This window comes from Comamonas sp. GB3 AK4-5, from assembly GCF_041320665.1.
Classification (GTDB): Bacteria; Pseudomonadota; Gammaproteobacteria; order Burkholderiales; family Burkholderiaceae_C; genus Comamonas.
The window spans coordinates 2,453,745-2,511,415 of the sequence record NZ_CP166730.1; the positions used below are offsets into that span (position 1 = coordinate 2,453,745).

Consider the following 57,671-nt stretch of genomic DNA (forward strand, 5'->3'; position numbering starts at 1 on the left):
GCAGCACAAACCCACCATCATCGCGCGCCTGACCCAGGCCATTCTCAAAAACGGCCGCGATGTGCCGGTGCGCAGCGAGGGCTTCAAGGCCCTGTTTGATGAAGGCCCCTCGGCCTTTATCGATGCGCTGCCTGCGCTGGGCTTGTGGCAGGGCGTGGACCGCGACCGCCTACAGGCCGAGCTGGCCCACTGCGTGGGCTTGCAGGACTTTGCCGGGCAGAGCCGCTACGCCCCCGAGGCCTTGCTGCAGGCGCGAGAAATCGTGCGCCCACCTTCGGCAGCCGATCTGGGCAGTGGCAACCATTTTCTGGAGTTCTGCGTGGTGGACGAGGTCTACGACCGCCATGCAGCCTATTCCGCAGGGCTGAAAAAAGGTGATGTCACGGTGATGATCCACACCGGCTCACGTGATGTGGGCTTTTACGTGGGTCGCCGCTGGATGGACCTGGCCAGGCAGCAATGGCCGCAGGGTCGCAAGCACCCCGCTCACGGTCTGTATGGTCTGAGCGGCGCACTGGCAGGCGAGTACCTGCAGGCCATGGGCGTGGCCGCGCGCTATGCCTGGTTCAACCGCATGGCCTTGGCCGAGCTGGTGCGTTTGCAACTGGCCGATCTTGCGCCGCCCGATGCCTCGCGGTTGATCGTGGATGTGCCGCACAACGTGGTCATGACCGAGGGCGAGTTGAATGTGCACCGCAAAGGCTCCACACCTGCCCATGCAGGCCAGTGGGCGTTGATTCCCGGCTCCATGGGGGATTACTCGTTTCTGGTCCAGGGCCTGGGCAACGAAGACTGGTTGCAGTCCTGTAGCCATGGGGCGGGCCGCCAGGTGCGCCGGCAGGACACGCGGCGCATGAAGCAGGCCCTGGTCGAGTCCGTCTGGCAGTGCATCACCTTGCGCGAGGAGCGTTTGATCGAGGAGGCGCCCAGCGCCTACAAGCCCGTGGGGCCGGTGTTGCAGGCACAGGAGGAGGCCGGCTTGATTCGTGCCAGCGTCAGGCTCAAGCCCTGGCTGACCTTCAAGGCCTGAGCGCGTCAGGCACACACCGAAAACACCAAACGCCCCGAAGGGCGCTTGGTGGGGAGGCGATGGGCCGTGGCACGCTGTCCGCGCCACGGGGCTGCATCACGGCTTCAGGTCAAAGCGGTCCAGCTCCATGACCTTGGTCCAGGCCGCGACAAAGTCCTTGTAGAACTTGGCCTGGTTGTCGGCTTCGGCATAGACCTCGGCCACGGCGCGCAGCACGGCGTGGCTGCCAAAGACCAGATCCACGCGGGTGCCGGTCCAGCGCTTGGCGCCGGTCTTGCGGTCCACGCCTTCGTAGTTGCCGTCTTCCAGGGGCTTCCACTGCGTGCCCATGTCCAGCAGGTTGACGAAAAAGTCATTCGTCAATTTGCCGGGCGTGGCGGTCAGCACGCCGTGCTGGCTGCCACCCGTGTTGATATTGATACTGCGCAGGCCGCCCAGCAGCACCGTCATTTCGGGCGTGCTCAGCGTCAGCAGCTGGGCCTTGTCGATCAACAGGGCTTCTGCGGGCGCAGGGAATTGGCCCTGCAGGTGGTTGCGGAAGCCATCGGCCTTGGGCTCCAGGTACTTGAAGGAGTTGGGATCCGTTTGATCGGCGCTGGCGTCAGCGCGTCCGGCGCGGAAGGGTACGTTGACCTGCACACCGGCGTCGGCCGCCGCTTTTTCCACTCCGGCATTGCCGGCCAGTACGATCAGGTCGGCCAGCGAGATGCGCTTGTCACCGTCGGCCGCCTTGTTGAATTCGCGCTGGATGCCTTCCAGCGTGGACAGCACCTTGGCCAACTGCTCGGGCTGGTTGGCCTGCCAGTCTTTTTGCGGAGCCAGGCGGATGCGGGCGCCATTGGCGCCGCCGCGCATGTCCGAGCCGCGAAAGGTGGAGGCCGAGGCCCAGGCTGTGCCCACCAGCTCTTGCACGCTCAAGCCCGATCCCAGCACCTTGGCCTTGAGGGCCGCGACGTCGGAGGCATTCACCAGCGGGTGCTTGACGGCAGGGATGGGGTCTTGCCAGATCAGCTCTTCCTTGGGGACTTCGGGGCCCAGGTAGCGGCTGCGTGGGCCCATGTCGCGGTGGGTCAGCTTGAACCAGGCGCGGGCAAAGGCTTCGGCAAAGGCCTGGGGGTTTTCCAGAAAGCGGCGCGCGATTTTTTCGTAGATGGGGTCCTGGATCAGCGAGATGTCCGTGGTCAGCATGGTGGGCTTTTTGTTCGCTCCGCCATGGGCATCGGGGATCACATCGTCTGCGTCCTTGGCCACCCACTGGATGGCGCCTGCCGGGCTTTTCTCCTTGACCCATTCGTACTTGAACAGGTTCTCGAGGAAGAAGTTGCTCCATTGCGCAGGGGTTTGCGTCCAGGTGACCTCCAGGCCGGAGGTGATGGCATCACCACCCTTGCCAGAGCCAAAGCTGCTGGCCCAGCCCAGGCCCTGGGCTTCCAGGCCGGCGGACTCGGGCTCGGCACCCACATGAGTGGCCGGGCCGGCACCATGGGTTTTGCCGAAGGTGTGGCCGCCGGCAATCAGGGCCACGGTTTCCTCGTCATCCATGGCCATGCGGGCAAAGGTGTCACGAATGTCGAAGGCCGCGCTGATGGGGTCTCCATTGCCGTCCGGGCCTTCGGGGTTCACATAGATCAGGCCCATCTGCACGGCGGCCAGCGGGTTTTCCAGGTCGCGCTCACCGCTGTAGCGGCTGTTCGGGTTGGCCGTAGGGGCCAGCCATTGCTTTTCTGCGCCCCAGTACACGTCCTGATCAGGCTCCCAGGTATCCACGCGGCCGCCAGCAAAGCCAAAGGTGCGAAAGCCCATGCTCTCCAGCGCCACATTGCCACAGAGAATCATCAAATCGCCCCAGGAAATTTTGTTGCCGTATTTCTGCTTGATGGGCCACAGCAGGCGGCGGGACTTGTCGATGTTGACGTTGTCGGGCCAGGAGTTGAGCGGGGCAAAGCGCTGCTGGCCGCGGCCTGCACCACCGCGGCCGTCTTGCTCGCGGTAGGTGCCGGCGGCATGCCAGGCCATGCGGATGAACTGCGGGCCGTAATGGCCAAAGTCGGCGGGCCACCAGTCTTTCGAGTCGGTCATCAAGGCGCGCAGATCGCGCTTGACGGCCTCGTAGTCCAGCTGCTGGAAGGCTTCGGCATAGCGAAAGCTCTCGCCAAGGGGATTGCTCTTGGGCGAATGCTGGCTCAGCAGGTCCACGCGCAACTGATTGGGCCACCAGTCACGATTGGTCGTGCCATTGCCTTCTGCAGCGGTTTCGCTGTTGCGGCCTTGGTGGAAGGGACACTTGGATTCGGTGGTCATGGTGGGCTCCATTGCGAGGGGGCAAGGCGATTGCAATCAGAGGTGTGCAATCGGGGTTTGTTCATTGATAGTTCATTGCTATCAATGTGGGATTTATTATCGGCTTGCCCTATTGGGTGTACAAGGCGAAACCGATTGAAAAAACCCAAGTCCACCATAGACGAAAACATGGTGCCCCCCGATGTCCCAGCACATGTGCTGGGGCATGGCCGTTGTCAGACAGAACCTCGAATTAGCCTGCGACCAGCTTGTGCACCAGATCGGCCGCGGTCGAGGCGCCGTATTTGCGCATCAGCCGGGCCCGGTAGATCTCCACCGTGCGGTGGCTGATGGCCAGGGCTTTGCCGATTTCCTTGGAGGTCAGCCCCTCCAGCAACCGGGCTGCCACCTCACGTTCGCGGCCGGTGAGCTCGGCCTTGACAGGGCGCTGGGAAGACAGGTCTTCAAAACTCCAGATGCCGGAGGCATGGGGGTTGTCGCGGTCCAGCGCGCGGCCGCTGACATGGCACCAGAAAGTCTCGCCGCTGGCGCGTTTCATGATGCGGTTGTCGGAATAGTGGCCCTTGGCATTGAGAATCGGGGCCATGCGGGCACCTAGGCGCTCGTACTCGTCGGCGCTGGGGTAGAGGATCTGGAACGATTGCCCCACCATCAATTCGCGCGAGATGGCGAACATCTCGCAGACCTGGTGGTTGCAGTCCACCATGGTGCGGTTGCGCGAGATCACCAGGCCCACAGGAGCCATCTCGAACGCCAGCTTGTAATCCATCTCCATGGTGCAACTCTTTACGAAAAACTACTTAATTACATACGTAGTATCGTAGTGCATTACACAACAAGGAGACTTGCATGAAAAAGCTCTACCCTTCCGCCGCCGCTGCGCTGCAAAGCGTGGTGGCCGATGGACAGCTGCTGGCTGTCGGTGGTTTTGGGCTCTGCGGCATTCCCGAGGCCCTGATCGACGCACTGCGCGACAGCGGTGTCACCGGCCTGACCATTGCCTCGAACAATGCCGGCGTGGACGGCTTTGGTCTGGGCAAGCTGCTGGAAACACGCCAGATCAAGAAGATGATTGCCAGCTATGTGGGCGAGAACAAGGAGTTCGAGCGCCAGTACCTGGCGGGCGAGCTGGAGCTGGAATTCACGCCCCAGGGCACGCTGGCCGAGAAGATGCGCGCCGGCGGTGCCGGCATTCCCGCCTTCTTCACCAAGACTGGTGTGGGCACGCAAGTGGCCGAAGGCAAGGAGCTGCGCGAGTTTGATGGCGAAACCTATGTGATGGAGCGTTCCATCGTGGCCGATGTGGCCCTGGTGAAAGCCTGGCGTGCCGACAAGAGCGGCAACCTGCAGTTCCGCCTGACGGCGCGCAACTTCAACCCGGCTGCCGCCACCTGCGGCAAGGTCTGCATCGTGGAAGTGGAAGAGCTGGTGGAAGTGGGCGAGATCGCACCGGACGACATCCATCTGCCCGGCATTTATGTGCACCGCATCGTGCACAACGCCACGCCCGAAAAGCGCATCGAAAAACGCACGGTGCGCGAGGCTTGATCCATGGCGACTGTGTCCAATTTGTCCGACCACGAGGGGGCGGAACCTTCCGCCCCAGCAGTCTTTCGCCCGCTCAACGCGCAAGAGCTGGAACAGCTGGACCGTGAGCGCCTGCTGGTGTGCCAGGTGGCCGCACGTGAGCTGGGGCTGATGGACTGGAGCATGGACCGCAGCGGTCTGGCCCAGTTGCAGGGGCTGCTCGATCGCGGCCTGGTGCAGCCCGACAACCTGCTCCTGGCCCAGGGCCTGGGCGTGGTGCTGGGCGACGCACTCACCTGCGAAATGGACGACATGGACTGGCATATGGTGACCGACGACTGGGGTACAGACCCGGTGGTGCGCTATCGCGAGACCACCATACAGGTGGGTGCCCGCGGCATGGTCATCAAACGACTGGAAGACGGTCGCGCCGTCGACCTGGTGCATCTGCTCGATGGTGTGGTGGAACACCTGCAGCCCATGATCGACTCCGGCGACTATCAATAACGTCAATCACGATTTATTCAGGAGGCACTTATGCCTTGGACCCAAGACCAGATGGCCGCGCGTGCGGCCCAAGAACTCGAAGACGGCTTCTATGTGAACCTCGGCATCGGCATTCCTACGCTGGTGGCCAACCACACGGGCGACAAGGAAGTGTGGCTGCAGTCCGAAAACGGCATGCTGGGCATTGGCCCGTTTCCCACCGAAGACCAGGTCGATGCCGACCTGATCAACGCCGGCAAGCAGACCGTGACCACGATTGCCGGCTCGGCCATTTTTGGCTCGGACCAGTCGTTTGCCATGATCCGTGGCGGCAAGATCAACCTGTCCATCCTGGGCGCCATGCAGGTCAGCGAAAAGGGTGACCTGGCCAACTGGATGATTCCCGGCAAGATGGTCAAGGGAATGGGCGGCGCCATGGACCTGGTGGCAGGCGTGAAGCGCGTCATCGTGCTGATGGAGCATGTGGCCAAGAAAAAGGACGGCACCACCGACCTGAAGATTCTGCCGAATTGCTCGCTGCCACTGACCGGTGTGGGCGTGGTGGACCGCATCATCACCGACCTGGGCGTGATGGATGTGACCCCCGAAGGTCTGAAGCTGGTGGAGCTGGCACCCGGCGTGAGCCTGGAAGAAATCCAGTCCAAGACGGGCGTGAAGCTGCTGGCTTGATGCCACGCGCTGCGCGAGACTGAGCAAAAAGGGGGCCCCGTGAGGGCCCCTCTTGTCGTCGTACGGGCTGGTATTGATGCGTTGATGCGCACGTTTCGTATGATCGGGGAAGTTCCAATCACCAAGCTGCATGAGCGTCCCTTCGAACCTGTTGCAGATTGCCGAGGCAGATAGCCTCCTCGATCAGTCCCATTACCTGCGGGCCATTGCCTCGATGGCAAAGGACCAGTCCTTGGTCTTGCGCGACGCCATCTACACCGCCAATGGTGTGCGGCTGGCCGACAAGGGCATGCTGCTGGACAGCGCCTTCTACGACAGCCTGGTCAACGAGCGGCTGCGCCATCCGATTGACGAGCTGGTCGATGTCCGCCAACTGGTGGATGTGCCCACGCTGGAAGCCGAGTGCATGACGCTGTGTGAATCGGCCATGCTGCCGCGCATGTTGATGCGGGCATTGGGTGAGGGCGAGCAATGGCGCTTGTTGGCCCCGCTGGCCGACATGGCATGGCCCCAGCAAGCCAGCTTCAAGCTCACGGTGATGCGCAGCCAGCGCCAGGTCCTGTATGAGCACAGCCTGAGCATGATGCTGGTGTCGATCTACCTGGGCGTGCGCCAGGGGCTGAGCGACGAGCAACTGGCGCAGCTGGCGGCAGCGGCCCTGCTGCATGACGTGGGCATGTTGTTCATGGAGCCCAGCTGGACCGATCCGCAACACAAGCTCACGCTGGACGAACGCCGCCAGCTCTCGGTGCACTCCATCACCGCCATGCTGGTGGTGCGCTCCACGGCGGCCTATCCTGCCGAAGTCGAAATGGCGGTGCTGGAACACCACGAACGCATGGATGGCAGCGGCTACCCGCGCAATGTGAGCGGGGAATATATTTCGCCACTGGGCCAGATCCTGCTGGTCTCGGAAGTGGTGTCTGCCTTCTTCGACAAATTTGCGCAAGACAGGCCGGCCATGCGCCTGTCGCTGATGCTGCGGCTCAACCGCCAGCGTTTTCCGGCGGATCTGGTGGGCCATGTGCACCAGCTGCTGCGTCTGGCACCCGAACTGGGCACCAGCGACCCCAAACCGGTGGCCGCCGAGGTACGCCACAGCCTGGTGCGGCTGTCCATGCTGCTGGACCTCTGGCAGCGCCTGCGTACGCGTCTGCCCAGCAAATGGCAGGTGCTGCCCAGCGGGCGGGCAGGTCTGTTCATGGATGCGCGCATGGCCGCGCTGGAGGCCGAGTTGGCCGAGGCCGGCGCCTTGCCCAAGCAGCAAATTGCCATGATGCACTGGATGCAGCATTCGCCCGAGGCATTGACCGAGCAGTCCTTTATCAACCGCGAAGCACTGTGGCAGCTGGAAACCTGTCTGCACACCTGCTTGCGCCGCTGGCCCCAGGTGATGCAGCGCCAGGACGCCGTGGCCCGTGCCGTGGCCGACTGGGTGGAGCAAGCCCAGGCCGTGTTGGCGGGCAAGCGCCTGAAGCCCGCAAAGACAAGCCCAGGCGCTTGAGTTGAAGCGGTCGGTGTCGCGCGCGGAATGTGCAGCCGCTTCAGCGAATCGCAAAAAATAAAAGCCTGCGGATGACGAAATGACGTTTTTTTGGCGTTTGTTTCATCATTTTTATCCGGTGTGGAGGTAGGGCAGCCTACACTGCAGCGCCGCGCCTTCGTGCATCCCCTGGCTGCAGCTGCGGCGTTACGTTTTAAGAAATTGCGCTTTCACCATGGACTACCGTCTCGACGAAACCGATCGCCAACTGCTGCGCTTGCTGCAGACCAATGCACGCGCCTCCACTGCCCACCTGGCGCGCCAGATGGACCTGGCCCGCACCACGGTGGTGGCCCGCATCGCCAGGCTGGAGCAGGAGGGCATCATCGCCGGCTACGGCGTGCGCTTGGGCCCGCGCATGGAGCAGGCCTCGGTGCGCGCCTATTGCGGCATCCGCGTACAGCCCAAGACGGCGATCTCGGTGATGCAGGCGCTCAACCGCCTGACCGAGGTGGAAGAGGTCTCGGCCGTCAGCGGCCAGTACGACTACATGGTGTTTCTGCGCTGCGAAAGCAATGAAAAGCTGGATGCATTGCTGGACCGCATCGGCATGATCGACGGCATCCAGCAAACCTATACCTCGGTGGTGCTCAACCGCAAGATTGACCGGCGCACCACCTCGCCGCTGCAGGCGCAGGAGGGTATGGAGTGAAAAAAGGCTTTGGAGCACTGTGCAAGCGCAGCAGAAGCTATCAAAACAAGAGCGCCCTACGGGGTGCTTTTTTGTGTGAGGGGCGGATGCTGGCACCAGGCCCGAAGGTGATCCGCGTCACACGGCATGCTGCTCCATTGCATCGAAGCCGCGGCACACCCCGGAAGAATCCATTCAGCGCTGATCTATCAAGCCAGAGCACATGAAAATAAAAATATTATTCACCACTTCGCTGGGAATTTTGGCACTTATTCACACGCCATGGTCTTTGGCAGATAATCTAAATGGCAAGAATATCTATCTGCAAAGATGTGCCGTATGCCATGGCGAAGATCTCAAAGGAACAGGGCCATTGGCGAAGAAAAGCAATCCTCCTACGCCGGATCTCACAACCCCCGCTTTCAAAAAACGGTTAAAAGATTATCCCGGTGTTATTGTGTCCTCCATCATACTCCGCCCCAATGGTGACTTGATTCCGAGAACCTTGCAAGAAAATGCGGTCAAGCTACCGCCATTTGCTTGGAGGGTTCAGGACTTTCGTGATTTGAATCAATATATGCTGGGTGCGCTATCCAAAAATCGATGAGTGATAAGCGATGGGCTTGCTTCGCCGTGCAGTGATGCATCGGATTTGCAATTTGATGCCGTATTCGCTTCACCATTCAACCTGGCTTCTCACGTGAAAAAACGTGAGCAGCAAGCATTTTTTATTTTCTCTATATTGGGCTGGATGAATATATGGGTATTATGGAATCTGCAACCTGGACGTTGCTCGAACAACGCTGGGATCAAGGCTTCGAATGGCTGTTGCAAGAAGAAAAAGAGGCGATTGCGTTGTGGTGGCTGGAGGCCGAGACCATGAATGGAACGCTCAATCAGTTTTTCTGGAATAGTGCGGGTGATCTGCACCTCTTGCAAAATCAGGTCTTGAGAGCCTGAATATGCCCATCACGCTTCGGGCATTGCAAGGTGCACTGGATTATTTTGGCACCTCTTACCCCCGTGATCGCGCGCTTCGCATGGCGCAGCTGGAAGAAATTGAGAGAATCCATGGGGCAGATGTATTTACCCCTGCCTCCAGAATTATTCAGGATCTGCCGGAAGATTTCGTGCAAGCTGCCGTTGACCGGCTGGAGCTCATCTATGCGCGAGCCTAGATGTCGCATCCCGGATGATTGCATAGACAAAAATCGTTATCCACTGCTCATTGCTCGCGATGTGCTTCGTGAGCTTGTACAGTCCTTGCAAGCAACAGGGAGCCTGTGATGCAAATTGCTTTACACAAGAATGCCCGCACCACACCCGCTGTGCGTGCCGAGATCGCGAGCAGCAATGAGCCCGCACGCGTACTGGCACAGCGCCATGGCATTACCGAGCAGACGGTCTACAAATGGAAGAAGCGCGATAGCGTGCAAGACCGCTCTCACACTGCACACCGTTTACAGACACAGTTGACGTCTGCGCAGGAGATCGTGGTGGTGCATCTGCGCCGGGCCTTGCAGTTGCCACTGGATGACTTGCTGGCCGTCACCCACGAGTTCATCAGCACCAAGGTCTCGCGCTCGGGCCTGGACAGGTGTTTGCGCCGCCATGGCGTTGGCAATCTCAATGCCTTGAAACCTGCCGTGCCTGCGCAGCCCCACAAAGCCTTCAAAGACTATGTTCCGGGTTATCTGCACATGGATGTGAAGTACCTGCCGCAGATGCAGGATGAAACCAAGCGCCGCTATCTGTTCGTGGCCATTGACCGTGCCACGCGCTGGGTGTTTGTGCGGGTCTTTGTCAACAAAACGGCAGCCAGCGCCAAGGCGTTTTTGAAGGCTTTGCACAAAGCCTGTCCGATCAAGATCACCAAGCTGTTGACCGATAACGGCAAGGAGTTCACGGATCGCCTCTTTGCCAGCCGTGAGCGTGAGCCCAGCGGCAATCACGAGTTCGACATGCTGTGTGAGCAGTTGGGCATTGAGCATAGGCTGACCAAGCCCAGGACGCCCAAAACCAATGGCATGGTGGAGCGCTTCAATGGGCGTATTGCCGATGTTTTGAAGACCCACCACTTCAACAGTGCCGAGGACTTGGAGCAAACGCTGCTGCGCTATGTGGCCTTGTACAACCATCAGTTACCGCAGTCAGCGCTGCAAAGCAAAACACCCATGCAGGCCATGAAAAAGTGGCATCAGACGCATCCAGACCTGTTCAATAAGCGACCATATGATCGTCCGGGATGCGACACCTAGATAAGCGAAGGGGCAGGACGCTGCGCTGCTACAACCGTGCTGCTTCTGCGCCCTTTGCTGGCATATTGCGCAGCACCATGGTGCGTAACCGCTCGGAAAAAAGCGCAGGTGAGCCGGGGCTGTGGTTTCGCCCGGTGGCGCAGACCCTGGCCGATACCGTGGGCTGGTACCGCAGCCACGGCTGGTTTTAGCGTAGGCTTGCAGAGCGTGCGAGGCAGTCTTTGGCAAGCTCTCGCACGTGCTTGGCTTCAGTCCACGATCACCCGGGCCGGGCCTGCTTCCATGTGGCCCACAATGGCGGCGTCGCCAAAGCCGTGGCGGGCAAATAGCTCCAGCACCTGTTGCACGCTGTCGGGCGTGCAGGACACCAGCAGGCCACCCGAGGTTTGGGGGTCGGTCAACAGGGCGCGCTGGGCATCGCTGACGCTGCTGGCCAGTTGCACATGGGCGCCATAAGAGGCCCAGTTGCGGGTGGAGGCGCCGGTGAACACGCCTTGTTCGATCAGGGCCTGGACGCCGGGCAGCAAGGGCAGCTTGCTGCTGTCTATGCGGGTGGTGAGCTGGGCGCCGCGTGCCAGTTCCAGGCCGTGGCCTAACAGGCCAAAGCCGGTGACATCGGTCAGGGCATGCACGCCGGCCAGCTGCGACAGCTCCATGCCGGGTCGGTTGAGCTTGGTGGTGGCATCCACCATGGCGCGGTAGCCGGCGTCATCCAGCAGGTTTTTCTTCAGCGCGGCGGACAGAATGCCCACACCCAGGGGTTTGCCCAGAATCAGCACATCGCCGGCCTTGGCATCGGCATTGCGCTTCATGTGCTTGGGGTTGACGATGCCAATGCCCACCAGGCCGTAAATGGGCTCTACCGAATCGATGGAATGGCCGCCCGCCAGCGGAATGCCTGCATCGCGGCACACAGACTCACCGCCTTCCAGAATCTTGGCAATCGTGTCGTGGGGCAGCACATTGATGGGCATGCCCACAATGGCCAGGGCCATCAGCGGCGTGCCGCCCATGGCATAGATGTCGGACAGGGCATTGGTGGCGGCAATGCGGCCAAAGTCGAAGGCATCGTCGACGATGGGCATGAAGAAGTCGGTGGTGGCCACGATGGCCTGCTCATCGTTGATGCGGTAGACGGCGGCGTCATCGGCCGTCTCGGTGCCCACCAGCAGATCGGGGAAGAACTGCTTGGGCAGATTGCTCTTGGCCAGCAGCTCTGCGAGCACGCCGGGTGCAATCTTGCAGCCACAGCCACCACCGTGGGAGAGTGAAGTCAATCGGGGTGTGGCGGCGGAAGTGCTGGAAGCGGTCATGGCAAAAGCAGGTCAGTGGGTGAAATCAAGCGCTGCTCAAACAGCGCAGTGGCACAGCGGCCACCGCCACCATTATCGGCCGCTTGCATGCCCTTGCCAGGGGAGGCAGCTGAGCCAAGCCCAGGCAGGGCTGTGGTCTGGGCGCGACTACCTGCTGCAATGCCGTGCGCTGCTTTCAATAAGAGAGCACCTTGTGCACTACACATCAGCGTTACAGCTGGGTTGGGGCGTAAAGCTCAGGCCTGCGCCGGCTTGACCATGTCGATATGGGGGATGCCATCTTCGTCATACACATCGCCCACGGCCTGAAAGCCCAAAGACCCGTAAAAGCCCTCCAGGTGGGCCTGTGCACCTATGCGTATGCCCTGGCCCGGCCAATGTTGCTCGGTGAAGGCAATGGCCTCGGCCACCAGGGCGCGGCCTATCTGCAGCTTGCGGAACTTGCCCAGCGTCATCACCCGGCCAATCGAGGGCTCTGTGTACTTGAGGCCCGGATCCACCACCCGGGCGCAGGCGGCCAATTCGCCATCCAGCAGCACGCGCAAATGCCAGGCATGGAAGTCCATGCCATCGGCTTCCTGGTAGGCGCATTGCTGCTCGACAACAAACACCGACTCGCGGGCCTGGAGGAGGGCGTACAGCTCGGCTGCGGTGAGCGACTCCAGCCGCTGCCATTCAAAATGCAGTTTCATGTTTTTTCCGTAATGGGGGGGGGGCGGGCGCACCGGCATGCCGTAAGGAAGCACGCTCTCAGCGGTAATGCCGCTTGATCACCAGATAGCGCGCAGTCACCGTCCCCGTGTTGCCAAACGAGGTGGTTTGCTGGGTGGACATGCGTGCACAGTCACCCGGCTGCAATACAAAGGCGGTGGCGTCGCCGCTGAGCGTCAGCTGGCCTTCGAGCAGCAGGATCTGGTCGTCCGAGTGCAGGCTTTCGGTGGCCGCGAAGGTCACCGTTTTGCCTGCAGGCAGTTCAACGGCCACGATCTCCACATCACCGTTGTCGCCGGGCGGCGATATCAGCCTGCGCAGATAGCCTGTCTCGGGGTCCGCCCAGAGTGGCTGCTCCTGCATGCGCCGAATGGCCGGGCTTGCCGCACGCGGCTCGCTCATCAGTGCCGACAGGCTCAGGCCCATGGCATCGCTGATGCGAGACAGCAGCACCGCCGTGGGGCTGCTTTCGCCACGCTCGATTTTTGAAATCATGGCGCGGCTGACATCGGCCTGGGCCGCGAGTTGTTCCAGCGTCAGCCCGCGCAGCATGCGCTCTTCGCGAACGCGCCGGGGAATCAGGCTCTCTGGGGGTGAATGATTTGCCATGCTATCCACTATAGTAGAAAATCTACTTTAGTGGAATGTTGTGGCAATCATGTTTTTGGGTTCAACCGCTGCGCCGGCTTTGGCGCTGTTTTTTAACGCCTTGGTCTGGGGCGTCTCGTGGTGGCCGTTGCGCCAGTTGCAGGCCATGGGGCTGCACCCGCTGTGGGCCACGGCGTTCATCTATTTGCTGGCGGCCGTCTTGATCGGGTGCTGGCGCCCCGGCGCATTGCGCCAGGTGGTGGGTACGTCATCGCTGTGGTGGATTCTGCTGGCATCCGGCATGGGCAATGCCGCATTCAACTGGGCGGTCGGCGTTGGCGATGTGGTGCGGGTGGTGCTCTTGTTCTATCTCATGCCGCTGTGGTCGCTTGCGCTGGCATGGTTGCTGCTCAAAGAGCGGGTGACGGCAGGTGCCGTGGTGCGTGCGCTGCTGGCGGTGCTGGGTGCCGCCTTGGTGCTGGCAGGGCCGGCTGCATTGGCGGGTGCCACGGCAGCCCCGCCCGCCGTAGCCGACATCCTCGCCGTGCTGTCTGGTTTTGCCTTTGCCCTGAACACGGTGCTGCTCCGGCGTGGGGCCGCGCTGCCCAGCGAAGGGCGCTCACTGGCCATGTTTCTGGGGGGCGCCTCGGTTGCTGGTGCGGCGGCGGCACTGTTGTCTGCCGGTACTTTCTCTGTCATGGGCAAGGTGGCGTGGCCCTTGGTGTCCGTGCAATGGATGCTGCCTGTCGGGGCGCTGGCCATGCTCTTCTGGGCCTCCAACCGTTGCTTGCAATACGGGGCTGCACGCCTCAGCGCAAGGGTCACGGCGGTGGTCATGAGCTGCGAAGTGGTGTTCGCCTCCGTCAGCGCGGTGTGGTGGGGGGATGCCGTGCTGAATGTGGGTCTGGTCGTGGGCGGTTGTCTGGTGGTGTCGGCTGCACTGGCCGGTGTGCTGAGCCAGCGCGGGTAAGCCGCAGCGTGCAAGCCGCGACCTACAATGTGCCGCGGCGGCCCGGCGCTGTGTGGCGTGGGCCGTAGTGAGGGCTGTGGTGCGGGCTGTGCTGCCCATTGGACACCTTTCTGTTCATTCTTCCGATTGCGAGTTTTCTGATGATCATCCGGCCTCCCATGCACTGGTTGCGCATGCTGTTTGTCTGGCGCGGCTCGGTGCTGCCCAAGATCGTGCCGCAGTTGATCGCCACCACCTTGTTTGCGCTGGTCGTGACCTTTGTCCATGGGCGTGTGCTGGACTGGAAGGTGTCGCTGAACTTTGTGCCGTTCTCGCTGATCGGCTTGACGCTGGCCATTTTTCTGGGCTTTCGCAACAGCACCAGCTATGCCCGTTACTGGGAGGCGCGCACCTTGTGGGGCGCTGTGCTGATCGAGGCCCGCTCGCTGACGCGCCAGGCGCTCACGCTGTGCAGCAACCCGGCGCAGGCCCAGACCCTGGCGCTGCGGCTGTGCGCTTTTGTGCATGCACTCAAGCACCAGCTGCGCGGCAGCGACGCAGCGGCCGATATGGCCCGTTTTCTGTCGCCAGCTGAATGCCAGCGTGTGGAGCAGGCGCGGTTCAAGCCGGCCATGGCCTTGCTGTTGGCCAGCGAATGGTTGCGCGATCGGGTGCAGTCCCATGAGATCGCGCCCCCCGTGGTCCCCGCCTTGGAGGCATCGCTGAGCCATTTGAGCGGCGCCCTGGGCGGCTGCGAACGCATTGCCAGCACGCCCATTCCCTTTACCTACGCCGTCATCATCCACCGCTGCATCTACCTGTATTGCTTCTGGCTGCCCTTTGGCCTGCTGGATGCCATAGGCTGGATGACGCCAGTGATTGTCTGCTTTATCGCCTACACATTTTTTGCGCTTGAGGCCCTGGGCGCAGAGATAGAGAATCCCTTTGGCAACGAGGCCAACGACCTGGCCCTGGGGGCCATGTCCCACATGATCGAGTCGTCCCTGCTGGACATGCTGGGCGAGGCGCCGCGCACCGAGGCGCCGGTGGTGCGCGATTACATCCTGGAGTGAAGAACGGGGGCGTTGGCGTTGGCTGTCTGAGTGCCGGCCAGGCCTTGGATGAAGGCGGACAAGGCCGCTGCTGCAGCCTCCGGGGCGGCCTGCAGCAGGCAATGCGGGGCGTTCAAGGATTGCACCACTGCCTGGGGGCAGCACTGCTGCACTGCAGCGGCGGCATCGGCGGGAACCAAGCGGTCATGGCTTGCCTGCAGGTATAAAACCGGCATGGCGAGGCTGTGCGCTTGTGCTCTCGCATCGATGTCCAGCACGGCCCGCAGCCTCGCTCGCAATGCTGCTGACGATACCCCGGACAGTGCCTTGTTCAGCAGGGTACGCAGCCCTGGGGTAGCGAAGCGGCCAAAAAGCATGGCGCTCAGTACAGGCCCTGGCGGCAAGGGGGCGGGAATGGACGCCAGGCCGCGCAGCCAGCGCAGACTTGGTCTGGGGTTGCGCAAAAAGCTGCAGCACAGCACCAGGCCCGCCACACGGCCCGGGTGCTTCGCAGCCAAGGCCACGGCGATGGGGCCGGAGAATGATTCCCCCAGCAGCACCAGAGGGCCGTCGGGCGGCAAGGCCTGCTCGGCCTGGGTCTGCAGGCCTGCATAGGTCTGTGATGCCGTGTCATGGGAGTAGGCCACGATGGTGACGGGCCAGACTTCCCGCAGCGCTGCGACCAGCGGCCCGAAAAGCAGGCCGGTCCCATCCATGCCCGGCAGCAGCACCAAGGTGATGGGTTTTTCAGGCTGGGGGATGGGGTCTGCGAGGGTGGGGCAAGGGGCCGATGAGAAGGTCATAAGTGATGGTGGTTACCCTCATTCTCCGCGTTCCCCGCATAAAAAAGCCCCTGCTGTGAAGGGCAGGGGCTTGGATGTTCTGGCGGAAAGCAGCTGGAGTCGAACCAACCCAGGAGTGACTGACACCCCTCACCGGGTTTGAAGCCCGGCCGCGCCACCGGGCGCGATTGCCTTCCTTTGCGGGAAAGCCGCGATTCTACCTTGATAGCGCGCGCACGGCGGCCATCAAGCGCTGCGCAGCCATTGGGCATCGGGGCGCAGCACATGGGCATCGCGCACGCGGCGGGTGTAGCCCAGGCGGTCAAAGCATTCGATGATCTGGATGGCGCGCTTGCGGCCCAGGCCGGTGGCGTCGCGAAAGGCGCGGGCCTCGACCTCGCCGTGGGCGGCGCCACCGGCCAGTTCCTTGACGATGTCGGCCAGCTCGTCCATGCGGGGGGCGCTGTAGAACAGGTCTTTCACCACCTGGAACAACTGGCCCTGGCGGGCCAGCTTGCGCAGCAGCTGACGCACCAGTTCTTCGCTGCTGCCGGTGTCGGCGGCCAGGTCACGCACCCAGGGCGGGTCGTAGCGGCCGGCATGCAGCAGGGGCAGCAGCTTTTCGGCCAGTTGCTGCTCGGCCGCGCTCAGCTGCACGCTGTGGCCGGGCAGGTGCAGCCAGGCACCGCTGGCCTGGATGCTGCTGTCTTGCAGCAGGGCCTGGACCAGGCCGGTCCACAGCGCATCGTGCTGGGCGTGGACCAGGCCAGGCAGGGCCATGCGGCGCAGGCGGGCGGCGTTGATGCCGGGCTCGTCCGGGTTTTTGGCGTGAAAGCGTTCCAGCGTCTCCAGCACGCGTTGGCGCAGTGGCTGCCAGCGCTCCGCATCCAGCAGCAGGCTGTCGCCATCGGCCATGGGCAAGCGCAGCAGCGCGGGCAGGGCGCTGGCGGTGTCCAGGGCGCGACCGGTGAGGCGCACCAGCTGGGACAGGGCCATGCCATGGGGAGCCTGGGCAATCAGCGGGGCGGGGTTGGCCGTGGCCACCAGTTGCTCCAGCGCGTCCAGATAGGCTGTGCGCTCGGCGCTGCGGCGCTTGCGTGCGGGGGCATAGGGGTCGACCACCATGCCGCCGGCAATGGTGCGGCTGGCCTGGGCATTGCGCAGAATCAGGCGGTCGCCGGGGAGGGTGAACACGGGGGCACCCAGCACCAGCTGGGCACGCACCTCGGTGCCGGGCTCTATGGGCTGGTCTTGCAGCAAGGCCACATGGGCCATGCCCTTGTGCGTGCCCATGTGCACATGCACAGGGGTCCACTGCGCCATGGGTGCAGCCTCGGCCAGCAGATGCAGGCGGATGTCGATGCGGTCGGTGGCTTGCAGCAAGCGGCCGTCCAGTATCCAGTCGCCGCGTTCAATGTCCTCTTTGGCGATGCCGGCCAGGTTCAGCGCACAGCGCTGGCCTGCCACGCCGCTGTCGCTGGCCTGGTTTTGGGCGTGGATGCTGCGTACGCGCAGCGTCTGGCCGCTGGCCGAGTGCAGCAGCTGGTCGCCCACGGCCACGCGGCCGTTGAACACGGTGCCTGTGACGACGGTGCCCTGGCCGGGCAGGGTGAAGACGCGGTCCACGGCCAGGCGAAACAGCCCGTCCTGGGGGCGTGCGGGCATCAGTTGGGCCTGCACATGCAGGTGGTCGCGCAGCGCGGCCACGCCGGTATCGCCCGCCTGGGCGGCATTGGTGGGGAAGATGGGGCTGCCGGCCAGGGCGGTGACGGAGAGAATGGCCTCGATCTCTGCGCACACGTCTTGCACGCGCTCGGGCAGCACGCGGTCCACCTTGGTCAAGGCCACGGTGCCGCGCTTGACGCCCAGCAGCTGCAGGATTTCCAGGTGCTCAATGGTCTGGGGCATGACGCCATCGTCGGCCGCCACCACCAGCAGGGCGTGGTCTATGCCCACGGCGCCGGCGGCCATGGTGTGGACGAATTTTTCGTGGCCGGGCACGTCGATGATGCCCAGGGTGTCGCCATTGGGCAGGGGGCTGTAGGCATAGCCCAGTTCTATGGAGATGCCGCGCGCCTTTTCTTCTTTCAGGCGGTCGGTCTCCACACCGGTGAGGGCGTGCACCAGCGTGGTCTTGCCGTGGTCGATATGGCCTGCGGTGCCGATGATCATGGGGTGGTCTTTCCGCAGCGTCTGTGCGCTGCTGCGTCAATCAGTAGTGAAAGTGGCTTCAAGCGCAATGTGCGTGCGCTGCAGCAGCTATGGGTTCAGGAGCTCGCACTGGGCGATGAAGTCGGCCTGGGCGCTGGCCTCCAGGCAGCGCAGGTCCAGCCACAGGGCATCGTCGTGCAGGCGGCCAATCACGGGCCGGGACAGGGCGCGCAGCTGGGCTTCCAGCTGCTGCAGCTGGCGGCCGGCCTGCTTGCCGCTGGCCGGGTAAATCTGGAGGCCCCAGCTGGGCAGATTGTCCACGGGCAGGGCGCCGCTGCCGATCTGGCTGGCGAGCTCGGCTGTTTCCACGCACCAGGCAGCGCCCAGTGCTTGCTGCAGCACGGGGGCCAACTGCTCGGCCTGGGCACGCATGTCGGTCTGGGGGCGGGTGAACAAACGCAGTGTGGTCAGTTGCTGTGCCAGTGCCTCGGGGTGCAGGTACAGGCGCAGCGTGGGCTCTAGTGCGGCCAGCGTCAGCTTGCCCACGCGCAGCGCGCGCTTCATGGGGTGTTTTTTGATCTTGGCGATCAGCTCTTTTTTGCCGACGATGATGCCGGCCTGGGGGCCTCCCAGCAGCTTGTCGCCGGAGAAGGTCACCACATCGGCGCCGGCTTCTATGGTTTCGCGCACCGTGACCTCGTGCGGCAGCCCCCATTGGCGCAGATCCACCAGGGTGCCGCTGCCCAGGTCCACCACCATTTGCAAATCGTTGGCGTGGGCGATGGTGGTCACCTCGGCGTCGCTGACGGCCTTGGTAAAGCCCTGGATGGCGTAGTTGCTGGTGTGCACCTTCATCAACAGCGCGGTGTCGTCGTCGATGGCGTTTTCATAGTCGCGCGCATGGGTGCGGTTGGTGGTGCCCACCTCCACCAGCTGGCAGCCGGCGCGGGCCATGATGTCGGGGATGCGGAAGGCGCCGCCGATTTCCACCAGCTCGCCGCGCGAGACCACCACCTGCTTGCCATGGGCCAGTGCGGTGAGCGTCAGCAGCACGGCGGCGGCGTTGTTGTTGACCACGGTGGCGGCCTCGGCGCCGGTGAGGCGGCAGATCAAGGCCTCCACCAGGTCATCGCGGTCGCCACGGCCGCCGGTGGCCAGGTCGTATTCCAGATTGGCCGCTGTGGTCAGCGCCTCCACCACGGCATCCACGGCGGCCTGGGGCAGCAGGGCGCGGCCCAGATTGGTGTGCAGCACGGTGCCCGTGAGGTTGTAGACGCTGCGCAAGCGCGGCGCAAACAACAGGCCTAAATGGCTTGCAACGCGCTCTGCAATGGCGGGAATAGCTATGGATTCTGGAGTGATTGCTGTCCCCGCGCGCAGTTGCTGTCGCAACTGCTCCAGCACCTCGCGCACCGCGTCGGTGGTGGCGATGCGGCCGTAATCGGCCAGCAAGGGCTGAAGCAGCTCGGACTGCAGCAACTTGTCCACCGAAGGCAGGTGGGCAGGCGCCACAGGGGCGGTAGCGTGAGAGGCGGTAGGTGCGGCCACAGGCGGTCTCGGGTGCGAAGCGAAAAAGGGCGGAAATGAAAACGGGCCGCCGTGGGGCGGCCCGGCGCAGGCTGCGGGCGATGCGGCGCAGGACGGGGCTCTGCGCACGGCGGTTCAGGCCGCAGACCAGGGCTTATTGTGCCGGATCGATGAGGTCTTGCTGCGCGGGAGCGTCTTCTTGTGCCTCGGCCACGGCCACATACAGCAGGGGGTTGGCGCTGGCGCGCTGAAAGCGGGTTTGCTCGCTCATCAAGAGGTCCAGCATCAGGCTGGCCAGGTCGTCGGCCAGGGGCTCGGCGAACGGGTCTTTTTCCTGGTTGACGACCTTGCGGTAGGTGCCGCATTCATCGCAGGTTTCGGCCGTGACCACGTCCTTGCTGCCTTCGATGGTTTCGTAGTGGACGCCGGCCGTGGATTCGCAGTGCGAGCATTTGACGCGCACCATATGCCACTCGGTGCAGCAGGTGCCGCAGTGCAGATAGCGGTGGCCGTTGCTCTTGCCGCCAATGCGCAGCACGCTGGCCACGGGGGCGCTGGCGCACACGGGGCAGATGGTGGCTGGGTCGGTGTAGGGCACGTCGGCCGCATGCAGGGCGGCAGCGCGCTTGGCATAGGTCACCTGCAGGGCGGCCATGATGAAGGGTGCCATGCCGATATGGCGCGCGGCCACGTCATTGCGCAAGAGCGTGGTGGCGATGTCGTCGCGCTCGGTGGGCGAGAGCTTGCGCAGCTCGGCAATCAGGGGTTGCAGCGGCTCGGGCAGGCCTTGGGCGCTGGCGAGCGTCTCCAGCATGCGGTCCAGCACGGCTTGCCAGGCCGGGTCCACATGCTCGGCGGCGGGCAGCAGCGGCATGGAATGCTGCTGCGAGCGTTCGACGGTGCTGATGTCCAGCGCCGCCAGTTCCACGCTGGCGGCTGCGGCCTGCTGGGCATCAACGATTTTCGCGGCGAACTGCAGGTAGTCGGCAATGGGATTGCCATCGGCGAGTTGGCGCAGGCGTGCAGCACGCTCGGCAAACAGCGTGGTCACTTGCGGCAGCAGGATGCGAGGGAAGGACGTTTTGTCCAGTGCTTCGATTTCGCCAGGTTGGAGGATTCGTTGTTGCATTTTTTGAGATCGGAAATGAAGGCCGCCGGCCACCCATGGGGTTGCCGGCGGCAATCAACAAGCGTCAAAGAGAGGGAGAGGGAGAAGACCCCTTTTAATCGTTGTCGCCAGTCATCTTGCGGTACCAGCCGCGGTGGTGCTGCTTGGCCCAGGCGCGTTCCACTGTGCCATAGAGCATGGCGCGGATGGTTCCACGGGTCCAAATAGCCGCATACACGTGCATGACGATCAGGCCAATCATCCACACGGCAGCAATGGCATGCACCACCGAAGCGGCACGCACCACGTCCACGGGCAGCGTCCACCAAGCGCGCCACATCAGCGCGCCGGTGATGGTGATGGCCGCCATGCCAATGACCAGGCCCCAGAACAACAGCTTTTGACCGCCGTTGTACTTGCCTTGCTCTGGCATGTCGTGGTCGTCGCCATCGATCATTTTGTTGACGTTCTTGAGCCACTCAATGTCGCGGGGTTCCACGATGTTGAGCTTGGCAAAACGGCAAGCCATGATGATGAAGAACAGCGCCATCACCACCCCGATATAGGGGTGGAGAATGCGCGTCCAGGGACCGCCGCCAAACAGCTGGGTCAGCGGGAAGAACGCCGGGTGGAAGAACGCCAAACCGGACAGGGCCAGCAAGATGAAGCAAATGCCGACCACCCAGTGGTTGGCGCGTTCAGATGCGTTGTAGCGCACGAGGTCGCGTGGATTGCGTTTCATTGTCCGTTCTCCTTGTTCAGCGCTTCGGCGTCCTTGCGTTCCATTTCATCTTCCAGCTCCTTGGACACGTCGTTCGGGCCCTTGGTGATGTAGTGGAACAGGCTGCCGACGGCAGCGGCGCCCAAAGCGGCCATGGCCAGCGGCTTGGCCACACCCTTCCACAGCGAGACCATGGGGCTGATCTTGGGATCATCCGGCAGGCCCTTGTAGAGGGATGGCTTGTCCGCATGGTGCAGTACGTACATGACGTGGGTACCACCCACGCCTTGCGGGTCGTACAGACCGGCCTTGTCAAAGCCACGCTTGTTCAGGTCGATCACGCGGTGAGCGGCCTGTTCCTTCATGGCTTCCTTGGTGCCAAACATGATGGCGCCGGTAGGGCAGGTCTTGACGCAGGCCGGCTCGCGACCCACCGCAACGCGGTCAGAACACAGGGTGCACTTGTACGCCTTGTTGTCCTTCTTCGAGATGCGGGGGATGTTGAACGGGCAACCCGTGACGCAGTAGCCGCAGCCCACGCACTGGTCTTGCTGGAAGTCCACGATGCCGTTGCTGTACTGCACGATGGCCCCGGGGGAAGGGCAGGCCTTCAGGCAACCCGGGTCTTCGCAGTGCATGCAGCCGTCCTTGCGGATCAGCCATTCCAGATTGCCTGTGGCTTCGTTCTCGTACTCGGTGAAGCGCATCACGGTCCACGATTGATCGGTGAGATCAAGTGGGTTGTCGTAGACGCCGGCTCCCGCCGTGCCGATTTCGTCGCGCAGGTCGTTCCACTCCATGCAGGCGGTTTGGCAAGCCTTGCAGCCAATGCATTTGGAGACATCGATCAGCTTGGCCACCTCGCCGCTGTGCGTTTCGCGCGCACTGGGGGCAGGGGTGGTCGTCGCGGAGCGGCGCTTGATATCGAGGGTCATGGTTGAAGACATCAGCTACTCCTCCTTAAGCCTTCTCAACCTTCACGAGGAAGGTCTTGGATTCAGGGGTCAAGCTGTTGCCGTCACCCACCGAAGCCGTCAAGTTGTTGGCCATATAGCCCTTGCGGCCCTGGGACGAGAAGCCCCAGTGGATGGGAACGCCCACGTGGTGGATCGTCTTGCCGTCGATCTGCATCGGCTTGATGCGCTTGGTCACCACCGCAGCTGCCTTCACGAAACCGCGCTTGGACGAAACCTTGACCTTCTGGCCGGTTTCGATACCCAGCTCCTTGGCCAGCGCTTCACCAATTTCCACGAACTGATCAGGCTGAATGATGTTGTTCAGCTGAGCGTGCTTGGTCCAGTAGTGGAAGTGCTCGGTCAGGCGGTAGGTCGTGCCCACATGCGGGTACTCGGCAGCCGTGCCGGCGGAATCCTTGACGGAGTCAAAGATGCGCATGGCAGGGTTGATGACAGCCAGCTTGTTCTTGGGGTACATGGGGTTGTAGCCCAGCGGGTTGTCAAACGCTTCGTAGTGCGTGGGGAACGGACCCTCGTTCAGGCCCTTGCGTGCAAACAGACGCGCCACACCTTCGGGGTTCATGATGAAGGGGTTGGTGGTCTCGGGTGGCATGGTCGGACCCATGTCGGGCACGTCGGCGCCGCCCCAGGTCTTGCCATTCCACTTGATCAGCACGCGGTCCGGATTGAACGGCTTGCCGTTGCGGTCGCAAGAGGCACGGTTGTAGAGCACGCGGCGGTTGGCCGGCCAGGCCCAGGCCCAGTTCAGCGTGTTGCCAATGCCCGTGGGGTCGCTGTTGTCGCGGCGGGCCATCTGGTTGCCCGAAGACGTCCAGCAGCCAGCCCAGACCCAGCAGCCACCCAGGGTGGAGCCGTCGTCGCGCATCTCGCCAAAGCCAGCCAGCTGCTCACCCGCCTTGCGGGTGACCTTGCCTTCGGCATCGGTCAGATCGACCAGTGCACGGCCGTTGTATTCCTTGGCGATTTCTTCCGAGGACGGATGGGCCGACTGGGCATAGGGCCAGTACAGATTGGTGATGGGATCGGGGAACTTGCCGCCGTCCTTCTCATACAGCTTCTTCAGGCGCAGGTGCAGGGCCGACATGATGGCAATGTCGGTCTTGGCCTCGCCCGGAGCGTCGGCTGCCTTCCAGTGCCACTGCAGCACGCGCGAGGAGCTGACCACCGCACCATCTTCTTCTGCGAAGCAGGTGGTGGGCAGGCGGAACACCTCGGTCTGGATGGAAGCGGTGTCCACGTCGTTGAATTCGCCGTGGTTCTTCCAGAACTCCGAAGTCTCGGTGGTCAGGGGGTCCATGACCACCAGGAACTTCAGCTTCTTCAGGCCTTCGCGCACATTGTTGCTGTTGGCCAGAGCTGCCAGGGGGTTGAAGCCTTGGGCGATATAGCCGTTGACCTTGCCTTGCACCATCAGGTCGAAGATCTGCAGCATGTCGTACTGCTTGTCCAGCTTGGGCAGGTAGTCGTAGGCCCAGTTGTTTTCTGCAGTGGCCGCAGGACCCCACCAGGCCTTCATCAGGCTGACGTGGAACTTCGAGTAGTTGGCCCAGTAGTTCATCTGGCCAGGACGCAGCATTTTGGGCGTGCGCGCGGTCATGAACTTTTCGTACTCCTGTTCGGCTTCGTTCGGCAGCGTCAGGTAACCGGGAAGCGAAGCAGACAGAATGCCCAGGTCCGTCAGGCCCTGGATGTTGGAGTGACCGCGCAGGGCGTTCATGCCGCCGCCAGCAATGCCGATGTTGCCCAGCAGCAGCTGGATCATGGCGCCGGTGCGCAGCATCTGTGCACCCGTGGTGTGCTGTGTCCAGCCCAGGGCATACATGATGGTGGCGACACGGCCAGCTTCGGCGGTGGAGGCAAACTTCTCGCACACATGCAGGAATTTTTCCTTCGGCGTGCCGCAGATGCTTTCCACCTTTTCAGGGGTGTAGCCAGCGTAGTGGCGCTTGAGCCACTGGTACACGCAGCGAGGATGCTGCAGCGTGGGATCGACCTTCACGAAGCCGTCTTCACCCATTTCATAGTCCCAGGTGGACTTGTCGTAGGTGCGCTTTTCGGGGTTGTAGCCCGAGAAGATGCCTTCGTCGAATGCAAAGTCCTCCCGCACGATGAAGGTGAAGTCCGTGTAGTTCTTCACATACTCGTGGTGGATTTTGTCGTTCGTGAGCAGGTAGTTGATGATGCCACCGAGGAACGCGATGTCCGAGCCCGAACGGATAGGGGCATAGAAATCGGCCACGGATGCCGAGCGGTTGAAGCGCGGATCGACCACCATGAAGTGAGCATTGTTGTGCTCCTTCGCTTCGGTCACCCACTTGAAGCCGCAGGGGTGTGCTTCGGCGGCATTACCGCCCATGATCAAAATAACGTCCGCGTTCTTGATGTCGACCCAATGGTTCGTCATCGCTCCACGGCCAAACGTCGGGGCAAGACCTGCCACCGTCGGGCCGTGTCAGACACGTGCTTGGTTATCGAGTGCAAGAAGGCCCCAGGAGCGGGCCACTTTGTGCGTGACATAGCCGGCTTCGTTGCTGGAGGCCGAAGCGGCCAGCATGCCGGTGGTGAGCCAACGGTTCACCGTCTGGCCTTTTTCGTTTTTCTCAACGAAATTGGCGTCGCGGTCTTCCTTCAGGAGCTTGGCGACGCGGTCCAGGGCTTCGTCCCAGGACATGCGCTTCCACTCGGATGAGCCGGCGGCGCGGTACTCGGGGTACTTGAGGCGGTTGGGGCTGTGCACGAAGTCGAGCAGCGATGCACCCTTGGGGCACAGCGTGCCGCGGTTGACGGGGTGGTCTGGATCGCCTTCAACGTGCATGACCGACAGCTTGGCATTGCGCACGCCATCGCTGTAGGAATACATCAAAATACCGCAGCCTACCGAGCAGTACGTACATGTCTGCCGAGTGACGGTGGCGGCGGCCAGCTTGAACTGGCGGACTTCAGCCAGGGCTGCAGTGGGCGAGAAGCCCATCACTGCCAGGCTGGATGCCGCCAGACTCGAACCAGTCACTTTCATGAACTGGCGTCTGGAGAATTGCACCATGGGTTACCTTTTTAAACTTGACGCTTGTGAGATGCATTGTAGGACGGGCGACTCGTATAAGACACAAGAACCAAGGTACTAGGGCAAGCTCCTCGGAAATGTATCAATATGAAAACATTGCCATCTCGCCTTCCTGCATGCGCTAACGCTTCGTTGATTGCCGTGGGCATGCCTGTTTTTTGTGCAATCCAGACCGACTGTGTGCCACAAATGCACGGGGCGTGATAGGGGAAGTCCCAGCATGGGGCATACAAAAACGCCGCGCTGTAGGGCGCGGCGTTGGGCTGTGTGGGTGGCAGCAGGGCTCAGCTGCTGGGAGTGTCGGAGGCGGAGTGGGGCGGGGCGAAGATTTCCCAGGTGGCCATGAACAAGGCCGCAATGGCCGGGCCGATGACAAAGCCGGATAGGCCAAACAGCGACATGCCGCCAATGGTGGAGATCAGCACCACGTAATCCGGCATCTTGGTGTCTTTGCCCACCAGCAAAGGACGTAGCAGGTTGTCCACCAGGCCGATAACCAGCAGGCCATAGGCGATCAGGATGATGCCCTGAGACACATTGCCGGCTGCCAGGAAGTAAATGGCCACGGGCCCCCAGATCAGGCTGGCGCCAATTGCGGGCAGCAGGGACAAAAAGGCCATCAGCACGCCCCAGAGTGCCGGTGCCTCGATGCCCATGATCCAGAAGATCAGTCCACCCAGTGCGCCTTGCGCCATGGCAACGGCCAGATTGCCCTTGACCGTGGCCTTGATGACGGTGGTGAACTTGCTCAGCAATTGGGATTTGTGCGTGGCGTCGAGGGGGACGGCCTCCAGTACGCGTGCGGCGAGCTGCATGCCGTCGCGCAGCAGGAAGAACAGCAAATACAGCATGATGCCGAAGCTCACCACAAAGCTCATGGTGTTCTGGCCCAGACTCACAGCCTGTGTGGCGAAGGACTTCGCGGCCTCGCCGGCCAGGGTGCTCAGGCGCTGCTGGATTTCCGTCAGCGTGCTGAGATTGAGCTTGTGCAGCAGGTCCAGCGCCCAATTGGGCAGGGCGTCTTTGATCTGCTGGATATAGGTGCCAAAGTCCATCTGCCCCGTGCTCAGGCGGTGGTAGACCGATACCGCTTCCTGGATGACGGACAGCGTGACCGCTATCAGCGGCAAGATGACGATCAGCAGGCAGGTCAGCAAGGTCAGCAACGCGGCAGTGTTGCGCGCACGCGGCATGCGTGCATGCAGGCGGCGATTGAGTGGCTGAAACAAAATGGCCAGCACCACGGCCCAGAAAATGGCACCCGCAAAGGGCCACAAGATACCGAGAAAGCCGCAAGTCACGGCGATCAGCAAGAGGGTGAAGGCGTGCTTCAGGGTTTGGTCCGAACGCATAAGGTAGAAAAGATACCGGCAATGGCCTACAAGTAGGTGAATGTACGCGATGTGTATTGGCGCTAAGCTCTGTTCCACCTTTCGGACCGTTACACCATTCGGTGGCACAATGTGAGACGCAACAATCGGCCCTTCCCAGCCACAGTCGCATCCGCCATCCGGTACAGCCGTGTCGCGGAAGGTTCACCAACCAGCTAATGCTTTCTAAAGGAAAGCGGAGGTCAGCGGAATATGAGCGATCAGCCATCTGTTTACCAAGCCTATCAAGGCAACACCTATCTCTTCGGGGGTAATGCCCCTTATGTCGAAGAGATGTATGAGAACTACCTGGCGAACCCCGGCAGCGTGCCGGATTCGTGGCGTGAATACTTCGACGCGCTGCAGCATGTGCCGGCCCTCGACGGCTCCAACGCCAAGGATGTGCCCCACCTGCCCGTGATCAACGCTTTTGCCGAGCGTGCCAAGCAAGGTGGTACCAAGGTGGTGCAGGCTTCCGGAGCCGATTCGGAGCTGGGTCGCAAGCGCACCGCAGTGCAGCAGCTAATTGCAGCCTACCGAAATGTGGGCCAGAGCTGGGCTGACCTGGATCCGCTCAAGCGCACCGAGCGCCCCGAAATTCCCGAGCTGGAGCCCGCGTTCTACGGCTTCACCGATGCAGACCAGGAAACCGTCTTTAACGTCGGCAACACCTTCTTCGGCAAGGAAACCATGTCCTTGCGCGATCTGCTGAACGCGCTGCGCGAGACCTACTGCGGCACCATCGGCGCGGAGTACATGTACGCCACCGACCAGGTGCAAAAGCGCTGGTGGCAGCAAAAGCTGGAAACCATCCGCTCCAAGCCTGCTTTCGACGCCAACAAGAAAAAACGCATTCTCGATCGCCTGACGGCCGCTGAAGGCCTGGAGCGCTATCTGCACACCAAGTACGTGGGCCAGAAGCGCTTCTCCCTGGAAGGTGGCGAATCCTTCATCGTGGCCATGGACGAGCTGATCAATGCAGCCGGCCAAAAGGGCGTGCAGGAAGTCGTGATCGGCATGGCCCACCGCGGCCGCCTGAACGTGCTGGTCAACACCCTGGGCAAGATGCCCAAGGATTTGTTCGCCGAGTTCGATCACACCGCCCCCGAGGATCTGCCTGCGGGTGACGTGAAATACCACCAGGGCTTCAGCTCCGACGTGTCCACCGCAGGTGGCCCGGTTCACCTGTCGCTGGCTTTCAACCCCTCGCACCTGGAAATCGTCAACCCCGTGGTGGAAGGTTCGGTGCGCTCGCGCATGGACCGCCGCGCCGACCCGCATGGCAAGCAAGTGCTGCCCGTGCTGGTGCACGGTGACGCGGCTTTCGCCGGCCAAGGTGTGAACCAGGAAACCCTGGCGCTGATGCAAACCCGTGGCTACACCACGGGCGGCACGGTGCACATCATCATCAACAACCAGATCGGTTTCACCACCTCCGACCCGCGCGACAAGGGCTCCACCACCTACTGCACGGACATCGTGAAGATGGTCGAATCCCCCGTGCTGCACGTCAACGGTGACGATCCCGAAGCCGTGGCCCTGTGCATGCAGCTGGCCCTGGACTACCGCATGGAGTTCCAGCAGGACGTGGTGGTCGACGTGGTGTGCTTCCGCAAACTGGGTCACAACGAGCAGGACACGCCCGCTCTGACCCAGCCGCTGATGTACAAGACGATTGCAGTCCACCCCGGCACGCGCAAGCTGTACGCCGATAAGCTGGCTGCCCAAGGTCTGGGCGCCACCCTGGGCGACGACATGGCCAAGGCCTATCGCGCTGCCATGGATGAAGGCCGTCACACCCAGGAAGTGGTGTTGACCAACTTCAAGAGCCAGTACGCCGTGGACTGGAGCCCCTTCCTGGACCAGAAATGGACCGACGCCGGTGACACCGCCATTCCGTTGACGGAGTGGAAGCGTCTGGCCGAGAAGATCACCACCTTGCCCGCCTCGGTGAACCCCCATGCACTGGTGAAAAAGGTCTACGACGACCGCGCCGCCATGGGCCGTGGTGAAGTCAATGTGGACTGGGGCATGGGCGAGCACATGGCTTTCGCCTCGCTGGTGGCTTCGGGCTATCCCGTGCGCCTGTCTGGCGAAGACTGCGGCCGTGGCACCTTTACCCACCGCCACTCGGTCATCCATGACCAAAAGCGTGAAAAGTGGAGCGAAGGCACCTACATCCCGCTGCAGAACGTGGCCGAGAACCAGGCTCCCTTTGTTGTCATCGACTCCATCCTGTCTGAAGAGGCTGTGCTGGGCTTTGAATACGGCTACGCCTCCAACGACCCCAACACCCTGGTGATCTGGGAAGCCCAGTTCGGCGACTTCGCCAATGGTGCCCAGGTCGTGATCGACCAGTTCATCGCCTCGGGTGAAGTCAAGTGGGGCCGTGTGAATGGCCTGACCCTGATGCTGCCCCATGGCTATGAAGGCCAGGGCCCCGAGCACAGCTCGGCTCGCCTGGAGCGCTTCATGCAGCTGGCTGCCGACACCAATATGCAGATCGTGCAGCCCACCACGGCCAGCCAGATCTTCCACGTGCTGCGTCGTCAGATGGTGCGCAAGCTGCGCAAGCCGCTGGTCATCATGACGCCCAAGTCGCTGCTGCGTAACAAGGACGCGACCTCGCCGCTGTCCGAGTTCACCAAGGGCGCCTTCCAGACCGTCATCGGTGAGCAAGACGCCGGCGTGGTCAAGAACGCTGCCAAGGTCAAGCGCATCATCGCCTGCTCGGGCAAGGTCTACTACGACCTGGTGAAAAAGCGCGCAGAGAAGGAAGCCAACGACGTGGCCATCATCCGCGTCGAGCAGCTCTATCCCTTCCCGCACAAGGCATTCGCTGCCGAGCTCAAGAAATACCCCAGCGCCGCTGACATCGTGTGGTGCCAGGATGAGCCGCAGAACCAGGGCGCCTGGTTCTTCATCCAGCACAACATCCACGAGAACATGCTCGATGGCCAGAAGCTGGGCTACTCCGGCCGCGCTGCCTCGGCATCGCCCGCTGTGGGCTACTCGCACCTGCACCAGGAGCAACAAAAGGCGCTGGTCGAAGGCGCATTCGGCAAGCTCAAGGGCTTTGTCCTGACCAAGTAATAGGCGACACCCCTGCCTGCGGGCAGGGGAGCACAAAACACATTTGGAAAGAATTCAAAATGGCTATCGTTGAAGTCAAAGTTCCCCAGCTGTCCGAATCCATCGCGGAAGCCACCATGCTGACCTGGAAGAAAAAGGTCGGTGAAGCCGTGGCAGTGGACGAAATCCTGATCGAAATCGAAACCGACAAGGTGGTGCTGGAAGTGCCGGCCCCCGCCGCTGGCGTGCTGACCGACATCGTCCAGGGTGACGGTGCCACCGTGACCGCCGAGCAACTGATCGCCAAGATCGACACCGAAGGTGTCGCTGGTGCCGTGGCTGCGGCTGCCGCGCCCGCCGCCGCTGCTGCGCCTGCAGCCGCCGCTCCGGCCGCTTCCAGCGCCAAGAGCGATGTGGCCATGCCCGCTGCTGCCAAGATCCTGGCAGAGAACAACCTCTCCGCTGCCAACGTGACCGGTTCCGGCAAGGACGGCCGCGTGACCAAGGGCGATGCCCTGTCCGCCATCAAGGCCGGCGCCACCATCCCCACCGGCGCTCCCAAGACGGCGCTGCCGCAAGTGGCCGCACCCGCTCCCAAGGAAGACCTGTCGGGCCGTCCCGAGCAACGCGTGCCCATGACCCGTCTGCGTGCCCGCGTGGCCGAGCGCCTGCTGCAGTCGCAATCGACCAACGCCATCCTGACCACGTTCAATGAAGTGAACATGGCCCCCGTGATGGACCTGCGCAAGAAATTCCAGGACGCCTTCACCAAGGAACACGGCGTGAAGCTGGGCTTTATGTCCTTCTTCGTCAAGGCCGCTGTGCACGCCCTGAAGAAGTACCCGGTGCTGAACGCTTCGGTGGATGGCAACGACATCATCTACCACGGCTACTTCGACATCGGTATCGCCGTGGGTTCGCCCCGTGGCCTGGTGGTGCCCATTCTGCGCAACGCCGACCAGATGAGCTTTGCCGACATCGAAAAGAAGATTGCCGAATTCGGCAAGAAGGCGGCTGACGGCAAGCTGGGCATCGAAGACATGACCGGTGGCACCTTCTCCATCTCCAACGGCGGCACCTTCGGCTCGATGATGTCAACCCCCATCATCAACCCGCCCCAGTCGGCCATCCTGGGCGTGCACGCCACCAAGGACCGTGCCGTGGTCGAAAACGGCCAGGTTGTGGTGCGCCCGATGAACTATCTGGCCATGTCCTATGACCACCGCATCATCGACGGCCGCGAAGCCGTGCTGGGCCTGGTGGCCATGAAGGACGCGCTGGAAGATCCTTCGCGCCTGCTGTTCGACCTGTGATCATGCACACCCCCCTGTGGCGCTGCGCGCCTTCCCCCCGCTCTCGTTTTGCTGAGCAAAACGGGCAGGGGGACGCCGCCGGTGCTGCGGGGCGGCCCTTGCACGGCGGCCCTGGCGGGGTGCCATGCAAGGGCTGTGCAGTGAGCTGAACTTCTATGTGATAGAGATAACCCACCATTGGCTTGACATGGCCTGATGGTGGGTTTTTTCCTGCATCTACCGACCAGAGATTTGAGACATGAGCAAGCAATTTGACGTTATCGTGATCGGCGCCGGCCCTGGCGGCTATATCGCCGCCATCCGCGCTGCCCAACTGGGCAAGACCGTGGCCTGTATTGACGAGTGGAAGAACGCCGCTGGCGGCGCCGCTCCGGGTGGCACCTGCACCAACGTGGGCTGCATTCCCTCCAAGGCCTTGCTGCAGTCCTCCGAGCATTTCGAACATGCCAAGCTGCACTTTGCCGACCACGGCATCTCCACCGGCAAGGTGGAAATGGACGCGGCCAAGATGATCGCCCGCAAGGAAGCGATCGTGAAGCAGAACAACGACGGCATCCTCTACCTGTTCAAGAAGAACAAGGTCAGCTTCTTCCACGGTCGCGGCTCTTTTGTGCGCACCGTGGAGGGTGGCTACGAAATCAAGGTGGCTGGCAAGGAAGAAGAAACCATCATCGGTCAGCAGATCGTGGTGGCCACCGGCTCCAACGCCCGTGCATTGCCCGGCCTGCCTTTCGATGAAGAGTTTGTGCTGTCCAACGACGGCGCGCTGAGCCTGGACAAGGCGCCCAAGAAGCTGGGCCTGATCGGCTCCGGCGTGATCGGCCTGGAAATGGGCTCGGTCTGGCGTCGCCTGGGCACGGAAGTGACCGTGCTGGAAGGCATGTCCACCTTCCTGCCTGCCGTGGACGAGCAAATCGCCAAGGAAGCCAAGAAGGCGTTTGACAAGCAAGGTCTGAAGATCGAGCTGGGCGTGAAGGTCGGCGAAGTCAAGGTCGGCAAAAAGGGCGTGACCGTGCCCTACACCAATGCCAAGGGCGAAGCCCAGCAGCTGGAAGTGGACAAGCTCATCGTCTCTATCGGCCGCACCGCCAACACCATCGGCCTGAACGCCGAAGCCGTGGGCCTGGCCCTGGACGAGCGCGGCTGCATCGTGGTGGACGACAACTGCAAGACCAATCTGCCCGGCGTCTGGGCCGTGGGTGACGTGGTGCGTGGCCCCATGCTGGCGCACAAGGCCGAAGAAGAGGCCGTGGCTGTGGCCGAGCGCATTGCCGGCCAGCATGGCCATGTGAACTTTGCCACCCTGCCTTCCGTGATCTACACCAGCCCCGAAGTGGCATGGGTGGGCCGCACCGAGCAGCAACTGAAGGCCGATGGCGTGAAGTACAAGGCCGGCACCTTCCCCTTCCTGGCGAACGGCCGCGCACGTGCGCTGGGCGACACCACCGGCATGGTCAAGTTCCTGGCCGATGCAGAGACCGACGAGATCCTGGGCGTGCACATGGTGGGCCCCATGGTGTCCGAGCTGATCTCCGAAGCCGTGGTGGCCATGGAGTTCAAGGCTTCGTCCGAGGACATCGCCCGCATCTGCCACGCTCACCCCTCGCTGTCGGAATCCACCAAGGAAGCCGCACTGGCCGTGGACAAGCGCACGCTGAACTTCTGATCAGCCCGCTAACGGTTTGATCAAAAAAAGCGGCCTGCGCCCGGTAAGAGGGTGCAGGCCGCTATTGTTTTTATATGGGGCATGGGAGCGGCCGGTTGGCTGCCCTCATGCCGGGGCAGGCGGCATTGCCTGGCAGTGCGGAGAAGGGAAGGGACGGGGCAGGTATCTGGCGTAGAAGAGGGTGTGCCGCAGCGGGCAGTCCTGGCGGCCTGTCCACGCTAAAGCAGGCAAGGCGGCGCAGTGCGAAGCCTTTGTCCCGGGCGGCTAGAATGAGCGCTTGTCGCAGGCTCGACATGCGAGCTACAGCCTTGGTGGAAATTTCCTGCACTCCCCGCTTTGACGCCGTGCATCCATGGCGCTTTGCGTCCGGTCATCTTCGCTTTCCTCTCCCGCGACATGCCCGAACGCAGCAGCATGCTTGAGCCCTGGACCCCGTGTTGGAGATAGATGGTGAATGTGAGACAAGCGTACGAGGCCGAGCTGGCCGCCAAAGGCTTTACCGCCGATCCCGCACAGCTGCGCGCTGTGGACGCGCTGCAGCGCTGCGCAGACGACTGGGCCGCCTACAAATCGCGGCGCTCGAACGCGATCAAGAAAATCTTCCACAACCCAGAGATTCCGCGTGGCGTTTATATGTACGGCGGGGTAGGGCGTGGCAAAAGTTTTTTGATGGACTGCTTTTTCAATGCCGTACCCATCAAGCGCAAGGTGCGCCTGCATTTCCACGAATTCATGCGCGAGGTGCACCGCGAGCTGCATGTGCTGCAGGGCACACAAAACCCGCTGGATGCCCTGGGCGCAAAAATAGCCAAGCGCTACAAGCTGATCTGCTTTGACGAATTTCACGTGGCGGACATTACCGACGCCATGATCTTGCACCGCCTGCTGGTGGCCTTGTTCGACAACGGTGTGGGCTTTGTCACCACCTCGAACTTCAAGCCCGACGACCTTTATCCCGGTGGCCTGCATCGTGACCGCATACAGCCGGCGATTGACCTGCTCAACGAGCGCATGGATGTGGTCAACGTCGACAACGGCACCGACTACCGTCGCCGCACGCTGGAGATGGTGCAGCTCTACCACTGCCCGCTGGGCCAGGCGGCCGATGCCGCCATGACCGAGGCTTTCGAGCGCCTGGCCGAGGCCAAGGACGAAAACCCCGTGCTGCACATCGAGGCGCGTGAAATCCGCGCCCTGCGCCGTGCGGGCGGCGTGGTGTGGTTTGACTTCCGCGAGCTCTGCGGCGGCCCGCGCTCGCAGAACGACTACCTGGAAATCGCCACCCAGTTCCACACGGTGCTGCTTTCGAATGTGCCTTTTATGCCGGTGAACATGGCCTCGCCCGCGCGGCGCTTCACCTGGCTGGTGGACGTGTTGTACGACCGCCGTGTCAAACTCATCATGTCGGCAGCGGTACCACCCGAGCAGCTCTACACCGAAGGGCCGCTGGCCCATGAGTTTCCGCGCACCGTCTCGCGGCTGAATGAAATGCAGTCGCAGGAATTCCTCTCGCTGGAACGGCGAGAGGTGGACACCTCGCTGACCTGAACCCCTATGCCACAACGCGCTTTCTTTGCTCTCTCCCATTTGCTGCCCGCCTGCCTGGCATTGGCGGCAGCCAGCGCCCTGGCGCAGCCTGCGGCCGCCCCGTTGCCCGAAGAGCCGCAGGCGCGCGCTGCCGCGCTGGAGGCCCGCCAGGCCCAGCGCGACGCCGAGCGCCGCAGCATCTCGGCACGGCGCCAGGTACAGGCCGCCCAACAGCACAAAGAAGAGACGGCCTGCTATCGCCGCTTTGCCGTGGAAAACTGCCTGGCCAAGGTTCGCGAGCAGGCCCGTACCGAGGAAAGCGCACTGCACCAGCGCGAGCTGGAACTCAACGATGCCGAGCGGCGTGAAAAGTCCTCGGAGCGCCTGCACAGCATCGAGCAAAAGCAGAACGAGCCGCGCAAGCCCCAGCCCATGCAGGGTGCGTCGCGCCAGCCGCTGAGCACACCGCAGCAGCCGGCCAAGCGCACCCAGGACGATGTGCTGCAGGACAAGGCCGCCAGCGAAGCCCAGGCACAGCAACGTGCCCAGCAGCAGCAAAGCCATGTTGAAGGCAAGCAGCGCCAGGCGGCCGAGCGCGTCCAGTCCGAGGCCGAGCGCCGTGCCGTTGCACAGGAGAAGGCCGCCGAGCGTGCCGCAGATAGCGCCAAACGCCATGAGCGCCGGGACAAGGCCGTCTCCGAACGCAAGGGCGCACCGCTGCCCATGCCCGAGCAGCAGCCCTGAAGGCCGCCCACCATGTCCGCCGCAGAGCAGGGTGTTGGCGCTCTGAAAAAAAGAGCTGAATCTGCTGATCTGCTCTGCGTAAAAAGCAGTTTTGATGCTGTAGAGCAGGGCCGGGTATGAACCCCGCCTTGCTGGAGGGCGTGCGCGCCGTGTTTGCCGCCGGCGGCGCCTTGTCGCAGGCTGAACCCAATTACCACCCGCGCGCCGGGCAGACCGCCATGGCAGAGGCCGTGGCCCGCACCATCAACGAGCGCTGCGTGCTGGTGGTGGAGGCGGGCACCGGCGTGGGCAAAACCTATTCTTACTTGGTGCCAGCCTTGCTCAGCGGCCAGCGCGTGGTGGTCTCCACCGCCACCAAGGCCTTGCAGGACCAGCTGTTCAACCGCGACCTGCCGCGTCTGGTGCACAGCCTGGGCCTGCCGCTGCGCATGGCGCGCCTCAAGGGGCGCAGCAGCTATCTGTGTCAGCAGCGTCTGCTGCAGGTGCGCCTGGGACAGCAGCCGCTGGACGCCCAGGTGCTGCGTGCCGTAGCCCGGGTGGAAGACTGGGCCCGCAGCACCCGCACGGGAGACATGGCCGAGTTGCCCGATGTGGCCGAGGACTCCCAGGTCATGCCTCTGGTCACCTCCACCCGCGACAACTGCGTGGGCCGTGAATGTGCCCACTGGCAGGCCTGCCATGTGAACCGCGCCCGCCAGCAGGCCCTGGATGCCGATGTGGCCGTGGTCAACCACCACCTGTTTTTTGCCGACCTGGAAGTGCGCGAATCCGGCATGGCCCAGTTGTTGCCCCAGGCGGGCGTGGTGGTGATTGACGAGGCCCACCAGCTCAACGAAACCGGTATCCAGTTTGCCGGCCTGGTGCTCAGCAGCAACCAGCTGCTGGCCTATGCCCGCGATGTCATGGCTGACGCCAGCCAGCATGCCCGGGGCATGGCCGACTGGCTGGTGCTGGCCGCCCGCCTGCAGCAGGCCGTGCGCGACTGGCGTTTGCTGGCCGGCCCCTCCCACAGCGCCCAGCCGCGCCTGCGCTGGCAGGGCCTGGCGCCAGAGACATTGGACGCTGCCACCTGGCGCGCTGCGGTGGTGCATGTGGGTCAGGCCTTGCGCGCCGTGGTCCAGGCCCTGGCCGGGGTGCTGGAGATGGCACCGGCCCTGGGCCAGCTGCGAACGCGCGGAGAAGCCTTGCTGCAGCGGTTGGCGCATTTTGTGCGTGCCGTGCCGGATGACGCCGTGCGCTGGCTGGAGTTGGGTCGCCAGCATGTGCGCCTGACCGAGTCGCCGCTGCAGATTGCCCGCCTGGTGCGCGAGCAGCTGATGGCAGGCCACCCGGCCTTGCAGGTGAAGGCATTCAGCGATGCTGACCTGGAGCCGGGTGGTGCCTGGGCAGCGCCGCTTCCGGAAGGTGATGGCGTGGCGGGGGCCGAGGAGAAGGCGGAGCTGCTTGCCGATAGCGCGCGGGATGGCGTGGGGGTAGGGGATGCTGCGGACGCAGAGCCATCACCGCCGCTTTCTCCGGCCGCGCCATCCCAAGCTGCAGCGCCCATCTCTGCCATCGCACAAGCGGCCCATACACCCCATGCGGCCTGGATTTTCACCTCTGCCACGTTGGGTCTGGGCGCGGATCTGCGCTGGTTTACCGAGCCCTGTGGCCTGCAAGGTGCCCAGGTGCTCCGGGTGGACAGTCCTTTTGACTATGCCCGCCAGGCCGCGCTGTATGTGCCCCAGCGCTTTCCCCTGCCCAGCGAGCCCGGCCACAGCGCGGCCGTGGCCCAACTGGCCGGTGAGGGCGCTGCCGTGCTGGGCGGGCGCACCCTGGTGCTGACCACCACGCTGCGGGCGCTGGAGCCTATAGGCCAGCTGCTGCGCGCACGTTTCGGGCTGCTGGAGCCCGTGGATGTGCTGGTGCAAGGCCAGGGCTCCAAGCATGCGCTGATGCAGCGCTTCCGGGCCGGTACCGTGGGTGGGCGTGGCTGTGTACTTGTGGCCTCCAACACCTTCTGGGAGGGCGTGGACATTCCGGGGGATGCGTTGCAGCTGGTGGTGATCGACAAGCTGCCCTTTCCCCCGCCGGACGATCCCCTGGTGGAGGCCCGTTCACGCCAGCTGGAGCGCCTGGGGCGCAACCCGTTTGCCGACTATGTGCTGCCCGAGGCGGCGCTGGCCCTCAAGCAGGGGGTGGGGCGGCTGATCCGCACCGAGACAGACCGCGGCATCGTCGTCGTGGCCGACGCGCGCTTGCGCACCATGGGCTATGGCCGCAGTCTGCTGAAAACCCTGCCGGCCATGCGCTGGCTGGACCAGGAGGCCGACTGGCAGGCCGCGCTGCAGGCATTGCTGCGTCCATCGCCGCCGACGCAAGAAATCCGTGGTGCAGAGACCTGCGCCGATGCGCCGGATGAAAAGCCCTGAAAGCCTCTGCCCTCGCCGGTACGCAGGCCTGCTATGGAAAATGAATTTCAATGAACCACTCTATGGAGTGGCGTTTTGAGTTTTCAATGCCGAAAGTAATCGAAGGCATTGCAAATATCCTGAATTATATAAATCGCATTTGATAATTTATTCAAAAATAATACGAAACCTTATGTAATTTTTATCTGTGTTGGAATATTTTTTGAGAGAATGAAAATAACCATTTTTGTATATCCTTGAGTTTTATATTAATTGAAGCCATTCTTTTATCAACCACGGATTAATAGAATATGCATTCCATCAAATTCAAAGCCTTGCTTTTTGATATGGATGGCACCTTGGTGGAGTCCACCTCCGAGGTGGAGAAAATATGGGGGCAGTGGTGCCGTCAACATGGCATTCCTCTTCCCTCGGTGCTTGAAATCTGCCACGGAGTTCGGTCTCAAGACGTGATCGCGCAAGTTGCGCCGCAGCTCGATGTGCTTGAGGAGTGCCGCAGGCTTGAGGAAATGGAGTTGGCATCCGCGGTTTCCCAAGCCCTTCCCGGTGCCTGTGAATTCTTGCAGGGCTTGGGAGATGCGCCGTGGGCGGTGGTGACATCGGCCTGTCGCCCAGTCGCTTTGCAGCGCATGAAGCGGAGCGGGCTGCCTGAACCCAGACTCCTCATCGGATCCGGTGATGTGCAAAAGGGAAAGCCCGACCCCGAGCCTTATACCACCGCAGCCTATCGGCTCGGCATGGCGCCTTCGGATTGCCTGGTGTTTGAAGATGCCCCTGCAGGCATTCAAAGTGCGCTGGATGCAGGATGCCAGGTCATACAGATTGGCTCCTGCCCAATAAACAGGGCTGGAGTTTACCGAGCGCAATATTGGGGCCAGCTCATGCTGGGTAGTAATAAAAATGAAGTTTTTATTACAGATTGATCAAATGTAAAAATATTTTTTGAGCGGCGCTTTTTGCACATCAGCTCTGGGGCCGCACCCCCGCGCCTTGGCAGAGGCGGGGGGATTCACAAGCTGGGGCGCCGGTGCTGAATTACCAGAACTTCCACCAGGGGCTGCTGGTGCGGCGCTGGGCGGCAGTGCTCTCGTCGGCGTAGTTGGCTTCCAGCACGCGCTGGGCGTCATCGCGCAGCTGGGTCATACCGAGCTTGTCGTAGGACTTGGCCAGAATGTCCAGCGCGTCCTTGATGGCGGGCACGCCTTCGTATTCGGCAATGGCGGTCTGGGCGCGGCCGATGGCGGCCACATAGGCGCCACGCGAATAGTAGTAGCGCGCCACATGCACCTCGTACTGGGCCAGCGAGTTGACGATGTAAGTCATGCGCTGGAGTGAGTCGGCGGCGTAGCGCGATTCAGGGAAGCGCTTGCTCAGTTCGTTGAAGGATTCGAACGAGTCCTTGGCCGCTTTCTGGTCACGCTCGGACAGATCCTGGCGTGACAGCCAGGAGAACAGGCCCAGGTTTTCATTGAAGTTGACCAGGCCTTTGAGGTAGAGGGCGTAATCCATGGCCGGGCTGGCGGGGTGCAGCTTCATGAAGCGGTCCAGCGTGGCAATGGCCTGGGCCTTGTCGCCCGCCTTGTACTGGGCATAGGCCTTGTCGATCTGCGCCTGCTGTGCCAGCGGCGTGCCGGCGGCACGGCCTTCCAGCTTTTCGAACAGGGGCACGGCCTTGTCATAGCCGCCACCGTTGAGTTCGTCCTTGGCTTCCGTGTAGATGCGGTCAGGCGTCCACTTGGCCGTGGGATCGTCCTTGGTCGTGTTGCATCCAGCCAGCAGGCTGGCCGCCAGCACGGCAGCAGTCAGAGGCAGGCAATGTCGGGGCAGTGAGGACAGCATTCGGACAGAAGAAATGGGTAGGGGGTTGGGTGGCAAAAACACCATCGAGGCAGCTCGGGTGCAGCCACAGCGTGAGGGGCATTGTAGCGGCAGCCCAAAGGACTCCAGCCAGCAGGTTATGAGGTCGGCATGGGCGTGAAGGGCTCCGCGCCTTTCTACAATGGCGGCCATGTTTGTTCACCTGCGCCTGCACTCCGAGTTTTCCGTCGTTGACGGGACCTGCCGTATCGACGATGTCCTGAAGGCTGCGGCCGCTGATGGGCAGCCGGCGATGGCCATCACCGACCTCAACAACATGTTCGGGGGGCTGAAGTTCTACAAATCGGGCCGGGGCAAGGGCGTCAAGCCCGTGCTGGGCGCCGAGCTGATCATGGAGGGCGAGGGCGGAGCCCCCGGCCCGCGCGTGCTGGTGCTGGTGCAAAGCAAGCAGGGCTACCACAACCTCTCGGAGATTCTGGCGCGTGGGTGGACGGGCAATGTGCCCCGGGGCCAGGCACAGGCTCAGAGCAAATGGGAATGGCTGCAGGAGCTGGGCGATGGCTTGATTCTGCTGTCCGGTGCCAACGCCGGCCCGGTGGGCCAGGCCTTGCAGCGCGGCGACAGCGAAGGCGCGGCGCGCGAGGCCTTGCGCATGGCGGCCATGTTCCCCCACCGCTTTTACCTGGAGCTGCAGCGTGCGGGCCGCCCCGAAGACGAAAGTCTGGTGGCGCAGACCGTGCAGCTGGCCGGACGTTTAAATTTGCCGGTGGTGGCCACCCACCCGGTGCAGTTCTTCAAGCCGGATGATTTCGAGTCCCATGAAGCCCGCGTCTGCATTGCCGAAGGCGAGGTGCTGGGCAATACCAAGCGCATCCGGCGCTTCACACGCGAGCAATACCTCAAGAGCAGCGCCGAGATGCAGGCCCTGTTTGCCGATGTGCCCACGGCGCTGGAAAACACCGTGGAAATCGCCCGTCGCTGCAGCGTGACGCTGCTGCTGGGCAAGAACTTTCTGCCGGAATTCCCCACGCCCGATGGCTCTCCGGCGGCGGAGTATTTCCGCAAGTCCTCCTATGAGGGGCTGGAAGATCGCTTGCTGCTGCTCTTCCCCAACGAGGCCAAGCGCGATGCAGTGCGCCCCCAGTACCAGGAGCGGCTGGAGTTTGAGCTGGGCATCATCTTGAAGATGGATTTCCCCGGCTACTTCCTGATCGTGGCGGACTTCATCAACTGGGCCAAGAACAATGGCTGCCCGGTGGGGCCGGGCCGGGGCTCGGGTGCCGGCTCGCTGGTGGCCTATGTGCTGAAGATCACCGACCTGGACCCCATCCACTACAACCTGCTGTTCGAGCGCTTTCTGAATCCAGAGCGCGTGTCCATGCCTGACTTTGACGTGGACTTTTGCCAGGCGAATCGTGACCGGGTGATCGATTACGTGAAGGATCGTTACGGTCGCAATGCCGTCAGCCAGATTGCCACCTTCGGCACCATGGCCGCGCGCGCGGCCATCCGCGACGTTGGCCGGGTGCTGGATCTGAGCTACAACTTCTGTGACGGCATCTCCAAGCTGGTGCCCAACAAGCCCGGCCTGCATGTCACGCTGCGCTACCCGCCCAACCCACGCAAGGAGAACGACAAGTACACCTATGCGGTGGACGAGCAGGCGCTGGCGGAGCGGCTGGACAAAGAAGAAGACGTGAAGATGCTGATCGAGATGGCGCAAAAGCTCGAGGGCATGTGCCGCAACATCGGCATGCACGCCGGCGGCGTGGTGATTGCGCCGGGCAAGCTGACGGACTTCTGCCCGCTCTACCAGCAGCCGGGCAGCGATTCGGCCGTGGCCATGTACGACAAGGACGACGTGGAGCAGATCGGCCTGGTGAAGTTCGACTTCTTGGGTCTGGCCACCTTGACCATCCTGGAAATCGCGCGCGAATTCATCATGCAGCGCCACAAGGGCCAGGAGAACTTCAAATTTGAAGAAATCCCCCTCGACGATTACCCCACCTACAAGCTCTTTCAGGAAGGCAAGACCGAAGCCGTCTTCCAGTTTGAATCGCGCGGCATGCAGGGCATGTTGCGGGACGCCAAGCCCTCGCGCCTGGAAGACCTGATCGCCTTGAACGCCTTGTACCGTCCGGGCCCCATGGACCTGATTCCGTCCTTTGTGGCGCGCAAGCACGGGCGTGAGGACATCGAATATCCCCACCCACTGGTGGAGCAGGTGCTGGCCGAAACCTACGGCATCATGGTCTACCAGGAGCAGGTGATGCAGACGGCCCAGGTGCTGGGGGGCTACTCGCTCGGCGGCGCCGACTTGCTGCGCCGTGCCATGGGCAAGAAGAAGGTCGAAGAGATGGCCATGCACCGCAACCTCTTCCGAGAGGGTGCGGCCAAGAAGGGCATCAACCAGGACAAGGCCGACGAAGTCTTCGACTTGATGGAAAAGTTCGCGGGCTACGGCTTCAACAAGTCGCACGCGGCCGCCTACTCGCTGCTGGCCTACCACACGGGCTGGCTCAAGGTGCATTACACGGCGGAGTTCTTCTGCGGCAATATGACCGTGGAAATGGACGACACCGACAAGCTCAAGGTGCTCTATGAAGACGCGCTGAAGATGGGCCTGACCTTTGAGCCGCCCGATGTGAACCGCGGCGTCTACCGCTTTGAGCCGGTGACGGACAAGGTGGTGCGCTACGGCCTGGGTGCCATCAAGGGCACGGGCCAGCAGGCCATCGAGGCCATCATTGCCGCCCGCGAAGGGCAGGGCGTGGGTCCCAACGGTCATCTCAAAGGGCCGTTCACCAGCCTGTTCGACTTCTGCGTGCGCGTGGACCGCTCCCGCCTGAACAAGCGCACGCTGGAGGCGTTGATCAAGGCCGGCGCCTTCGATGCCATCCACATGAACCGGGCTGCGTTGGCGGCTTCGGTCGATACCGCGTTTGAGTTCGCCAATGCCACTCTGGCCAATGCCAACCAGGGCGGCCTGTTCGACATGATGGGCGAGGACGCCGTGGGCTCCAGCACGCAGGAGCCGCCACTGGCCGAGGTGCTGCCCTGGGGCATCAAGGAGCGATTGACGCTGGAAAAAACGGCCGTGGGCTTTTATCTGTCCGGCCATTTGTTCGATGAGGTGGAGGCCGAGGTGCGCCGCTTTGTGCGCACGCCGCTTTCCGAGCTGCGCGACAGCCGCGAGCCCCAGGTACTGGCCGGCATCGTCAGCGATTTGCGCGTCATCAACGGCCAGCGCGGCAAGCTGTGCCTGTTCAAGATCGACGACAAGTCCACGGTGATCGAAGCCTCGGTCGATGAGGCCTTGCTCAATGCCCATCGGGACACGCTCAAGGACGACGAGTTCGTGGTCTTCAGCGCCAAGCTGCAGGTGGACAGGTTCAGCGGTGGCCTGCGCGCCAAGGTGCAGCATCTGTGGGGGCTGGCCGATGCACGCTGCCGCTTTGGCCGCTATCTGCAGGTCAGCACCACCGACAAAATGCCGGATGTGCCGCGCATGCTGCGGGAGTTTCCCGCCAAGCGTGAAGCCAGCGAGCATGGCGATGTGCTGCACGGCCTCAAGGTGCGCCTGGGCGTGCGCTGCGAGAGCGCGCTGGGTGCGGCCTTGGTGGAGCTGCAACTGGGGGACAGCAGCCGCTTCTTCCCCAGCGATGCAGCCCTGGCAGCCTGGTGCGCGGAGGCCGGTAGCGGTCGCAGCCAGGTGGTCTATGAATAAGCCCCTCGCACCCACTCTTTGATACGCTGTTGCAAAGCCTTGTCACATCTTTTCAGGCTGTGTCGCGGCCAAGCAGCAGCCGAAAACCATCCACTGTATTTACCCTGGCCCGGTGCGCATGGCAAATGCGCGCTGCGCCATCGCTAGAATGATTTTCATGGCAACCGAACAACCTCCTCTTCAGCCTTCCATCAAGCCCCAGCTTCCCCGGGAGGATGGCAGCGGCTCGGTCGTGCTGGAGAGGCGCACCCAGCGTGTGGCGCCGCCGCCCATGTACCAGGTGGTGATGCTCAACGACGACTTCACCCCCATGGAGTTCGTGATCCTGGTGCTGCAGGAATTTTTTGGCAAAGACCGCGAATCCGCCACCCAGATCATGCTCAAAATCCACCTGGATGGACGCGGTATCTGCGGGGTGTACTCCCGCGACATCGCCTCCACCAAGGTCGAGCAGGTCTTGCAGGCCGCCCACAAAGCAGGTCATCCCCTGCAGGCGGTCAGTGAACCTATTGAATAACTGCAGATCGTCCCGATTTCAGAGTAGATTCTCTTAACTGGCAAGCGCAAAGGAGTCACTACATGATTGCCCAGGAACTGGAAGTCAGCTTGCACATGGCATTCGTCGAGGCGCGGCAGCAGCGCCACGAGTTCATCACGGTTGAACACCTGCTGCTGGCCCTGCTGGACAACCCCAGCGCGGCCGAGGTGCTGCGCGCCTGTTCCGCCAGCATCGATGATCTGCGTGCGTCGCTGAGCAACTTCATCAAAGACAACACCCCCCAGGTCGCAGGCAGCGACGAGGTGGATACACAACCCACGCTGGGTTTCCAGCGTGTGATTCAGCGCGCCATCATGCACGTGCAATCCACGGGCAATGGCAAAAAAGAGGTGACGGGCGCGAATGTGCTGGTGGCCATCTTTGGCGAAAAGGATTCGCATGCCGTGTACTACCTGCACCAGCAGGGCGTCACACGCCTGGATGTGGTCAATTTCATTGCCCACGGCATCAAGAAAAGCGAGCCGCCGGAGCCCACCAAGGCCGACACGCCCATGGACGGCGAAGAAGGCATGGGCAACGAGCGCAATGAAAAGGCCTCGCCGCTGGAGCAGTACACCCTCAACCTGAACCAGGCGGCCAAGGATGGCAAGATCGATCCCTTGATCGGGCGCGACTATGAAGTCGAGCGCACCATCCAGATCCTGTGCCGCCGCCGCAAGAACAACCCGCTGCTGGTGGGTGAGGCCGGTGTGGGCAAGACGGCCATTGCCGAAGGCCTGGCCTGGCGCATCACCGAAGGCACGGTGCCGGAAGTGCTGCTGGAAGCCAATGTCTACTCGCTGGACATGGGCGCCTTGCTGGCAGGCACCAAATACCGTGGTGACTTCGAGCAGCGCCTCAAGGGCGTGCTCAAGTCGCTCAAGGACAAGCCCAACGCGATTTTGTTCATCGATGAAATCCACACGCTGATCGGCGCCGGCGCGGCCTCGGGCGGCACCCTGGATGCGTCCAATCTGCTCAAGCCGGCCCTGTCCAGCGGCCAGCTCAAGTGCATTGGCGCCACCACCTTCACCGAGTACCGCGGCATCTTTGAAAAAGATGCGGCTCTGTCGCGCCGCTTCCAAAAGGTGGATGTGGTCGAGCCTACCGTGGCCGAAACCGTGGACATCTTGAAGGGCCTCAAGAGCCGCTTTGAAGAGCACCATGGCGTCAAGTACGCCCTGGCGGCACTGCAGGCTGCGGCCGAGCTGTCGGCCAAGTACATCAACGACCGCCACCTGCCCGACAAGGCCATCGACGTGATCGATGAGGCCGGTGCTGCCCAGCGCATTCTGGCGGTGAGCAAGCGCAAAAAGACCATCAACCGCCAGGAGATCGAAGAGATCGTGGCAAAAATCGCCCGTATTCCGCCGGCCAATGTCTCCAACGACGACCGCAGCAAGCTGCAGACGCTGGAGCGAGACCTCAAGAGCGTGGTGTTCGGCCAGGATAAGGCGCTGGAAATGCTGGCCTCGGCCGTCAAGATGGCGCGCTCGGGCCTGGGCAAGCCGGAAAAGCCGATTGGCTCCTTCCTGTTCTCCGGCCCCACGGGTGTCGGCAAGACGGAAGCTGCCAAGCAGCTGGCCTACATCCTGGGCGTGGACCTGATCCGTTTCGACATGTCCGAGTACATGGAGCGCCATGCGGTCAGCCGCCTGATTGGCGCGCCACCCGGCTATGTGGGCTACGACCAGGGCGGTCTGCTGACCGAGGCCATCACCAAGAAGCCGCATTCCGTGCTGCTGCTGGATGAAATCGAAAAAGCGCACCCGGACATCTTCAACGTGCTGCTGCAGGTCATGGACCACGGCACGCTGACCGACAACAACGGGCGCAAGGCCGACTTCCGCAACGTGATCCTCATCATGACCACGAATGCGGGCGCGGAAACCATGAACAAGGCCACCATCGGCTTCACCAACCCGCGGCAGGCCGGCGACGAAATGGGCGACATCAAGCGCCTGTTTACGCCCGAATTCCGCAACCGGCTGGATGCCATCGTGGGCTTCAAGGCGCTGGACGAGCAGGTCATCCTGCGCGTGGTCGACAAGTTCCTGCTGCAGCTGGAGCAGCAACTGGCCGAGAAGAAGGTGGAAGTCACCTTCACCGACACGCTGCGCAAGCATCTGGCCAAGTCCGGTTTCGATCCGCTGATGGGCGCTCGCCCCATGCAGCGCCTGATACAGGACACCATCCGCCGCTCGCTGGCAGACGAGTTGCTGTTCGGGCGACTGGTCGATGGAGGCCGGCTGGAGGTGGATTGGATCGCCGATGCCAACGACGGCAAGGGCGATGTCAAGCTGGACATCCAGGCGCAGCCCAAGAAGGACCGCAACAAGTCCGAACCGACCGAGCCTGAAGAGGCCACGGCGGCTGACTAAAGTCAGAAGGAAAAACGGCACCCAAGCAGACAGCCAATGCTTGGGGTGCTATCAAACCGGCAGCAACCCTGCCGGTTTTTTTATGTGCTCCTTGCCCGTCGCCGCAGCGGGTCAACCCGCGCCGTGCCGTATTTGTCTGCATACTTGCGGCTGGTGCGCATGGCCATGCGCCGCGCCACATGGCCGAAACGATTTTGCTGGGAGATTTTGTGGACTGGATTGCCTCGCAACTGACGCAGCACACCCTGATGCTGGCCCTGTCCCTCATCTGGTCGGCCTATGTGGTGGTGGTGGGCATCTGGATCTTGCTGCAGCGCCGTGCGCCGGTGGCCACGCTCAGTTGGTTGCTCTCCATGGCCGTGATCCCGGTGGTGGGCATTGGCGTGTACTACTTTCTGGGGCCCCGGCGGCTGAAGCGCCAGCGGCTGCGGCGTTTGCGCAGCCGGCGCAAATCGCGCATGCGCAGCAGCGTGGCCCGCCTGCGCGAGAAAGTGCCAGAGGCACCGGAAAGCCTCAAGCAAGTGGTCAAGCTGGTCACATCCAGCACCCATTTCCCGATCAGCACGGCCGAGGAGGTGGAGCTGCTGGTAGGGGGCGCGGCCACCTTTGACAGCATCATGGCGGCGGTGCGCGGCGCAAAGCACCATGTGCACCTGGAGTACTACATCTTCGAGCCCGACCAGACGGGCCAGGCCCTGCTGGACCTGCTGGCCGAAAAAGCCCGCGCCGGCATTCAGGTGCGGCTGCTGGTGGATGCGCTGGGCTCCAAGCGCCTGGGCCGCCGGCATTTCGCCGCGCTCGAGGCTGCAGGGGCGGAATTCGCGTTATTTCACCCCACCAAGCTGGGGCGGCGCGCGCGGCCGGTGACCAACTTTCGCACCCACCGCAAGATCGTGGTGATCGATGGGCGCATAGGCTATACGGGCGGGGTCAACATCACCGATGCCGAGGACCGCCGCATCCATGCCGATGCCTACCACGACGCGCATGTGCGTCTGGAAGGCTCGGTGGTCAACTGGCTGCAGACGGTGTTTCTGGAAGACTGGGCCTACGCCCTGGACTACAAGCACAAGACCGAGCCCGGCGATTACGACGCCTTGCTGCCCGATCTGCCCGAGGGCTCCCAGGTGGTGCAGGTCATGGCCTCGGGGCCGGACAGCGATATGGAAGCGATCCACCGCGTTCATGTGTACGCCATCAATGCGGCCACGAAACGGGTGTGGCTGACCACGCCGTATTTTGTGCCCACCGAGCCCAGCATGCTGGCCCTGACCAATGCCGCGTTGCGCGGCGTGGATGTCTGCCTGCTGGTGCCTGAAAAGTCGGATTCGCGCCTGGTGACGGCTGCAGCGCGCTCCTATTTCGATGAGCTGATCAACTGCGGCGTCAAGGTCTTTGAATACCAGGCCAGCATGCTGCACTCCAAGACCATGGTGGTGGACGAGCACTTGGGCATCATAGGCACGGCCAATTTCGACAACCGCAGCTTTCGCCTCAATTATGAAGTCTGTGTCGTGACTTACGGCGAGCACTTCAATGCCAAGTTGGCGAGCCAGTTTGTTGAAGACCTCAAGCTCGCACGCCGCGTGGGCTATGCCCGACCGCAGTCTTTCTGGCAGCGCTTGTTTGACTCGGCAGCGCGCTTGTGTTCCCCTCTGTTATAGGACACCCCCCTGAGTCGCCTGCGGCGCCTTCCCCCCGCTCTTCGCTCGCTGCGCTCGCGGGCAGGGGGACGACACCGGCGCTGCGGGGCGGCCCTTGCGCGGTGTCCTTGGCTTGTGCCGCGCCAGTTTTGTGGGCGGTGCGTCTGGCTTCGCTTCCTTGACTTTTCTCCCTCGCCCGCTTGCGGGAGAGGGCAGGGGTGAGGGCTTCTCCGCAAAGCGCAGCATGCCAGCCCATCATGTTTTGTGCTGAACGCGTGCGGGTAGGGGGCGCCACTTGCGGGCATACTCCCGCCATGGCCGATTCCGCATCTTTTACCTTTCTCTGGCACGACTACGAGACCTTCGGTGTCAATCCCCGCTACGACCGACCAGCGCAGTTCGCCGCGATTCGCACCGATATGGAGCTCAACGAAGTCGGCGAGCCGCTGATGCTCTACTGCCAGCCCGCTCCCGACTACCTGCCCAGCCCCGAGGCCTGTTTGATCACCGGCATCACGCCCCAGCAATGCCTGGAAGAGGGCGTTCCCGAGGTGGAATTCGCCAGCCGCATCGAGGCCGCGTTCAGCCAACCTGGCACCGTGGGCGTGGGCTACAACACCATCCGTTTTGACGACGAGGTGACGCGCTTTCTGTTCTGGCGCAATCTGATCGACCCCTATGCCCGTGAATGGCAGAACGACTGCAGCCGCTGGGACTTGCTGGATGTGGTGCGCATGGTCTACGCCCTGCGCCCGGATGGCATCCAGTGGCCGAAAAAGGAAGACGGCAGCCCCAGCTTCAAGCTGGAAGACCTGGCCCGGGCCAACGGCCTGGCGCATGCGCAGGCCCACGATGCGCTCAGCGATGTGCGCGCCACGATTGCGCTGGCCAGACTCATCAAGCAAAAACAGCCCAAGCTGTTTGAATTCGCCTTTGCCCTGCGCAAAAAAGACCGCGTGCTGCATGAAATGGGCCTGCCCGCCGTGCAGGCCGACGCCAGGCCGTTTTTGCATGTCAGCGGCATGATTCCTCCGGCACGTGGCTGCATTGCCATGATGTGGCCGCTGGCCCAGCATCCGACCAACAAGAACGAGGTGATCTGCTGGGACCTGAACGCCGACCCCTCCGAGTTGGCGAGTCTGGATGCCGAGCAACTGCGCTTGCGCATGTTCACCCGCCAGGCCGAGCTGCCCGAAGGTGTGCAGCGCCTGCCCATCAAGAGCATCCACATCAACAAATCGCCCATGGTGGTGCGCAACCTCAAAACCCTCTCACCCGAGATGGCTGCGCAATGGGGCCTGGACATGGAGCAGTGCATACAGCACGCCGTGCAGGCGCGTGCGCTGCCGGATATGAGCGCGCTGTGGAAGCGGGTCTACCAACGCCAGGATGGCCAAGGCCCGCAGGATGTGGACCAGGATTTGTACAACGGCTTTGTCGGCCCCAATGACCGCCGCCACCTCAACCAGCTGCGCAGCCAGAACCCCCAGGAGCTGGCCATGAACCGCATGGGCTTTGACGACGCGCGTCTGCCCGAGCTGGTGTTCCGCTGGCGTGCGCGCAACTGGCCGCACACCCTGAACCCGCAGGAGCAGGAGCGCTGGCAGCAACTGCGCGCGGCCTTCCTGATCGAAGGCCAAAGCGGGGCCCGCACCGCCGAGCAAATGTTTGCCGAGATCGACACCCTGTCCGAAACGGCCAATGAGCAGGGCGAGGAAATCCTGGGCATGCTCTACGACTACGCGGAAAGCATTGTTCCGGAAATGTGATCCCCCCTGAGTCCCCTTTGGCGCCTTCCCCCCAGGGGGACGACACCAGCGCGGCGGGGCGGCCCTTGCGCGGTGTTTCTGAGTAGGGTTCCGCCAGTTTTAGACGGCGTGGGCAGCGTGCTGCGCTATGGGATGGCCAAGCTTCTGCGGACAGGTGCTGCGGACAAGGCGCTCAGCCGAAGAACTGGTAACACACGACGATGGCTGCCACCACGCCGGCCAGCTCGGCCACCAGGGCGCAGGGCACGGCATGGCGGGCGCGCTGTATGCCGACGGCGCCAAAGTACACGGCCAGCACATAGAAGGTGGTCTCGGTGCTGCCCTGTATGGTGGCCGCGGTCAGGGCGGCAAAGCTGTCCACGCCCTGGCTTTGCATGGTTTCGATCAGCATGGCGCGCGCCGCGCTGCCGGAAAAAGGTTTGACCAGGGCCGTGGGCAGGGCGTCCACAAAGCGCGTGTCCACGCCCAGCAGATCCACGCACCAGCGTATGCCATCCAGTGCATAGCCCAGCGCCCCCGAGGCGCGAAAAACGCCCACGGCGCACAGCATGGCCACCAGATAGGGCAGCAAGCCCTTGGCCACGTCAAAGCCTTCCTTGGCGCCGGCGATAAAGCTGTCGTACACGGCCACCTTTTTCCAGGCGCCCAGGCAGACAAACAGCAAGATCAATGCAAACAGCGTCAGATTGCCCAGCAGGGCCGAGAGGCTGGCCAGGGCTGCTGCGCTGAGTGTGGACAGCAAGGCCATAAAGCCGGCCAGGCCCAATGCCATGGGCAGCAGATAGGCCAGCACCACGGGGCTGAACAAGGGCAGGCGCTGAACCAGGGCCACGGCCAGCAGGCCCACCAGCGTGGAGCAGGAAGTGGCCAGCAAAATGGGCAAGAACACCAAGGTGGGGTCGGGCGCGCCTTGCTGCATGCGGTACATGAAGATGGTCACCGGCAGCAAGGTCAGCGACGAGGCGTTGAGCACCAGAAACAGAATCTGCGCATTGCTGGCGGTATCGGGGTGGGGGTTGAGTGTCTGCAGCTCCTTCATGGCCTTGAGGCCCATGGGCGTGGCTGCGTTGTCCAGCCCCAGGCCATTGGCGGCAAAGTTCAGCGTGATCAGCCCCAGCGCCGGGTGGCCGCGCGGCACCTCGGGCATCAGCCGGGCAAACAGGGGGCCCAACATCTTGGCCAGCCACTGCACCACGCCGGCCTCCTCGGCAATGCGCAAAAAACCCAGCCACAGCGTCAGCGTGCCGAACAGCAACACCATCACCTCGACCGACAGCCTGGCCATGGCAAACAGGGCCTGCACCATGCCGGCAAACACCTGGGGCTGGCCTCCCAGCAGCCACTGTGCAGCGGCGGCCAAGGCCGCAATGACAAAAAAGCCCAGCCACAGGGCGTTGAGCATGGGGAGTCTCCCGACAGCAAATGAGCCTGTATTGTCGCGTCCTCAGAGCGTGTCTACGCGCTCTGCCAAGCTCGCCTGGCGTCACTGACTTGTAACAAGCCTTGCGCACAATCGCCGGCACGCAGCTTGCGGTTTGTCGTACCTCCATCTTGACCTCTGTTTCCTCTTCTTTTCCCGCGGATGTTCGTCCGGGGGTATGGCGCCTGCGGGCGCTGCGTGCGCTGGCTGCGGTGTCGGGCTGGTCGCTGTTGCGCTGGGCGCCCCCCATTCTGGTGATGACCACGCTGGTGTTGGCCTGGTGGTTGACCGCCTTGCGGCTGCAAGCCCAGGAGCGGCAGCTGATGGACAACGCCCAGACGCAGCAGGCCGGGCTGGCCGCCATGGTCCATGAGAGCCTGATGCAGGCCATCGAAAAAGGCCATTTGATGGCATTGGCTGCGGCCGAAGCACTGGACGAGGACCCCGAGGGCGTGGCCCGCACCCGCCGCCGTCTGTTGGCCATGCAGGCCGCTGACCGCACCTTTGTGCGCTATGCCGTGCTGGACGGGCAGATGGAGCTGGTCTCCAGCTCTGCCGCGCCGGCCGATATGGCCGCCCAGCAACGCCTGCTGCAAGCCCTGCGGCCCCGCCTGGCCCAGGCGCCGCTGGCTTCGCGCCAAGCGCTGGTGGTTTTGTCTACCGAGGACTCCAGCCAGGCCTGGCAGGTGCCGCTGCTGCTGCCCATCCCGGCTTATGCGCTGGCCCAGTTGGGGGCGGCAGAGCAGCTCGTGCCTGCATCCGAGGGCTATTTGTTGCTGACCCTGGACATGGCTTACTTTCTGGAGCTGTACCGGGATGTGGATCTGCGCCGGGGCAGCAGCATCCATCTATTGGGCAGCGACGGCACGGTGCTGGTGGAAATGCAGGGCGACAGCCTGACGCCATCCCCATCCACAAGGCGTTTGCCCGAGCTGGCGCAGTACCGGGCCGACAAAGGCTACCAGCAGCTGCGCCTGGCAGACCAGGAGCTGCACCTGGCCAGCTGGCGCCGCAGCGTGGGCATGCCCATTACCGTGGTGGTCAGCCAGGCACTGCAGGAGCTGCGCGCCGAATACCGGGGCAACAGCCAGCGGGTATGGGGCTTGCTGAGCGTGATGACGGCGATCACCGTGCTCGCTGCCCTGGCCCTGACCCGGGCGCTGGGGCGTCAGCACAGCCTGTTCCAGGCGCTGGAAGCCGTGCATGGCCAGAACCAGACCTTGATTGGCCAGCTGGAGCAGGAAAAGACCCGGGCCCTTGAGCTGGCCGCCTGCGACCACCTGACCGGTCTGCACAACCGCCGCATGTTCAATGAGCTGGTGGCCAGCCATCTGGCCTTGGCACGGCGCAGCCCCAAGCACTATGCGCTGCTGTATCTGGACCTGGACCGTTTCAAGCACATCAACGACACCTTGGGCCACCATGTGGGCGACCAGTTGCTGCAGGCCGTGGCCCAGCGCCTGCGCACCCAGGTGCGGGGCAGCGACATCGTCGGGCGCATGGGGGGTGATGAATTCGCGCTGCTGGCGACGGCCATGGAGCAGATGACGGACATGGAGCCCCTGGCCGTCAAATTGCTGGACTGTTTGAGCCAGCCCTATGACATCGTCGAAGGTGGTACCACCCACCGGCTGCAGGTCAGCCCCAGCATGGGGATTGCCTTTTTCCCGCGCGACGGGCATGACGTGGACAGCCTGTGTCGCCATGCAGATGCCGCCATGTACGCCTCCAAGCGGGCAGGGCGCGGGCGCTACACCTACTATGACACGGGGCTCAACCCCTCGGACGGGCGCAGCTGGCAGCTGGAATGCGAGCTGGCCCAGGCCATTGCCGACAACCAACTGGTGCTGCATTTCCAGCCCAAGGTGCGGCTGGACGACTGCCGCATCGAAGGCTTCGAGGCCCTGGTGCGCTGGCAGCACCCACGGTTCGGCTTGGTCTACCCCGGCGACTTCATCGGGCTGGCCGAGAAAAACGGCCTCATCGTCGAGCTGGGTGACTGGGTCATCCGCGCCTGCTGCCAGCAGGCGGCTGCCTGGCGCATGCAGGGTCTGGACATGGTGCCCATTGCCTTCAATGTCTCGCCGCTGCAGCTGCGCGATGCGGCCTTTCCCACGCGCATGGCCACCTATTTGATGGAATACGGCGTGCGCGCCAGCGACCTGGAGGTGGAGATCACCGAGAGCTGCCTGGTCGAGCCCGTGGACCTGGCGGTGCGCGTGCTGAGCCAGCTCGAAGGCATGGGCATGCGCATCGGCCTGGACGATTTCGGCACCGGCTTTTCCAGCCTGAGCCAGATTCGCAACCTGCCCATAGACACCATCAAGCTGGACCGCTCCTTTGTGGATGACATCCGCTCCAGCCCCGAAGCCGGGGTGCTGGTGACTTCCATCATCACCTTGGCGCACAACCTGAAGATGCGCGTGGTGGCCGAAGGCGTGGAGCTGCGCGACCAACTGGTCTATCTCAAGACCGCAGGCTGTGATGTGGCCCAGGGCTATATCCTGAGCCGGCCCGTGCCGGCCGATGAGGCCCAGCGTCTGCTGCGCCGAGGGGTGCTGGAGCCGGCATGAGGCGGTGCGCGCCGCGGTGTTCGCTTCATTTGCTATGTTTCAAGAAGCGATCAATGCCCGTTGGTATTGCTCATCTGGCATGAATGCGGCATAAAAACGCGCTTGGAATTTCCTGGCGCCGCTGTGGAGCGCTGCTGCGGTTTCGCGCAGCGCACTGCGTGCAGGTGTATAAAGTCGGCTGCATATTTCACAAGGCGCGTCCATGGATTTCCTGGCCGCGCCTTTGTTGTTCCCTTCACCCCGACACAAAGGAATCGCACCCATGGGCGCGCAATGGAAAGCCAAGGGCAAAGCCCTGGTCGCCGATGCCAAAGGCAAGCTGTTTGGCAAACTGGTCAAGGAAATCACCGTCGCGGCCCGACTGGGCGGCGGCGACCCCACGGCAAATTCGCGCCTGCGCATGGCCATTGAAGCGGCCCGCAAGGCCTCCATGCCCAAGGACACGCTGGACCGCGCCGTGAAAAAAGGCGCCGGTGCCGGTGCCGACGCCGTGAATTACGCCAGCGTGCTGTTCGAAGGCTATGCCCCCCACCGCGTGCCGGTGATGGTCGAGTGCCTGACCGACAACCCCAACCGCACGGCCCCCAATATGCGCGTGTGCTTCCGCAAGGGCCAGCTCACCGCCGTGGCCTGGGACTTTGACCATGTGGGCATGGTCGAGGGCGAGCCCGAAAATGGTGCCGATGCAGAGCTGGCCGCCATCGAAGCGGGCGCCCAGGATTTCGAGCCCGCCGACGATGAAGGCGTGACCCTGTTCATCACCGAGCCCGGCGACCTGGACACCGTGGCCAAGGCGCTGCCTGCCCAAGGCATCAAGGTGTTGTCTGCCAAGCTGGGCTACAAGGCCAAGAACCCCGTCAGCATGGGCAGCCTGTCGGCGGAGCAGCAAGAAGAAGTGCAAGTTTTCCTGGCCGGCCTGGACAATGACGACGATGTACAACATGTCTACGTGGGCCTGGTGGACTGAGTGCCACAATGCCTGAAGCTGGTAAAGCGGCCAAGGGACTGTCATGGACAGTCCCTTTTTTTGTACCTGCGATGGGCGACCGTTTGGCATTGCCATGCCTGCAGCATGGTGGGTGCACGCTAACTTTTTGCTTTTAAAAACTATAGTGACGTGTAGCAGCCTTTTTATGCGCAAGTATTTGCAGCGGTACAGAACGAAAAACGGCGCCAATGCTTAAGTCCTGCCATAAAACCGCTATTCTGTTGAGGTTTTTCCACGCGAGGGTTGCCGTTTCAAGGGTGGCTCTTGTCTTTCACAGTAACGCTTGCATGGTGGTTTCTTCCTCGTCGCGCACATGGATTTCGGTCTGGCTTCCGCCAGCAGCCGTGTTGTTGGTGGGAGGCGTGCTCAGCATGGCCTTGGCCGGAGTGTTGCAGCGCAATGTGCAAATCATGGCCCACGAGCGCGCCAGCCATCGCGCCGATGCCTTTGTGCAGTCGCTGGAGCGCCGGATTGATGCCTACAGCGAGGTCATCAAAAGCCTGCAGGCCCGCTTTTCGTTCAAACCGCAGCTGAGTCGCCAGGAGTTCGAGACCGCCGTCATCGAGATGCAGGTCCGGCGTCGCTACCCCGGCGTGCAGAGCGTGACCTTCACGCGCATCTTGCAGCCCGCAGAGCTCGCCAGCTTTCAGCCCCCGACCCAGGGCGAGGCCCAGCGCCCGCGGCGGGAAGGGGAGCATTTCCGCATCCGCATGGCGCCGGATCGCACCGAATACGCCGTGGTCGACTATGTCTGGCCCCAGCAAGGCAATGCGGCTCTGGTGGGGCTGGACATGTATTTGCAGCCCGAGAGCCTGGCCAGCCTGCTGCAGTCACGGGCCACGGGCGCCGTGTCTATGACCGCCCCCTTTAATTTGCTGCAAGACGGCAAGGACCCCACGGGCGTGCTGCTGCGCGCGCCGGTCTTCATCAAGGGCGGGGAGAGCGAGCCCTCTTTTGTGGGCGCAGTGAATGTGAGCCTGCGCATGCGCGAGCTGATGGAGTCGGTCCTGGCCACGGCACAGCTCGAAGGCATGTCCCTGGCCGTGGACGATATGGGCCGCGAGGACCAGCAGCCCGGCGGCGACAGCCTGCGCCGCAAGGTGTATGCCGCTGCCGACTGGGGGCAACTGGCCGAGGACAGGGCCCCGCTGGTGCGCGAGTTGTCGGTACATGACCGGCGCTGGCGCATCCAGTTTGTACCGCGCAACTCCATGCTTTCTGGGGTGGAAGCTGCTCACCCCTGGCTGATGGGGGCGGGCGGCCTGGCTGCCAGCGCCTTGCTGGCGCTGCTGGTGGCCTTGCTGGCCCGCCAGCGCCAACAGGCACGCCAGGAAGTGGAGCACACCCAGTCCGCGCTGCAGGAAAGCAATGACCGCTTTCATGCGCTGTTTCACCACTGCGGCATGGGGGTGAGCAAGGTCGATTCGCTGACTGGCTGCTTTGTGCAGGTCAACCAGCGCTACTGCGAAATCCTGGGCTATTCCGAAGAGGCATTGCTCGGCACGAACGTGCTGGCCTTGACCGCGCCCGAGGATGTGGCCGAAAGCCGGCGCCTGATGGATGCCCTGAACGAGGGCGAGATATCCAACTACCTGCAGGCCAAGCGCATGATACGCAGCGACGGCCAGACCGTGTGCCTGGAGGTGGCCGCGTCTCCGCTGCTGGACAGCCAGCACCAGCGGCTGGGTCAGCATATCTCGGTGGTGCAGGATGTCTCCGAGCGCCGCGGCCTGCAGGCCGCGCTGGAGCAGCGCGAAAGTCGCCTGGCCGCCATGCTGCAGACCCTGCCGGTGGGCATGCTGATCGTGGATGTGCAGCAGCGCATCGTCTCGGTCAACGACCGCTTCACCGCGCTGACGGGCTACGGCCGCCAGGAGCTGCTCACGCTGGATGACTGGTGGCGTGCGGTCCAGCCGGACGAGGCCCAGCGCATCACCACCCGCGCCTGGGTGGAGTCCGCCCGCCGCGAGGCCTATGCCCTGGGCGTGATGCCGGCCTGCGAGCTGGCCGTGCATTGCAAGGACGGCAAGATTCGGGCGCTGGAGCTGTCGGGCGGCCCGGTGCAGGGTGACTTTGTCTTCACACTGATGGACCTGAGCCAGCGCAAGCAGGCCGAGGAAAAAATCCGCAACCTGGCCTTGTTCGACATGCTCACCCAGCTGCCTAATCGCCGCCAGCTGCTGGACCGTCTGCACGATGCCCTGCAGTTCTGCGCGCGCGGCCATTCCGCAGGCGCCTTGCTGCTGCTGGACATCGACAACTTCAAGACGCTGAACGAAACCCAGGGCCATGACCAGGGCGATGCGCTGCTGCTGCAGGTGGCGCAACGCCTCTCGCACAGCCTGGCCCATGGCGGCCACCCGGGCTACACCCTGGCACGCCAGGGCGGGGACGAATTTGCCGTGGTGCTCGAAGGCCTGCCCACCGATGCCCTGCAGGCCGCGCAGCAGGCCGAAAAAGTGGGTCGGCGCATGATGGAGTCGCTGCAGGCCCCGTTCCAGGTGGGCATGGCGCCCTGCCATGTCACCGTCAGCATGGGGGCCGCCACCTTCCACGGCCAGAATGAAACCGTGGAAGAGCTGCTCAAGCGCGCCGACCTGGCCATGTACGAGTCCAAGAGCGCCGGACGCAATGCCCTGCATTTCTTTGATCCCCGCATGCAGTCGGCCATCAGCGCCCGCGCCGAGATGGAGACAGATTTGCGCGTGGCCATGGCGCAAAGCCAGTTCGAGCTGTGCTATCAGCCCCAGGTCATGGGCGCCCAGGTGGTGGGGGCCGAGGCCTTGCTGCGCTGGAAGCACCCGAGCAAGGGCTTCATCTCGCCGGCCCTGTTCATCCCCCTGGCCGAGGACAACGGCATGATCTTGCAGCTGGGCCGCTGGGTGTTGCACACGGCCTGCCGCCAGCTGGCGCTGTGGGCCGAGCACCCGGATCTGGCCGAGCTGGCCGTGTCCGTCAACGTCAGCCCCGTGCAGTTCCACCTGCCGCATTTTGTGCAGGACGTGGAGCAGGCCCTGGCCTCGCACGGCGTGCGTTCCGACCGGCTCAAGCTGGAGCTGACCGAGGGCCTGCTGCTGTCCGATGTGGAGGACACCATTGCCAAGATGGAGCAGCTGCGCGCCATGGGCGTGGGCTTCTCGCTGGATGACTTTGGCACGGGCTATTCCTCGCTGTCCTACCTCAAGCGCCTGCCGCTGGAGCAGCTCAAGATCGACCAGAGCTTTGTGCGCGAGGTGCTGACCAATGCCAACGACCAGGCCATTGCCAAGACCATCGTCGCCCTGGGCAGCACCCTGGGCCTG

The 57,671-nt window shown here is 62.9% G+C and carries 42 protein-coding genes and 1 tRNA gene (2 of these 43 cut by a window edge); 27 read left to right on the forward strand and 16 right to left on the reverse strand.

Going from position 1 to position 57,671, the window contains the following annotated elements; all coding sequences use genetic code 11:
* Window positions 1-1,030 carry the 3' portion of an RtcB family protein gene (locus ACA027_RS11115; protein ID WP_370682563.1) on the forward strand. Its footprint begins 362 nt before the window's first position, so the window shows 1,030 of its 1,392 coding nt (coding positions 363-1,392); the start codon falls outside the window, past its left edge; it ends in the stop codon at window positions 1,028-1,030.
* Window positions 1,031-1,126: 96 nt separating this feature from the next.
* Here the strand turns inward: ACA027_RS11115 and katG are convergent, their stop codons facing one another.
* Together katG and ACA027_RS11125 are read right to left on the reverse strand one after the other, a co-directional pair.
* Complete coding sequence (gene katG / locus ACA027_RS11120; RefSeq protein WP_370682434.1) at window positions 1,127-3,331, reverse strand: catalase/peroxidase HPI; 2,205 nt, start codon at window positions 3,329-3,331, stop codon at window positions 1,127-1,129.
* A gap of 232 nt (window positions 3,332-3,563) precedes the next feature.
* Window positions 3,564-4,106, reverse strand: coding sequence for a LuxR C-terminal-related transcriptional regulator (locus tag ACA027_RS11125; RefSeq protein ID WP_370682435.1), 543 nt, complete (start codon window positions 4,104-4,106; stop codon window positions 3,564-3,566).
* Between the two features lie 74 nt (window positions 4,107-4,180).
* On the opposite strand from ACA027_RS11125, the gene ACA027_RS11130 reads away from it, so the two are divergent.
* The 9 genes from ACA027_RS11130 to ACA027_RS11170 all read left to right on the forward strand — a co-directional run bounded on the left by ACA027_RS11130 (window position 4,181) and on the right by ACA027_RS11170 (window position 10,466).
* Window positions 4,181-4,879, forward strand: coding sequence for a CoA transferase subunit A (locus tag ACA027_RS11130; protein WP_370682436.1), 699 nt, complete (start codon window positions 4,181-4,183; stop codon window positions 4,877-4,879).
* Window positions 4,880-4,882: 3 nt separating this feature from the next.
* A complete protein-coding gene (locus tag ACA027_RS11135) occupies window positions 4,883-5,365 on the forward strand; it encodes a DUF3806 domain-containing protein (protein WP_370682437.1) in 483 nt (160 codons plus the stop codon).
* A gap of 30 nt (window positions 5,366-5,395) precedes the next feature.
* Window positions 5,396-6,034: a 3-oxoacid CoA-transferase subunit B gene (locus tag ACA027_RS11140; protein WP_370682438.1), complete on the forward strand. Its 639-nt coding sequence runs from the start codon at window positions 5,396-5,398 to the stop codon at window positions 6,032-6,034.
* 130 nt (window positions 6,035-6,164) lie between these two features.
* Window positions 6,165-7,538 (forward strand): HD-GYP domain-containing protein, encoded by a 1,374-nt coding sequence (locus ACA027_RS11145; RefSeq protein ID WP_370682439.1) that lies wholly within the window; start codon window positions 6,165-6,167, stop codon window positions 7,536-7,538.
* Between the two features lie 214 nt (window positions 7,539-7,752).
* Entirely contained in the window at window positions 7,753-8,229 is a 477-nt protein-coding gene (locus ACA027_RS11150; RefSeq protein ID WP_370682440.1) for an Lrp/AsnC family transcriptional regulator, read from the forward strand.
* 202 nt (window positions 8,230-8,431) lie between these two features.
* Window positions 8,432-8,815: a c-type cytochrome gene (locus ACA027_RS11155; protein WP_370682441.1), complete on the forward strand. Its 384-nt coding sequence runs from the start codon at window positions 8,432-8,434 to the stop codon at window positions 8,813-8,815.
* Window positions 8,816-8,967: 152 nt separating this feature from the next.
* Window positions 8,968-9,168, forward strand: coding sequence for a hypothetical protein (locus ACA027_RS11160; RefSeq protein ID WP_370682442.1), 201 nt, complete (start codon window positions 8,968-8,970; stop codon window positions 9,166-9,168).
* Between the two features lie 2 nt (window positions 9,169-9,170).
* On the forward strand, window positions 9,171-9,386 hold the full coding sequence (locus ACA027_RS11165) for a hypothetical protein (RefSeq protein ID WP_370682443.1): 216 nt from the start codon (window positions 9,171-9,173) through the stop codon (window positions 9,384-9,386).
* 108 nt (window positions 9,387-9,494) lie between these two features.
* Window positions 9,495-10,466: an IS481 family transposase gene (locus tag ACA027_RS11170; RefSeq protein WP_370682145.1), complete on the forward strand. Its 972-nt coding sequence runs from the start codon at window positions 9,495-9,497 to the stop codon at window positions 10,464-10,466.
* Window positions 10,467-10,714: 248 nt separating this feature from the next.
* Here the strand turns inward: ACA027_RS11170 and selD are convergent, their stop codons facing one another.
* The 3 genes from selD to ACA027_RS11185 all read right to left on the reverse strand — a co-directional run bounded on the left by selD (window position 10,715) and on the right by ACA027_RS11185 (window position 13,099).
* On the reverse strand, window positions 10,715-11,779 hold the full coding sequence (selD, locus tag ACA027_RS11175; RefSeq protein ID WP_370682444.1) for a selenide, water dikinase SelD: 1,065 nt from the start codon (window positions 11,777-11,779) through the stop codon (window positions 10,715-10,717).
* Between the two features lie 236 nt (window positions 11,780-12,015).
* A complete protein-coding gene (locus ACA027_RS11180) occupies window positions 12,016-12,471 on the reverse strand; it encodes a GNAT family N-acetyltransferase (RefSeq protein ID WP_370682445.1) in 456 nt (151 codons plus the stop codon).
* 58 nt (window positions 12,472-12,529) lie between these two features.
* Window positions 12,530-13,099 carry a helix-turn-helix domain-containing protein gene (locus ACA027_RS11185; RefSeq protein WP_370682446.1) on the reverse strand — a complete coding sequence of 190 codons (570 nt, stop codon included), beginning with the start codon at window positions 13,097-13,099 and terminating at the stop codon, window positions 12,530-12,532.
* 49 nt (window positions 13,100-13,148) lie between these two features.
* Between ACA027_RS11185 and ACA027_RS11190 the strand changes: the two genes are divergently transcribed.
* Together ACA027_RS11190 and ACA027_RS11195 are read left to right on the forward strand one after the other, a co-directional pair.
* Complete coding sequence (locus tag ACA027_RS11190; protein WP_370682447.1) at window positions 13,149-14,048, forward strand: EamA family transporter; 900 nt, start codon at window positions 13,149-13,151, stop codon at window positions 14,046-14,048.
* 140 nt (window positions 14,049-14,188) lie between these two features.
* On the forward strand, window positions 14,189-15,100 hold the full coding sequence (locus tag ACA027_RS11195) for a bestrophin family protein (protein WP_370682448.1): 912 nt from the start codon (window positions 14,189-14,191) through the stop codon (window positions 15,098-15,100).
* Here ACA027_RS11195 and ACA027_RS11200 read toward each other — a convergent pair.
* From ACA027_RS11200 to ACA027_RS11240, 9 genes are all read right to left on the reverse strand, one after another.
* Window positions 15,085-15,882, reverse strand: a complete 798-nt coding sequence (locus tag ACA027_RS11200) for an alpha/beta fold hydrolase (protein WP_370682449.1) — start codon at window positions 15,880-15,882, stop codon at window positions 15,085-15,087. The two genes, ACA027_RS11195 and ACA027_RS11200, sit on opposite strands and share 16 nt — an antisense overlap.
* An 80-nt stretch (window positions 15,883-15,962) precedes the next feature.
* Window positions 15,963-16,058, reverse strand: a tRNA-Sec gene (locus ACA027_RS11205).
* A gap of 49 nt (window positions 16,059-16,107) precedes the next feature.
* Complete coding sequence (gene selB, locus ACA027_RS11210) at window positions 16,108-18,033, reverse strand: selenocysteine-specific translation elongation factor (protein WP_370682450.1); 1,926 nt, start codon at window positions 18,031-18,033, stop codon at window positions 16,108-16,110.
* Between the two features lie 87 nt (window positions 18,034-18,120).
* Window positions 18,121-19,560: an L-seryl-tRNA(Sec) selenium transferase gene (gene selA, locus ACA027_RS11215; RefSeq protein WP_370682451.1), complete on the reverse strand. Its 1,440-nt coding sequence runs from the start codon at window positions 19,558-19,560 to the stop codon at window positions 18,121-18,123.
* Window positions 19,561-19,693: 133 nt separating this feature from the next.
* On the reverse strand, window positions 19,694-20,668 hold the full coding sequence (gene fdhE / locus ACA027_RS11220) for a formate dehydrogenase accessory protein FdhE (protein ID WP_370682452.1): 975 nt from the start codon (window positions 20,666-20,668) through the stop codon (window positions 19,694-19,696).
* 94 nt (window positions 20,669-20,762) lie between these two features.
* Window positions 20,763-21,389 (reverse strand): formate dehydrogenase subunit gamma, encoded by a 627-nt coding sequence (locus ACA027_RS11225; protein ID WP_370682453.1) that lies wholly within the window; start codon window positions 21,387-21,389, stop codon window positions 20,763-20,765.
* The gene (gene fdxH / locus ACA027_RS11230; RefSeq protein ID WP_370682454.1) at window positions 21,386-22,315 is read right to left on the reverse strand and encodes a formate dehydrogenase subunit beta; all 930 of its coding nucleotides are present in this window, start codon (window positions 22,313-22,315) and stop codon (window positions 21,386-21,388) included. The genes ACA027_RS11225 and fdxH overlap by 4 nt, the downstream gene beginning before the upstream one ends.
* A 13-nt stretch (window positions 22,316-22,328) precedes the next feature.
* On the reverse strand, window positions 22,329-25,388 hold the full coding sequence (gene fdnG / locus ACA027_RS11235; RefSeq protein ID WP_370682455.1) for a formate dehydrogenase-N subunit alpha: 3,060 nt from the start codon (window positions 25,386-25,388) through the stop codon (window positions 22,329-22,331).
* A 305-nt stretch (window positions 25,389-25,693) separates the two neighbouring features.
* A complete protein-coding gene (locus ACA027_RS11240; protein WP_370682456.1) occupies window positions 25,694-26,761 on the reverse strand; it encodes an AI-2E family transporter in 1,068 nt (355 codons plus the stop codon).
* A 231-nt stretch (window positions 26,762-26,992) separates the two neighbouring features.
* Here ACA027_RS11240 and ACA027_RS11245 point away from each other — a divergent pair, with 231 nt between their 5' ends.
* From ACA027_RS11245 to ACA027_RS11275, 7 genes are all read left to right on the forward strand, one after another.
* Window positions 26,993-29,872, forward strand: a complete 2,880-nt coding sequence (locus ACA027_RS11245; protein WP_370682457.1) for a 2-oxoglutarate dehydrogenase E1 component — start codon at window positions 26,993-26,995, stop codon at window positions 29,870-29,872.
* Window positions 29,873-29,931: 59 nt separating this feature from the next.
* Window positions 29,932-31,164, forward strand: a complete 1,233-nt coding sequence (gene odhB / locus ACA027_RS11250; RefSeq protein ID WP_370682458.1) for a 2-oxoglutarate dehydrogenase complex dihydrolipoyllysine-residue succinyltransferase — start codon at window positions 29,932-29,934, stop codon at window positions 31,162-31,164.
* A 238-nt stretch (window positions 31,165-31,402) separates the two neighbouring features.
* Window positions 31,403-32,830: a dihydrolipoyl dehydrogenase gene (gene lpdA, locus ACA027_RS11255; protein ID WP_370682459.1), complete on the forward strand. Its 1,428-nt coding sequence runs from the start codon at window positions 31,403-31,405 to the stop codon at window positions 32,828-32,830.
* 450 nt (window positions 32,831-33,280) lie between these two features.
* On the forward strand, window positions 33,281-34,378 hold the full coding sequence (zapE, locus tag ACA027_RS11260) for a cell division protein ZapE (RefSeq protein ID WP_370682460.1): 1,098 nt from the start codon (window positions 33,281-33,283) through the stop codon (window positions 34,376-34,378).
* A 6-nt stretch (window positions 34,379-34,384) separates the two neighbouring features.
* Window positions 34,385-35,101, forward strand: a complete 717-nt coding sequence (locus ACA027_RS11265; RefSeq protein ID WP_370682461.1) for a hypothetical protein — start codon at window positions 34,385-34,387, stop codon at window positions 35,099-35,101.
* A 116-nt stretch (window positions 35,102-35,217) separates the two neighbouring features.
* Entirely contained in the window at window positions 35,218-37,512 is a 2,295-nt protein-coding gene (locus ACA027_RS11270; protein ID WP_370682462.1) for an ATP-dependent DNA helicase, read from the forward strand.
* A 290-nt stretch (window positions 37,513-37,802) separates the two neighbouring features.
* The gene (locus tag ACA027_RS11275; protein ID WP_370682463.1) at window positions 37,803-38,435 is read left to right on the forward strand and encodes an HAD-IA family hydrolase; all 633 of its coding nucleotides are present in this window, start codon (window positions 37,803-37,805) and stop codon (window positions 38,433-38,435) included.
* A 112-nt stretch (window positions 38,436-38,547) separates the two neighbouring features.
* On the opposite strand, the gene ACA027_RS11280 is transcribed toward ACA027_RS11275, so the two are convergent.
* Window positions 38,548-39,339 (reverse strand): outer membrane protein assembly factor BamD, encoded by a 792-nt coding sequence (locus ACA027_RS11280; RefSeq protein ID WP_370682564.1) that lies wholly within the window; start codon window positions 39,337-39,339, stop codon window positions 38,548-38,550.
* A 181-nt stretch (window positions 39,340-39,520) separates the two neighbouring features.
* Between ACA027_RS11280 and dnaE the strand changes: the two genes are divergently transcribed.
* The 5 genes from dnaE (at window position 39,521) to sbcB (ending at window position 49,388) form a co-directional block, all read left to right on the forward strand.
* Entirely contained in the window at window positions 39,521-43,057 is a 3,537-nt protein-coding gene (dnaE, locus tag ACA027_RS11285) for a DNA polymerase III subunit alpha (RefSeq protein WP_370682464.1), read from the forward strand.
* A gap of 148 nt (window positions 43,058-43,205) precedes the next feature.
* The gene (gene clpS / locus ACA027_RS11290; RefSeq protein ID WP_370682465.1) at window positions 43,206-43,574 is read left to right on the forward strand and encodes an ATP-dependent Clp protease adapter ClpS; all 369 of its coding nucleotides are present in this window, start codon (window positions 43,206-43,208) and stop codon (window positions 43,572-43,574) included.
* 62 nt (window positions 43,575-43,636) lie between these two features.
* Entirely contained in the window at window positions 43,637-45,976 is a 2,340-nt protein-coding gene (gene clpA / locus ACA027_RS11295) for an ATP-dependent Clp protease ATP-binding subunit ClpA (RefSeq protein WP_370682466.1), read from the forward strand.
* 248 nt (window positions 45,977-46,224) lie between these two features.
* Entirely contained in the window at window positions 46,225-47,640 is a 1,416-nt protein-coding gene (gene cls / locus ACA027_RS11300; RefSeq protein ID WP_370682565.1) for a cardiolipin synthase, read from the forward strand.
* A 293-nt stretch (window positions 47,641-47,933) separates the two neighbouring features.
* Window positions 47,934-49,388 carry an exodeoxyribonuclease I gene (sbcB, locus tag ACA027_RS11305; RefSeq protein WP_370682467.1) on the forward strand — a complete coding sequence of 485 codons (1,455 nt, stop codon included), beginning with the start codon at window positions 47,934-47,936 and terminating at the stop codon, window positions 49,386-49,388.
* 172 nt (window positions 49,389-49,560) lie between these two features.
* Here sbcB and ACA027_RS11310 read toward each other — a convergent pair whose 3' ends face one another.
* The gene (locus ACA027_RS11310; protein WP_370682468.1) at window positions 49,561-50,790 is read right to left on the reverse strand and encodes a nucleoside recognition domain-containing protein; all 1,230 of its coding nucleotides are present in this window, start codon (window positions 50,788-50,790) and stop codon (window positions 49,561-49,563) included.
* 149 nt (window positions 50,791-50,939) lie between these two features.
* Between ACA027_RS11310 and ACA027_RS11315 the strand changes: the two genes are divergently transcribed.
* From ACA027_RS11315 to ACA027_RS11325, 3 genes are all read left to right on the forward strand, one after another.
* On the forward strand, window positions 50,940-53,381 hold the full coding sequence (locus tag ACA027_RS11315; protein ID WP_370682469.1) for a putative bifunctional diguanylate cyclase/phosphodiesterase: 2,442 nt from the start codon (window positions 50,940-50,942) through the stop codon (window positions 53,379-53,381).
* A gap of 262 nt (window positions 53,382-53,643) precedes the next feature.
* The gene (locus ACA027_RS11320; RefSeq protein WP_370682470.1) at window positions 53,644-54,348 is read left to right on the forward strand and encodes a YebC/PmpR family DNA-binding transcriptional regulator; all 705 of its coding nucleotides are present in this window, start codon (window positions 53,644-53,646) and stop codon (window positions 54,346-54,348) included.
* Window positions 54,349-54,740: 392 nt separating this feature from the next.
* A protein-coding gene (locus ACA027_RS11325; RefSeq protein ID WP_370682471.1) for an EAL domain-containing protein crosses the window boundary here: on the forward strand, window positions 54,741-57,671 show its 5' portion. 159 nt of this gene lie beyond the right edge of the window; the window shows 2,931 of its 3,090 coding nt (coding positions 1-2,931); the start codon lies at window positions 54,741-54,743; its stop codon lies off the right edge, out of view.

Coding starts and splice junctions, on each gene's coding strand:
- katG (WP_370682434.1), bottom strand. CDS start 3,331: ATGACCACCGAATCCAAGTGTCCCTTCCACCAAGGCCGCAACAGCGAA.
- ACA027_RS11125 (WP_370682435.1), bottom strand. CDS start 4,106: ATGGAGATGGATTACAAGCTGGCGTTCGAGATGGCTCCTGTGGGCCTG.
- ACA027_RS11130 (WP_370682436.1), top strand. CDS start 4,181: ATGAAAAAGCTCTACCCTTCCGCCGCCGCTGCGCTGCAAAGCGTGGTG.
- ACA027_RS11135 (WP_370682437.1), top strand. CDS start 4,883: ATGGCGACTGTGTCCAATTTGTCCGACCACGAGGGGGCGGAACCTTCC.
- ACA027_RS11140 (WP_370682438.1), top strand. CDS start 5,396: ATGCCTTGGACCCAAGACCAGATGGCCGCGCGTGCGGCCCAAGAACTC.
- ACA027_RS11145 (WP_370682439.1), top strand. CDS start 6,165: ATGAGCGTCCCTTCGAACCTGTTGCAGATTGCCGAGGCAGATAGCCTC.
- ACA027_RS11150 (WP_370682440.1), top strand. CDS start 7,753: ATGGACTACCGTCTCGACGAAACCGATCGCCAACTGCTGCGCTTGCTG.
- ACA027_RS11155 (WP_370682441.1), top strand. CDS start 8,432: ATGAAAATAAAAATATTATTCACCACTTCGCTGGGAATTTTGGCACTT.
- ACA027_RS11160 (WP_370682442.1), top strand. CDS start 8,968: ATGGGTATTATGGAATCTGCAACCTGGACGTTGCTCGAACAACGCTGG.
- ACA027_RS11165 (WP_370682443.1), top strand. CDS start 9,171: ATGCCCATCACGCTTCGGGCATTGCAAGGTGCACTGGATTATTTTGGC.
- ACA027_RS11170 (WP_370682145.1), top strand. CDS start 9,495: ATGCAAATTGCTTTACACAAGAATGCCCGCACCACACCCGCTGTGCGT.
- selD (WP_370682444.1), bottom strand. CDS start 11,779: ATGACCGCTTCCAGCACTTCCGCCGCCACACCCCGATTGACTTCACTC.
- ACA027_RS11180 (WP_370682445.1), bottom strand. CDS start 12,471: ATGAAACTGCATTTTGAATGGCAGCGGCTGGAGTCGCTCACCGCAGCC.
- ACA027_RS11185 (WP_370682446.1), bottom strand. CDS start 13,099: ATGGCAAATCATTCACCCCCAGAGAGCCTGATTCCCCGGCGCGTTCGC.
- ACA027_RS11190 (WP_370682447.1), top strand. CDS start 13,149: ATGTTTTTGGGTTCAACCGCTGCGCCGGCTTTGGCGCTGTTTTTTAAC.
- ACA027_RS11195 (WP_370682448.1), top strand. CDS start 14,189: ATGATCATCCGGCCTCCCATGCACTGGTTGCGCATGCTGTTTGTCTGG.
- ACA027_RS11200 (WP_370682449.1), bottom strand. CDS start 15,882: ATGACCTTCTCATCGGCCCCTTGCCCCACCCTCGCAGACCCCATCCCC.
- selB (WP_370682450.1), bottom strand. CDS start 18,033: ATGATCATCGGCACCGCAGGCCATATCGACCACGGCAAGACCACGCTG.
- fdhE (WP_370682452.1), bottom strand. CDS start 20,668: ATGCAACAACGAATCCTCCAACCTGGCGAAATCGAAGCACTGGACAAA.
- ACA027_RS11225 (WP_370682453.1), bottom strand. CDS start 21,389: ATGAAACGCAATCCACGCGACCTCGTGCGCTACAACGCATCTGAACGC.
- fdxH (WP_370682454.1), bottom strand. CDS start 22,315: ATGTCTTCAACCATGACCCTCGATATCAAGCGCCGCTCCGCGACGACC.
- ACA027_RS11240 (WP_370682456.1), bottom strand. CDS start 26,761: ATGCGTTCGGACCAAACCCTGAAGCACGCCTTCACCCTCTTGCTGATC.
- ACA027_RS11245 (WP_370682457.1), top strand. CDS start 26,993: ATGAGCGATCAGCCATCTGTTTACCAAGCCTATCAAGGCAACACCTAT.
- odhB (WP_370682458.1), top strand. CDS start 29,932: ATGGCTATCGTTGAAGTCAAAGTTCCCCAGCTGTCCGAATCCATCGCG.
- lpdA (WP_370682459.1), top strand. CDS start 31,403: ATGAGCAAGCAATTTGACGTTATCGTGATCGGCGCCGGCCCTGGCGGC.
- ACA027_RS11265 (WP_370682461.1), top strand. CDS start 34,385: ATGCCACAACGCGCTTTCTTTGCTCTCTCCCATTTGCTGCCCGCCTGC.
- ACA027_RS11270 (WP_370682462.1), top strand. CDS start 35,218: ATGAACCCCGCCTTGCTGGAGGGCGTGCGCGCCGTGTTTGCCGCCGGC.
- ACA027_RS11275 (WP_370682463.1), top strand. CDS start 37,803: ATGCATTCCATCAAATTCAAAGCCTTGCTTTTTGATATGGATGGCACC.
- dnaE (WP_370682464.1), top strand. CDS start 39,521: ATGTTTGTTCACCTGCGCCTGCACTCCGAGTTTTCCGTCGTTGACGGG.
- clpS (WP_370682465.1), top strand. CDS start 43,206: ATGATTTTCATGGCAACCGAACAACCTCCTCTTCAGCCTTCCATCAAG.
- clpA (WP_370682466.1), top strand. CDS start 43,637: ATGATTGCCCAGGAACTGGAAGTCAGCTTGCACATGGCATTCGTCGAG.
- cls (WP_370682565.1), top strand. CDS start 46,225: ATGCTGGCCCTGTCCCTCATCTGGTCGGCCTATGTGGTGGTGGTGGGC.
- sbcB (WP_370682467.1), top strand. CDS start 47,934: ATGGCCGATTCCGCATCTTTTACCTTTCTCTGGCACGACTACGAGACC.
- ACA027_RS11310 (WP_370682468.1), bottom strand. CDS start 50,790: ATGCTCAACGCCCTGTGGCTGGGCTTTTTTGTCATTGCGGCCTTGGCC.
- ACA027_RS11320 (WP_370682470.1), top strand. CDS start 53,644: ATGGGCGCGCAATGGAAAGCCAAGGGCAAAGCCCTGGTCGCCGATGCC.